The sequence below is a fragment of the Lwoffella lincolnii genome (assembly GCF_037201985.1).
Lineage (GTDB): Bacteria > Pseudomonadota > Gammaproteobacteria > Pseudomonadales > Moraxellaceae > Psychrobacter > Psychrobacter lincolnii.
The window spans coordinates 807,402-865,072 of the sequence record NZ_CP147511.1 but is presented as its reverse complement, the minus strand read 5'-3'; the positions used below and the strand labels follow the sequence as shown (position 1 = coordinate 865,072).

Annotated in this window: 51 protein-coding genes and 1 pseudogene (2 of these 52 cut by a window edge); 19 read left to right on the top strand and 33 right to left on the bottom strand. The window is 42.8% G+C overall.

Annotated elements, in window-relative coordinates:
* Positions 1-1,285 carry the 3' portion of an ATPase gene (locus WDM69_RS03930; protein WP_078306509.1) on the top strand. It extends 299 nt beyond the left edge of the window, so only the last 1,285 of its 1,584 coding nucleotides appear in the window; its start codon lies beyond the left edge, outside the window; its stop codon occupies positions 1,283-1,285.
* Between the two features lie 305 nt (positions 1,286-1,590).
* On the opposite strand, the pseudogene WDM69_RS03925 reads toward WDM69_RS03930, so the two are convergent.
* A pseudogene (locus WDM69_RS03925) lies at positions 1,591-2,100 on the bottom strand (hypothetical protein); the annotation flags it as partial.
* A 182-nt stretch (positions 2,101-2,282) separates the two neighbouring features.
* Between WDM69_RS03925 and recJ the strand changes: the two are divergent.
* Both recJ and WDM69_RS03915 read left to right on the top strand, forming a co-directional pair.
* On the top strand, positions 2,283-4,043 hold the full coding sequence (recJ, locus tag WDM69_RS03920; RefSeq protein ID WP_078306508.1) for a single-stranded-DNA-specific exonuclease RecJ: 1,761 nt from the start codon (positions 2,283-2,285) through the stop codon (positions 4,041-4,043).
* 71 nt (positions 4,044-4,114) lie between these two features.
* Positions 4,115-4,300, top strand: coding sequence for an NF038104 family lipoprotein (locus WDM69_RS03915; RefSeq protein WP_078306507.1), 186 nt, complete (start codon positions 4,115-4,117; stop codon positions 4,298-4,300).
* Positions 4,301-4,385: 85 nt separating this feature from the next.
* Here the strand turns inward: WDM69_RS03915 and WDM69_RS03910 are convergent, their stop codons facing one another.
* From WDM69_RS03910 to prmB, 11 genes are all read right to left on the bottom strand, one after another.
* Positions 4,386-5,021 (bottom strand): GDSL-type esterase/lipase family protein, encoded by a 636-nt coding sequence (locus WDM69_RS03910; RefSeq protein WP_078306506.1) that lies wholly within the window; start codon positions 5,019-5,021, stop codon positions 4,386-4,388.
* Between the two features lie 7 nt (positions 5,022-5,028).
* Entirely contained in the window at positions 5,029-6,072 is a 1,044-nt protein-coding gene (gene ruvB, locus WDM69_RS03905; protein WP_338755871.1) for a Holliday junction branch migration DNA helicase RuvB, read from the bottom strand.
* Between the two features lie 28 nt (positions 6,073-6,100).
* Entirely contained in the window at positions 6,101-6,760 is a 660-nt protein-coding gene (gene ruvA, locus WDM69_RS03900; protein WP_078306505.1) for a Holliday junction branch migration protein RuvA, read from the bottom strand.
* A 258-nt stretch (positions 6,761-7,018) separates the two neighbouring features.
* Positions 7,019-7,426 (bottom strand): hypothetical protein, encoded by a 408-nt coding sequence (locus tag WDM69_RS03895; RefSeq protein ID WP_338755737.1) that lies wholly within the window; start codon positions 7,424-7,426, stop codon positions 7,019-7,021.
* A gap of 169 nt (positions 7,427-7,595) precedes the next feature.
* Positions 7,596-8,792 carry a phosphoglycerate kinase gene (locus WDM69_RS03890; RefSeq protein WP_338755736.1) on the bottom strand — a complete coding sequence of 399 codons (1,197 nt, stop codon included), beginning with the start codon at positions 8,790-8,792 and terminating at the stop codon, positions 7,596-7,598.
* A 114-nt stretch (positions 8,793-8,906) separates the two neighbouring features.
* Positions 8,907-10,100 carry a GTPase ObgE gene (gene obgE / locus WDM69_RS03885; RefSeq protein ID WP_338755735.1) on the bottom strand — a complete coding sequence of 398 codons (1,194 nt, stop codon included), beginning with the start codon at positions 10,098-10,100 and terminating at the stop codon, positions 8,907-8,909.
* A gap of 94 nt (positions 10,101-10,194) precedes the next feature.
* Positions 10,195-11,610: a glyceraldehyde-3-phosphate dehydrogenase gene (locus tag WDM69_RS03880; protein WP_338755734.1), complete on the bottom strand. Its 1,416-nt coding sequence runs from the start codon at positions 11,608-11,610 to the stop codon at positions 10,195-10,197.
* Positions 11,611-11,830: 220 nt separating this feature from the next.
* Positions 11,831-12,934: a chorismate synthase gene (gene aroC / locus WDM69_RS03875; protein ID WP_338755733.1), complete on the bottom strand. Its 1,104-nt coding sequence runs from the start codon at positions 12,932-12,934 to the stop codon at positions 11,831-11,833.
* Positions 12,935-13,090: 156 nt separating this feature from the next.
* On the bottom strand, positions 13,091-13,336 hold the full coding sequence (locus WDM69_RS03870) for a DUF3883 domain-containing protein (RefSeq protein WP_338755732.1): 246 nt from the start codon (positions 13,334-13,336) through the stop codon (positions 13,091-13,093).
* Positions 13,337-13,384: 48 nt separating this feature from the next.
* On the bottom strand, positions 13,385-13,579 hold the full coding sequence (locus tag WDM69_RS03865) for a hypothetical protein (RefSeq protein WP_338755731.1): 195 nt from the start codon (positions 13,577-13,579) through the stop codon (positions 13,385-13,387).
* Entirely contained in the window at positions 13,576-14,622 is a 1,047-nt protein-coding gene (prmB, locus tag WDM69_RS03860) for a 50S ribosomal protein L3 N(5)-glutamine methyltransferase (protein WP_338755870.1), read from the bottom strand. The genes WDM69_RS03865 and prmB overlap by 4 nt, the downstream gene beginning before the upstream one ends.
* Positions 14,623-14,968: 346 nt before the next feature.
* Here prmB and WDM69_RS03855 point away from each other — a divergent pair, with 346 nt between their 5' ends.
* Positions 14,969-16,273 carry a L,D-transpeptidase family protein gene (locus WDM69_RS03855; protein WP_338755730.1) on the top strand — a complete coding sequence of 435 codons (1,305 nt, stop codon included), beginning with the start codon at positions 14,969-14,971 and terminating at the stop codon, positions 16,271-16,273.
* 203 nt (positions 16,274-16,476) lie between these two features.
* Here the strand turns inward: WDM69_RS03855 and WDM69_RS03850 are convergent, their stop codons facing one another.
* Positions 16,477-16,680: a hypothetical protein gene (locus tag WDM69_RS03850; RefSeq protein WP_078306499.1), complete on the bottom strand. Its 204-nt coding sequence runs from the start codon at positions 16,678-16,680 to the stop codon at positions 16,477-16,479.
* A 432-nt stretch (positions 16,681-17,112) separates the two neighbouring features.
* Between WDM69_RS03850 and WDM69_RS03845 the strand changes: the two genes are divergently transcribed.
* Together WDM69_RS03845 and WDM69_RS03840 are read left to right on the top strand one after the other, a co-directional pair.
* A complete protein-coding gene (locus WDM69_RS03845; RefSeq protein WP_338755729.1) occupies positions 17,113-17,280 on the top strand; it encodes a hypothetical protein in 168 nt (55 codons plus the stop codon).
* A gap of 55 nt (positions 17,281-17,335) precedes the next feature.
* The gene (locus WDM69_RS03840) at positions 17,336-18,253 is read left to right on the top strand and encodes a methyltransferase domain-containing protein (RefSeq protein WP_338755728.1); all 918 of its coding nucleotides are present in this window, start codon (positions 17,336-17,338) and stop codon (positions 18,251-18,253) included.
* A 54-nt stretch (positions 18,254-18,307) separates the two neighbouring features.
* Here WDM69_RS03840 and WDM69_RS03835 read toward each other — a convergent pair whose 3' ends face one another.
* The 3 genes from WDM69_RS03835 to WDM69_RS03825 all read right to left on the bottom strand — a co-directional run bounded on the left by WDM69_RS03835 (position 18,308) and on the right by WDM69_RS03825 (position 22,287).
* The gene (locus WDM69_RS03835; RefSeq protein ID WP_338755727.1) at positions 18,308-19,168 is read right to left on the bottom strand and encodes an RsmE family RNA methyltransferase; all 861 of its coding nucleotides are present in this window, start codon (positions 19,166-19,168) and stop codon (positions 18,308-18,310) included.
* Positions 19,169-19,221: 53 nt separating this feature from the next.
* A complete protein-coding gene (locus WDM69_RS03830) occupies positions 19,222-20,706 on the bottom strand; it encodes a 3-deoxy-D-manno-octulosonic acid transferase (RefSeq protein ID WP_338755726.1) in 1,485 nt (494 codons plus the stop codon).
* 78 nt (positions 20,707-20,784) lie between these two features.
* The gene (locus tag WDM69_RS03825; protein WP_338755725.1) at positions 20,785-22,287 is read right to left on the bottom strand and encodes a hypothetical protein; all 1,503 of its coding nucleotides are present in this window, start codon (positions 22,285-22,287) and stop codon (positions 20,785-20,787) included.
* A gap of 461 nt (positions 22,288-22,748) precedes the next feature.
* On the opposite strand from WDM69_RS03825, the gene WDM69_RS03820 reads away from it, so the two are divergent.
* Positions 22,749-23,918: a DEAD/DEAH box helicase gene (locus WDM69_RS03820; protein ID WP_338755724.1), complete on the top strand. Its 1,170-nt coding sequence runs from the start codon at positions 22,749-22,751 to the stop codon at positions 23,916-23,918.
* 1 nt (position 23,919) lies between these two features.
* On the opposite strand, the gene WDM69_RS03815 is transcribed toward WDM69_RS03820, so the two are convergent.
* Positions 23,920-24,696 (bottom strand): sulfite exporter TauE/SafE family protein, encoded by a 777-nt coding sequence (locus WDM69_RS03815; protein WP_338755723.1) that lies wholly within the window; start codon positions 24,694-24,696, stop codon positions 23,920-23,922.
* 112 nt (positions 24,697-24,808) lie between these two features.
* Positions 24,809-25,024 (bottom strand): cbb3-type cytochrome oxidase assembly protein CcoS, encoded by a 216-nt coding sequence (gene ccoS / locus WDM69_RS03810; RefSeq protein ID WP_078306491.1) that lies wholly within the window; start codon positions 25,022-25,024, stop codon positions 24,809-24,811.
* Positions 25,025-25,236: 212 nt separating this feature from the next.
* Here ccoS and WDM69_RS03805 point away from each other — a divergent pair, with 212 nt between their 5' ends.
* Positions 25,237-25,920 carry an alpha/beta hydrolase gene (locus tag WDM69_RS03805; protein ID WP_411350454.1) on the top strand — a complete coding sequence of 228 codons (684 nt, stop codon included), beginning with the start codon at positions 25,237-25,239 and terminating at the stop codon, positions 25,918-25,920.
* Positions 25,921-25,922: 2 nt separating this feature from the next.
* Here WDM69_RS03805 and WDM69_RS03800 read toward each other — a convergent pair whose 3' ends face one another.
* The 5 genes from WDM69_RS03800 to hemW form a co-directional block, all read right to left on the bottom strand.
* A complete protein-coding gene (locus tag WDM69_RS03800; protein ID WP_338755722.1) occupies positions 25,923-26,975 on the bottom strand; it encodes an ArsA family ATPase in 1,053 nt (350 codons plus the stop codon).
* Positions 26,975-27,289 (bottom strand): cory-CC-star protein, encoded by a 315-nt coding sequence (locus WDM69_RS03795; protein ID WP_411350455.1) that lies wholly within the window; start codon positions 27,287-27,289, stop codon positions 26,975-26,977. Before WDM69_RS03795 ends, WDM69_RS03800 begins: the two co-directional genes overlap by 1 nt.
* A gap of 62 nt (positions 27,290-27,351) precedes the next feature.
* Entirely contained in the window at positions 27,352-29,028 is a 1,677-nt protein-coding gene (locus WDM69_RS03790; RefSeq protein WP_078306490.1) for a carbon starvation CstA family protein, read from the bottom strand.
* A gap of 159 nt (positions 29,029-29,187) precedes the next feature.
* On the bottom strand, positions 29,188-29,745 hold the full coding sequence (locus tag WDM69_RS03785; protein ID WP_338755721.1) for a tRNA (cytidine(34)-2'-O)-methyltransferase: 558 nt from the start codon (positions 29,743-29,745) through the stop codon (positions 29,188-29,190).
* Positions 29,746-29,880: 135 nt separating this feature from the next.
* Positions 29,881-31,131 carry a radical SAM family heme chaperone HemW gene (hemW, locus tag WDM69_RS03780; RefSeq protein WP_338755720.1) on the bottom strand — a complete coding sequence of 417 codons (1,251 nt, stop codon included), beginning with the start codon at positions 31,129-31,131 and terminating at the stop codon, positions 29,881-29,883.
* Between the two features lie 323 nt (positions 31,132-31,454).
* Between hemW and WDM69_RS03775 the strand changes: the two genes are divergently transcribed.
* Positions 31,455-32,831 carry an MATE family efflux transporter gene (locus tag WDM69_RS03775; RefSeq protein WP_078306487.1) on the top strand — a complete coding sequence of 459 codons (1,377 nt, stop codon included), beginning with the start codon at positions 31,455-31,457 and terminating at the stop codon, positions 32,829-32,831.
* A 163-nt stretch (positions 32,832-32,994) separates the two neighbouring features.
* Here WDM69_RS03775 and WDM69_RS03770 read toward each other — a convergent pair whose 3' ends face one another.
* Positions 32,995-33,207 carry a cold-shock protein gene (locus WDM69_RS03770; protein ID WP_078306486.1) on the bottom strand — a complete coding sequence of 71 codons (213 nt, stop codon included), beginning with the start codon at positions 33,205-33,207 and terminating at the stop codon, positions 32,995-32,997.
* Positions 33,208-33,696: 489 nt separating this feature from the next.
* Here WDM69_RS03770 and aroQ point away from each other — a divergent pair, with 489 nt between their 5' ends.
* Positions 33,697-34,212 carry a type II 3-dehydroquinate dehydratase gene (gene aroQ / locus WDM69_RS03765; protein ID WP_143823242.1) on the top strand — a complete coding sequence of 172 codons (516 nt, stop codon included), beginning with the start codon at positions 33,697-33,699 and terminating at the stop codon, positions 34,210-34,212.
* Positions 34,213-34,371: 159 nt separating this feature from the next.
* Positions 34,372-35,676, top strand: a complete 1,305-nt coding sequence (locus WDM69_RS03760) for an ABC1 kinase family protein (RefSeq protein WP_078306485.1) — start codon at positions 34,372-34,374, stop codon at positions 35,674-35,676.
* A 98-nt stretch (positions 35,677-35,774) separates the two neighbouring features.
* On the opposite strand, the gene WDM69_RS03755 is transcribed toward WDM69_RS03760, so the two are convergent.
* A complete protein-coding gene (locus WDM69_RS03755) occupies positions 35,775-36,611 on the bottom strand; it encodes an ion transporter (RefSeq protein WP_078306484.1) in 837 nt (278 codons plus the stop codon).
* Positions 36,612-36,830: 219 nt separating this feature from the next.
* Between WDM69_RS03755 and WDM69_RS03750 the strand changes: the two genes are divergently transcribed.
* Entirely contained in the window at positions 36,831-37,574 is a 744-nt protein-coding gene (locus WDM69_RS03750; RefSeq protein ID WP_078306483.1) for a YebC/PmpR family DNA-binding transcriptional regulator, read from the top strand.
* 75 nt (positions 37,575-37,649) lie between these two features.
* Here the strand turns inward: WDM69_RS03750 and ftsY are convergent, their stop codons facing one another.
* Positions 37,650-38,636 (bottom strand): signal recognition particle-docking protein FtsY, encoded by a 987-nt coding sequence (ftsY, locus tag WDM69_RS03745; protein ID WP_240494854.1) that lies wholly within the window; start codon positions 38,634-38,636, stop codon positions 37,650-37,652.
* 448 nt (positions 38,637-39,084) lie between these two features.
* Here ftsY and WDM69_RS03740 point away from each other — a divergent pair, with 448 nt between their 5' ends.
* From WDM69_RS03740 to WDM69_RS03720, 5 genes are all read left to right on the top strand, one after another.
* A complete protein-coding gene (locus WDM69_RS03740) occupies positions 39,085-40,413 on the top strand; it encodes a translocation protein TolB (protein WP_338755719.1) in 1,329 nt (442 codons plus the stop codon).
* Between the two features lie 496 nt (positions 40,414-40,909).
* Entirely contained in the window at positions 40,910-42,112 is a 1,203-nt protein-coding gene (locus WDM69_RS03735) for an acyl-CoA desaturase (protein WP_078306290.1), read from the top strand.
* The gene (locus WDM69_RS03730; protein ID WP_338755718.1) at positions 42,112-43,638 is read left to right on the top strand and encodes a protein adenylyltransferase SelO; all 1,527 of its coding nucleotides are present in this window, start codon (positions 42,112-42,114) and stop codon (positions 43,636-43,638) included. The genes WDM69_RS03735 and WDM69_RS03730 overlap by 1 nt, the downstream gene beginning before the upstream one ends.
* Positions 43,639-43,810: 172 nt before the next feature.
* Positions 43,811-46,138: an NADP-dependent malic enzyme gene (locus WDM69_RS03725; RefSeq protein ID WP_338755717.1), complete on the top strand. Its 2,328-nt coding sequence runs from the start codon at positions 43,811-43,813 to the stop codon at positions 46,136-46,138.
* Between the two features lie 300 nt (positions 46,139-46,438).
* Complete coding sequence (locus WDM69_RS03720; RefSeq protein ID WP_078306287.1) at positions 46,439-47,251, top strand: hypothetical protein; 813 nt, start codon at positions 46,439-46,441, stop codon at positions 47,249-47,251.
* Between the two features lie 98 nt (positions 47,252-47,349).
* Here WDM69_RS03720 and WDM69_RS03715 read toward each other — a convergent pair whose 3' ends face one another.
* Positions 47,350-48,015, bottom strand: coding sequence for a 4'-phosphopantetheinyl transferase family protein (locus WDM69_RS03715; protein ID WP_158077836.1), 666 nt, complete (start codon positions 48,013-48,015; stop codon positions 47,350-47,352).
* Between the two features lie 108 nt (positions 48,016-48,123).
* Between WDM69_RS03715 and xseA the strand changes: the two genes are divergently transcribed.
* On the top strand, positions 48,124-49,599 hold the full coding sequence (gene xseA, locus WDM69_RS03710) for an exodeoxyribonuclease VII large subunit (protein WP_338755716.1): 1,476 nt from the start codon (positions 48,124-48,126) through the stop codon (positions 49,597-49,599).
* A gap of 39 nt (positions 49,600-49,638) precedes the next feature.
* The gene (gene xseB, locus WDM69_RS03705; RefSeq protein WP_078306286.1) at positions 49,639-49,878 is read left to right on the top strand and encodes an exodeoxyribonuclease VII small subunit; all 240 of its coding nucleotides are present in this window, start codon (positions 49,639-49,641) and stop codon (positions 49,876-49,878) included.
* A gap of 50 nt (positions 49,879-49,928) precedes the next feature.
* On the opposite strand, the gene WDM69_RS03700 is transcribed toward xseB, so the two are convergent.
* The 6 genes from WDM69_RS03700 to cysS all read right to left on the bottom strand — a co-directional run.
* Positions 49,929-51,011 carry a polyphenol oxidase family protein gene (locus WDM69_RS03700; RefSeq protein WP_078306285.1) on the bottom strand — a complete coding sequence of 361 codons (1,083 nt, stop codon included), beginning with the start codon at positions 51,009-51,011 and terminating at the stop codon, positions 49,929-49,931.
* Between the two features lie 79 nt (positions 51,012-51,090).
* Positions 51,091-52,110: an RluA family pseudouridine synthase gene (locus WDM69_RS03695; RefSeq protein ID WP_078306284.1), complete on the bottom strand. Its 1,020-nt coding sequence runs from the start codon at positions 52,108-52,110 to the stop codon at positions 51,091-51,093.
* A 15-nt stretch (positions 52,111-52,125) separates the two neighbouring features.
* Positions 52,126-52,785, bottom strand: a complete 660-nt coding sequence (gene pdxH / locus WDM69_RS03690) for a pyridoxamine 5'-phosphate oxidase (protein WP_205760085.1) — start codon at positions 52,783-52,785, stop codon at positions 52,126-52,128.
* A 54-nt stretch (positions 52,786-52,839) separates the two neighbouring features.
* A complete protein-coding gene (gene glmM / locus WDM69_RS03685) occupies positions 52,840-54,258 on the bottom strand; it encodes a phosphoglucosamine mutase (RefSeq protein WP_078306282.1) in 1,419 nt (472 codons plus the stop codon).
* Positions 54,259-54,370: 112 nt separating this feature from the next.
* The gene (guaB, locus tag WDM69_RS03680; RefSeq protein WP_338755715.1) at positions 54,371-55,843 is read right to left on the bottom strand and encodes an IMP dehydrogenase; all 1,473 of its coding nucleotides are present in this window, start codon (positions 55,841-55,843) and stop codon (positions 54,371-54,373) included.
* Between the two features lie 375 nt (positions 55,844-56,218).
* Positions 56,219-57,671: the 3' portion of a cysteine--tRNA ligase gene (gene cysS / locus WDM69_RS03675; protein ID WP_422393271.1), read on the bottom strand. Its footprint extends 5 nt past the window's final position; only the last 1,453 of its 1,458 coding nucleotides appear in the window; the start codon falls outside the window, past its right edge; it ends in the stop codon at positions 56,219-56,221.

Genomic DNA, 57,671 nt, shown 5'->3' with positions numbered 1-57,671 from the left:
CACAGTTGGTAAAAACCATGATGCTGATGAACCCATTTGGCAACGGCACACAAAAAAACTACCAAGACATGGCGATGTGGGTGTGTATTTTGGTAATTGGTATGCTGATTTAATCACCACAGCCTTGACCAAAATACACAACAAAGAAAACTGGCAAGAATATCTGTCCAATCAACTCAACTCATTGGCAGATTTTGAAGCTGACTTGGTAAACAATGGCACGCACCTGCTTAAGTGTTGGTTTCATGTCGATGCCCAAATACTCAAAAAACGCCTGCACGATGACCTGGCTGACCCCATACAATTGTATCATATGGATTGGGCGGACACACAGGCAGTCGCTGAATTTAATGACATTGCCAATGACATGCTCAGCCAACAAACGGATTGGTTGGTCATTGATGGCACAAATGCCAAAAGCACGCCAACCATGTTTGCCCATCATGCCCTACATGCCATGCAAAACGCCGTGCATAACCGCTTTAATGGCTTTAATCGCAATGACGTTAATCACTTTGATGACCATCAGCGACGCACAAATACCTCCTTTGTTTGGGCAGATGTGCCTGACAGACTCACAACCATTGATGACCCAAACATGGGCAAGTCAGCTTATAAACAACAATTAGTCAGCAAACAGCAACAACTTGCCAAATTGTTGCGTCAACGTGGCAATCGACATGTGGTGTTTGCTTTTGAGGGCATGGATGCTGCGGGCAAAGGTGGATCAATCAAACGCTTAGTTGCCCCCCTTGACCCCCGTGAATATGTCATTCATAACATCAACGCCCCGATGCAATATGAGCTTGACCACCCTTATTTGTGGCGATTTTGGACACGCCTGCCATCATCACAACTTGAACACACCAACCGCATCGTCATTTTTGACCGTACTTGGTATGGTCGAGTACTGGTTGAACGAGTAGAAGGCTTTGCCAGTGAAGAAGAATGGCAACGAGCTTATGCTGAAATTAATCGCTTTGAAGCGGACTTAAGCCAGTCAGGAACAATTATCTTAAAATACTGGCTTGCCATTGACAAAAAAGAACAATTAAAACGATTCAAAGACCGTAAAAATACCCCACATAAACACCATAAAATCACCGAAGAAGACTGGCGTAATCGTGATAAATGGCAAGATTATGTGCAAGCAGCAGCAGACATGTTGGCACGCACCAACAGCAATCATGCACCTTGGCACTTGATTGCAACCAATGACAAACGCACTGCACGGTTAATGGTACTGGACGATGCCATTAACCGCTTATCAAAGGCATTGGATTAAAGATGTTGGAAAATGCCCTGCGGTTCACTCAACCCACAGGGCATTTTTTATTCATTTATCATAACCAATGTCAGCACAACACGATAAACATCTGTGATGATGAAACGTGGTTATTTTTAATGGTTATTTTTGGCATCACCACTTTGAACGTCATTATTTTGAACGTCATCATGTTTAACGTCATCATGTTTAACGTCATTATTTTGAACGTCATCATTTTGAACAGCATCATTTTGAGCATTCACATCTGTAACATCTGTGTGTTGAGACTGATTGCCCTGAGTTTGGCTGTTTTGGGCTTGGCTGTTTTGATTTTGAGCTTCTTGGCTGTTTTGAATGTGCTTAGCCAGTCTATAGCACTCATCAATGTGGTCAAAAGCAATTTTCTTAAAAATCATGTATCCCAAGCCAGCAGACACCAACTGACCACCAAGGGGAACAAATTTAGTGATTTGTTTGGCGGCAATGCGACCACCAAAACCTTGTATGGTTTTTTTTGCCATGCCACGAGTAGCAACCAGCCCTGCAAATGAAAGAGCACGGTCTTTTAAATTTTTAAAAAGTTGGTCTTCACTTTCATCAAGTTGGTTAACATCATCAATTAATTGAAACTTTTGGGTAATCTGTGGCAGTATCTTACTCAACAACCCTGCATCAACAGCGACATCTAAAAATGGCACAGGAACAACCGCAACCCCAGCAGAAACTTTGGCACGAGATTTAACCAATTCTTGGCATTCTTGTTTTACTTTGTCTAAATCCAACTTTGCATCTATTTGTTCAGGTAAAGTAGATGGAATGGCGGTGTTTTTCATAAAATCCATGGTGTCCTCTATGTTCTTTATCTAACTGATGAAAAATACTAACTAATAACACTGATTAATAACACTGATTAATAACACTGATGAAATGACATAAAATAATGCGTTTATCTATTATAACTTATTTGCCAAATTTCTCCATGGTGGCTTTGTAATATTTTTGCTAAAATACGTTTATGTTGAATTTAACCCCCAGATTTGTGGGCAATTTGCCCAACTCGCTTATCAACCTTACCTCGCTTTCCGACACCACAAAGGCATCGGTTACTTTAGCCAGAGTATTTGCTGGTCGTGGTGTGTATGAACCTGAGCAGTTACTGACCCATATCTCAAGACTGTTGCCTGCAGACAGTCTTATGGGTATTGATGATGCTGTGATGCTGATTGATAATGCCATTGATGCCAATGAGCGTATTTTAATCATCGGTGATTTTGATTGTGATGGGGCAACCAGCACTGCCTTGATGGTGCGTTGTCTAAAAGCCATGGGTGCTAAAGTTGCTTATCTGGTTCCTGACCGCTTTAAATACGGATATGGCTTAACGCCAGAAATCGTTAGGCTCGGTATGGATGACCACCAACCCGATATCATCATCACTGTTGATAATGGCATCTCCAGTCATGAAGGGGTTAACACCGCTAAAGCACATGGCATCAAGGTCATCATCACGGACCATCATTTAACCACCAAAGCCACACCCAATGCTGATGCGGTGGTTAATCCCAATCAGTTAGGGTGCTGTTTTGCCAGTAAGTCTTTAGTGGGTGTGGGGGTGGCATTTTATGTGTTGGGTAGGCTTGCCAAAAGACGGCGTGAAGAAGGTAAGTCGACTTATCAAGTCAGTCAGCATCTTGACCTTGTGGCATTAGGAACGGTGGCAGATGTTGGTGTTCTTGACCAAAATAATCGTATCTTGGTATACCATGGGTTAAACATGATAAGACAGGGTACTTGTTGTTTGGGTATTTTGGCATTACTCAAGCAAGCGGGTCGAGATGTTGATAAAGTGACTGCCCATGATTGTGGTTTTGTGTTAGGACCTCGCATCAACGCAGCAGGACGTATGGACAGCATGAGATTGGGCATTGAGTGTCTGCTCAGTGATGATTGGGAGCAAGCGGAGCAACTGGCATCACAACTTGATAAGCTAAACCGTGAGCGTCGCCAAGTTGAAAATAAAATGCGAGAGGAAGCGGACGCTATTTTAGCCAATTTGCCCATGCACAACAATGATAAACGCAGTGTGGTGCTGTATCAAGACGATTGGCATCAAGGGGTGATTGGCATTGTTGCAGGACGATTAAAAGAACAATATTATCTCCCCAGCATCGTTTTTGCGCCTGCCGATAGAAAAAAAACAGGAGATGATGATGCCATTAAAGGTTCTGCCAGAAGCATCATGGGGGTGCATATTCGTGATGCCATTGAGCAGGTGGCTGAGCATCACCCAACTCTCATCAGTCATTTTGGTGGGCATGCGATGGCAGCAGGGTTGACCTTAAAAAAACGTCAGCTACCTGCGTTTATTAAGGCATTTGAAGCGGTGATGGCAAAACAAGATAACCAGCTGTTTTGTGAGCAAAAATTTACCGATGGGCAACTACATGCACAAGATTTCAGCTTGGCATTTGCTGATGCTTTGCGTCATGAGCATATTTGGGGACATGGTTTTGTTGCCCCAAGTTTTGATGGGGTCTTTGGCGTGGAAGATGCTCATATTTTAAAAGACAAGCACCTAAAACTATCCTTAAGTTATCCCAATGTGCAGTATCCGATTGATGCGATTTGGTTTCACTATGATGCGGACAAATGGGACTATCGTGCCTGCCAAGTTCATGTGTTGTTTGGCTTAGATGTGAACGACTGGAACGGGAGACAAAGTTTACAACTGATGGTGCAAGATTTGGCGGTGATGGACATACAAGCAAAGGTGTGAGACATCTCAACCATAAACACAAATGCCCAGCAATACCCAACCAGCAACACTAAAAATACTTAAGGATTTTTATGAAAAAAATACCGACTTTCTTGGTCATCATCGCCGCCGCTTTAGCATTACAAGGCTGTGTGCATAAAGTTGTTACCACCCCTGTCAAAGTTGCTTACAAAACAACCAAAGGTGTGGTCAAAGGCACAGTGGCGGTGGCAAAAATGGCGATACCCGATAACGATAAAAAAGATGATAAAGAGTAAAACTGACAACATGCTTGACACAACATGCTTGATACACATTTATTTACGCAAACTCATTCACGTCAATTTGTTCACGTTAATTCATTCACACAAATCCTTTATTTTGTAAAAACTGGTATAGATTATCAGCAAACTTGGCATAACCTTGGGCATTGGCATGAATTTGATCAGATTTGAGTGATTTATCGGATAAAATTGCTGACCAACCGCCATCACCTTTGGCAAATAGGGGTACATCTTTTTCTTTGGCAATATTGGCATAAATGGGATTATCACTGGCACTGCCAAATAATGCAGATGTGCTCAAATACGGCTCGGCAATCAATACCAATGCAATGTTGGCGGATTTAATTTTATCAACAATGTTGCTGATGTTGGCGTGAGTGGTGGTGGGGGCAACTTTTTGTAGCACATCATTGCCACCAATGCCCAATAAAATCAAAGCAGGATTTTTTTCAATAATGCCATCTAGTCGATTAAGCACACCTTGCGATGTGTCGCCATTGATGCCTTCATTGATGATGTTCCACCCTGTTTTATCAGCCAAAATTGTTGGATAGGCGGTTTCGGGCGTTGCTCCATAGCCAAAGGTCAACGAATCACCGAGGGCAATGACTTTGCTCCCTTTGGCAATTCTGCTGTGGCTGGGTGAATGATTGCCACAGGCGGTTAGGGCGATGACACTGACAAAAATAACAAACTGACGGCGGTTTATCATCATACTCCCATCACTTTTCTATGTTGTGCATGTTAGGGTTGTGCATGTTGGGACCATGTGCGTCTTGTTCATGTTCTGTTGCCATTTGGACAATTGCCATTTGTGTAAGCATTCGTCCACGAGCAGTACGCACCACATAGCCTTGTTGGATAAGATATGGCTCTATCACATCTTCTAGTGTGCCTCTGTCTTCTGCCATGGCAGCTGCAATCGACTCCACACCAGCAGGCCCACCATCAAACCGTTCATGCAACATTTGCAAATATCTTCTGTCCAAATGGTCAAGTCCTCGTCTGTCTACCGCCAACATGTCCAAAGCACTGCCAGCAATATACTGGCTGACTCGTCCATCACCCTTAACTTCAGCATAATCACGCACCCTCCGTAACAGACGATTGGCAATTCTAGGTGTGCCACGAGAACGCCGTGCCACTTCCAACGCCCCTGCTTCATCTATCACAATGTTCATCAGCCGTGCCGAACGACTGACAATGGTGGTTAAGTCTGCAATGTTATAAAACTCCAACCGTTGCACGATGCCAAATCGGTCTCTTAATGGTGATGTCAACAGCCCTGCTCGAGTGGTCGCTGCCACCAAAGTAAAGGCTGGCAAATCCAACTTAATTGAGCGAGCAGCAGGTCCTTCACCAATCATGATATCCAGCTGAAAATCTTCCATCGCAGGGTATAATATCTCTTCAATCACAGGGCTTAAGCGATGAATTTCATCAATAAACAACACATCACCTGCTTCCAGATTGGTAAGCATGGCTGCCAAATCTCCTGCTCGCTCAAGCACAGGACCTGATGTTGAACGCAAATTCCCTCCCATCTCTTTAGCAATGATGTTAGCAAGTGTGGTTTTTCCCAGTCCTGGTGGGCCAAATATCAAGGTATGGTCAAGGGCTTCTTGTCGCCCCCTAGCAGCATTGATAAACACCTGCATCTGTTCTTGCACCACAGGTTGACCAATATAATCGCTCAGTCGTGATGGCCTAATGCTCACTTCAGTGTCTTCTTTTCGTGCTATTGGACTGATTAATCTGTCTGACATCATCATTTTTTAATGCTTATGTTGGGGATTATTTGCCAAACTGCTTTAAAGCAGCTCGCAACAATTCTCGACTGTTTATGGCAATCTTATCACTGTCAAGTTGCTGTTTGGCGATTTTAATGGCAGATTGAGCCTCATTTTCTCGATAACCCAAGCCTTTAAGGGCATCTTCAATCTCAGCAATGACTTTCATTTCATTCACATTGCCATCAACACTGGTAGGGCGATTCACATCACCATTTGTCGATAAAGATGGCAAAATGTCTGTTGTGGGCATGCCATCAATGACGTTTAGCTTATCTTGTAGCTCTATTAACAAACGCTGGGCCGTTTTTTTACCGATGCCAGGCACTTTGGTCAGACGTAAGTCATCTTGTGATTCAATGGTTTGCATCAGCTCTGCCACGGTCATGTTAGACAGCATTGCCAGTGCCATTTTACTGCCCACACCGCTGATTTTGATTAACTGACGAAAAACATCTCGACTTATCTTTTTATCAAAACCGTACAGTAAGTGAGCATCTTCTCGCACATGTAAATGGGTAAACAGGGTAACGGATTGGTGAAGTTTTAATAAATAAAAATCAGGTAATGTTAAGTCGATGTCATATCCGATGCCACTTTCGGTCATGACACAGACAGTTGGTTCAGCCAAACTCACCACCTGTCCTGAAATAATGCTAATCATGAATGTATAACGTCCTTGAGGTATTTATCCTTAGGCGATTAAAAACACGCCCTAGCTTAAGCAGATAAACAGCCATTTTACCGCAAAACACCGTTACTGCAAAATTGTAAAATACGCTGGAATCATAAAAACTGTCAAATCATAAAAAAAGACCTTGATTGATTGTTCAAGGTCTTTTTTAGACATCAATTATTTTTTAGACATCAAGATAGAATAGAAACCAAATGCACATTCTTAATCAATCCTAATTAAGATTGATTAATGGGCAGTGGTGTCCACTTGAATGTCAGTTTCGCTGGCGGCTTCAGCGTGAGCATTGGCTTCAGCTTCTTGAGCACTTTGAGCCACGCTATCAGCACCTTCTGCAACCGCTGTGGCAGCATCAGATGCCACACTAGCAGCACCAGAGGCAACTTCATTTGCTCCGTCAGCGATGGCCTCACCTGTATTAATGGCGGCACCTGTGGCAACCGCACCTGCTGTTTGAGCAGCGTCCACAACTTCTGTACCAGCTTCTTGAACAGCCATCTGTACATCTTGACCAGCTGATTCGGCGGCGGCTTCTGGCTGACCTGCATCAACATGTTCTTTGGTTTGTTGGCTACAAGCAGTCATCATAAACATACCAGCAACCAAACCTGCGATAACGAATTGACGATTTGACATAATAAACCTCGTGGTTATAAAAAAATCGGTTGATTTTAACCAATTTAAAACCCCAATGCAACTAAAATAAAAATGGCTGATGAGCGACTGGGACGTACTCTCAGTAACCCCTAATCCCTTGGTAACTTTCCAGCAACATAAGTAACAGGGTGGTTTTTTGTATTTTGTATCATTCGGTTAATACGGCAACGGCAGGTAAGGTTTTTCCTTCGACAAATTCTAAAAAAGCACCCCCTCCTGTGGATTGATAACTTACCCCATCAACCACCCCAAAGGCATCAATCGCCGCTAAGGTATCACCACCCCCTGCAATACTAAATGCGTTGCTGTCCTTGACCGCTTGAGCGATGATTTGTGTGCCTTGGGCAAAGGCTGGCACTTCAAACACACCAACAGGGCCATTCCATAACACAGTTTTGGCGTGTTTAATGGCATCTGCCATCATCTTGGCACTGTTTGGAGCGATGTCTAAAATCATCTCATCGTTGGCAATGTCAGTCACCACTTTTGTCTGACTGGGGGCTTGTTTTAGCGAGCCAATAAAATCGGCAAAATCTATGGCAGACCTAGGAGACACCACCACATGACTGGGCAACAAAACTTGCGTTTTACTCATGATGTGCTTGGCAGTGTCTAATAAATCTGCCTCATAAAGTGATTCACCCACATTATGCCCTTGTGCTGCCAAAAAAGTATTGGCAATACCACCGCCAACAATCAGCTGATCACAAATTTGTGCCAAGCTGTTAAGTACGTCAAGCTTGGTAGAGACTTTAGAACCACCAACAATTGCCAGCATGGGCTTGGCAGGGTTATCCAATGCTTTTGCCAAGGCATCTAACTCTTGAGCCAATAAAGGCCCTGCTGCGATGACTTTACCTGCTTGTTTGGCAGTCTTAAATACGCCATGTGTGGATGCTTGGGCTCGGTGAGCCGTACCAAAGGCATCCATGATAAACACATCTGCCATGTCCGCATATTTGGCTGATAAATTAGGGTCATTGCTCTTTTCACCCACATTAAACCGAACATTATCCAACAACACCACTTCACCGTAAGTCAGCTTAAGCGGTGTGTCAATGTCAGTATGCAACGCCACTTTTTGCCCCAATGCTTGGGTCAGATAATCAGCAACAGGCTTTAAAGAAAATTTATCTGTTAAAGTGCCTTCTGTGGGTCTGCCTAAATGCGATGCAATGATGACCCCTGCCCCTTTACCCAATGCTTGCTTGATGGTGGGCAGACTTGCTTGTAAACGGGCATCACTGGTGATTATGCCTCCTTTGATGGGGACATTTAAGTCTTGGCGGATAAACACCGTTTTGCCTTGCATGTCCAAATCTTGCATTCGGGTAAAAGTGTTCATGGTGTCCTTATGTCTCTTCAGTGTGATGGTTATGTCATGTGTAATATGGTGATGGTCATGTCATATGGCTGATATTTTATGTGATTGTCGTGCTGTTAATCAACCAATATGATTTTAAGGGGCATACACCACTTCAACGCCATCATCATCGTCGATATTTTTAACACCTTCACGAACAGCCTTTTGGGCAGCTCGGTAGGCTTGCTTTTGAGCTTCGATGTTGTGTCTAACTTGAGATTCTAAACGCTCAAAACGTTCTTGTTGCTCTTTGGCGAATATGGGGTCTTGGGCTTCTCGCTCTTGCTCTCGCTCAATCTCATTCATCAAATGATGCACCACCGCTTGTACGCCCTCCCCCGTCAAAGTCGATGTGCGAAACACCATGCCTGTCCAACCCAATTCTGCCACGATGTGCGTACACACTTCATTTCGCTCATCTTCAGCAATTTGGTCGATTTTATTTAACACCAATATCTGCGGTAGCTTGGCAAGCTCTGGTGAAAATTTTTCTAACTCATCAATAATCATTTGAGCGTTTTGTACAGGGTCGCTTTGGTCGATTGGCATGACATCAACAATGTGCAATAACCGTCTGGTACGAGCCACATGCTTTAAAAAACGAATGCCAAGCCCTGCCCCTTCTGATGCCCCTGCAATCAGCCCTGGAATGTCTGCCATCACAAAAGAACGGTGCAATCCCACATCAACCACCCCAAGGTTGGGCGTTAAAGTGGTAAACGGATAATTGGCAACTTTGGGCTTGGCAGCGGAGACTTGACGGATAAAGGTGGATTTGCCTGCATTAGGCAAACCAATTAGACCCACATCGGCCACCACTTTTAACTCAAGTTGTAACACTTTTAGCTCACCTTCTGTGCCGTGAGTGGCTTTGCGTGGGGCTTGGTTGGTTGAGCTTTTAAAATGGGTATTGCCCAAACCACCTTCACCGCCTTTAGCAACCAACAGTGTTTGCCCTTTTTTGGTTAAGTCGCCAATGACTTCATCAATATCCAAATCAATCACTGTCGTACCAACAGGCACAGGTAAATAAATGTCATCTGCCCCTTTGCCAGAGCAGTTTTTACTACTGCCATTCTCGCCACGTTTGGCATCAAAACGGCGAGTATAGCGGTAATCCACCAAGGTATTGGTATTATCGTCAGCAATGACATACACATCACCACCGTCACCGCCATCACCACCATCAGGTCCCCCTTTGGGGACGTATTTTTCTCGGCGAAAGCTAACAATGCCATTGCCACCATCGCCTGCTTTGACGGTGATTTTTGCTTCATCAATAAACTTCATGGGTCATTTGCCTTTTAAAATCTGCTATGAGCTTTTGAATTTGTGAGCTTTTGAATTCAACATCACTGCAATTGCCATATCAGTTAGCTTGGTATCAGTTAGGTAACTGAGTATGATTTATTCCCACCATGGCATTTGCCACTCTAAGCACCTGTGTGCCATAGCCCATTTCATTGTCATACCAAACATACACGGTGGCATGGTTGTCTGTTACAATGGTCGCTTGTAAGTCAATGATGCCCACTTTTTGTGTGCCAACAAAGTCTGTGGATACCGCTTCGGGTGAATCACTATAAGCAATCTGTTCTTGCCACAGGTTAGATGTGGCGATTTGTTTTAGGTATTGGTTTAACTCTTCGGTATTGTTGGGGGCATTTTTTAAATTTAGGTTTAAGATGGCAATACTGACATTGGGGGTAGGCACACGAATGGCATTACCAGTCAATTTGCCGTTTAGCTCTGGCAGTGCTTTGCCAACTGCTTTGGCTGCTCCCGTACTGGTGATGACCATGTTTAACGGCGCAGAACGTCCACGGCGGTCTTTTTTATGGTAATTGTCAATCAAGTTTTGGTCATTGGTAAAGGCATGAATGGTTTCCACATGCCCTGTTTCTACGCCATATCTGTCATTGAGTACTTTTAAGGTTGGGGTAATGGCATTGGTGGTACAGCTGGCAGCACTGACAATATTCGCATCACCAATGTCGTGGGTATTGACGTTATACACGATATTTTTGATATCACCTTTGGCTGGGGCAGTCAGCAATACTTTGCTTGCTCCTTTGGCTTTTAAATGCTCAGACAAACCAGCCCTATCTGTCCATATACCTGTGTTATCAATGATTAACGCATCATCAATCCCATAAGCGGTATAATCAATCTCACTTGGGTTTTTGGCATAAATGACCTGCACAAAACGACCATTAATGATAATGCCATTATGAACATCGTCCACTTTGACATCACCCACAAAACTGCCATGCACCGAATCACGTTGTAATAACGATGCTCGTTTGGCAAGATCACCTGATGGTGCAGGACGAACCACAATGGCTTTTAACTGTAACCCTGTGGTGGACACCGCTTGACTCATCAGCAGACGAGTCAAAATACGACCAATGCGACCAAAACCATACAACACCACATCAGTGGCTTGGTTTGTACCTGATTGAGCATTGGCAATGACGGTATGAACATCACCATGAACAATTAATTGCCCAACATCTGCACGAACAGCCGTGAGTTGGGCTTGTTTTAATTGATGAATGACATCTAGAGTATCAGATAACTCAATGACTTTGGTTTGTGCATGATGGGTTGCCTCTTTGTGTAGGGCAACCAGCTGCTGAACACTCTTGCCTGCCAATGCTTCACCAAACAAGGTCAGTTGCACGTCATGGTCATTTAATTCTTGCAAACCCAGCAGAATTTCTAACGCTTGCGTTTCAGCGGTTTTTTGTTCGGCTAAATGATGATGATAATGTGCTTGTAATGCTTGGGTGTTACTCATGATGATTCCTTATTATCTGTGCATTATTTGATGATTTGATGTGTGCTTTGGTACATGTTTTGATGATTTAAGGGAATGTGTGTTAATTTGTTTGTGTTAATGTGTATTAAGGTTATGTGTCAAATTTTAATGGAAAACTCAAATTTTAATGGAAACTATTGTAGATGAAATGGCGATGTTTTACCAGTTTGTTCATTTATTAACAGGCAGATAAAATCCATCATTCAATCGGCTTAAGTGGCAACACCACATCGTTATTTTGTCCCCGATGTCGCAAATAGTGGTCAAGCAATGTCATTGCCAGCATCGCCTCGGCTATCGGTGTGGCTCGCACCCCCACACAAGGATCATGGCGACCTTTGGTTAACATATCAATTGGATTGCCATTAATATCAATGCTTTTGCCTGCGGTGGTGATGCTTGATGTGGGCTTTAAAGCAATTTGCACTTTAATGGTTTGACCGCTTGATATGCCACCCAAAATCCCCCCTGCGTGATTGGTATTAAAGCCATCAGGCGTTAATTCATCTCGACCATCATGCCCAAATTGCCCAGCCACTGCCATGCCATCGCCAATTTCCACGCCTTTGACCGCATTGATGCCCATCATTGCATGAGCAATGTCAGCATCTAAACGGTCAAACACTGGTTCACCCAACCCCACAGGCACACCTGTGGCTAAAATGGTGAGTTTCGCCCCACAGCTTGTGCCATTTTTTCGGCATTGGGTAATTAAACGCTCAAATTTTGGCAAGGCATCTTTATCAGCACAAAAAAATGGATTGCCATTCACAAATTGCCAATCAATGTCTTGTTCTGCCATGTCGTTTGCCATGATGTTGCCAATTTGGCTAACAAATCCTCGAATTTCCATGCCCAACCGTTCACGCAAAAATTTTTTAGCAATCGCACCCGCCGCCACTCGCATGGCAGTTTCACGAGCGGAAGAACGCCCACCACCACGATAATCTCGAAATCCATATTTCATGGTATAGGTATAGTCAGCATGACCCGGACGAAAGGTGTCTTTAATATCGCTGTAATCTTTGGATTTTTGATTGGTGTTACGAATAAGTAAGCCTATCGGTGTGCCTGTGGTTTTGCCATCAAACACACCAGAGATGATTTCAACAACATCATCTTCCTTACGTTGGGTGGCAAATTGACTTGTTCCGGGCTTTCTGCGGTCAAGGTCGATTTGTAAATCTGCTTCGGTCAGTGGCAGATTGGGCGGCACGCCATCAACGATGGCCATTAAACCTGCCCCGTGTGATTCACCACAAGTAGTTACGCTAAAAAGTTTTCCGATTGTGTTGCCTGACATTGTTTATCCTGTTTGTCATCTGTAATCATTGGTTCATGCTTTCTAAAAAAATCTTTCCTCTATTGTTCGATTATGTTGCCACAAGAATTATTCTTAACAATTAAGCATTTAAAAACTCATAAGTATTTAAAAACTTATATTTTTTAAGTAAAGCACTTAATATATTTCACATTCCAAATGATATTCTTTTATAGATTTTGATTGCACAATCACTTCTCTAAAGTTTAAATTTTCAACAGGGTTGTCAATGGTTAAAAATCTTGGAACTTCATTTAGATTTAAAACCAAAGTTAAAATATAGTCATTTTGATATTCTTGGGCTTTTAAATACTCATTTTCTGTTAAACGAATTTTACCTTTATTTTGGCGAATGCCTTTAACTTCGATTAAAAACTCTTTCAAACCAACTGAAATTTGAAAATCGTAACCATCACCAAATAATCTTGCATCTTACAAAACACCATTATTAAAAACTTCTAATGAATTAAAATTATTTATGAAATACAATTCAGCTTCAAGCCCTGTTTCCTTCATTTTTTTAAATTTGGTTTTGGCAATTGGTTCTATATTAACTTTTTCAATCATATAATCAGAAATACCATATTCATCACTTAACATCAATTTAATGATATTAGCATAATTCACAACAGTTTCTCACCTTTCACATACTCCGCAAAATGCTCCCGATTTTCTATCAACTCATCATAATCCATCGCAAAAATCCCATGCCCACCATGTGCAAAGCTAAGCCAATCAAACTGAATGTTAGGATAAGCTTGACGCAACGCCCACGCACTGTCACCCACTTCACACACCAACAACCCATCATTGCTCAGATAATCTGAAGCATGGTACAAAATCTGATGCACCAAATCCAAGCCATCTTGCCCTGCTGCCAACGCATGGTCAGGCTCATGTAAAAACTCAGGGGGCAAATCTGCCATGGTTGCCGCATCGACATAGGGTGGATTGGTCACAATCAAATCGTATTGATTATTAGCAGGTAATTTATCAAACAGATTTGATTCAATCAGATTTACCTGATGTTCAATGCCATGATGCTCCACATTCACCGCCGCCACTTCTAGGGCATCTTTATCAATATCAGACGCATCAACAGACGCATCAACAAATCGACTGGCCAAAGCGATGGCAATGCACCCTGACCCTGTGCAAAGGTCTAAAATGCGATCTGGCTGTGGCAAATGTTTTCTTGCCAGCCCATGTTCATGCCAATGAGTGGCCTTATCGGAGGTTTGTGTCCCAACAGTCTTGGCAAATTCATTGGTTTCAAAATAAGGATAAAACTGCTGACGAATCAGCTCTGCAATGGGAGACCTTGGGATAAGCACTCGTTCATCAACATAAAACGGCAAATCACAAAAGTAAGATAAATTAATCAAATAGCTTAAAGGCTTGCGTTCAATGATACGCTGTTCAAGTAAGGTCAAAATGGCGTGCTTTTCCACATCAATCAAACGACAATCTAATATCGACTCATCAGAAAAACAATCCAATGACAACGCATACATCACCAACGTGTTGGCTTCAACAAAGGGGTCTGTTGTTCCTTGTGCCACCACCACATCATGCTCTTTCAAAGACGTCACCACAAAACGAATAAAATCACGAATGCTGACCAGTTGCTGAGATGCTTGAGCCAAGCTGTTTGCTAAATGACTGCCCATCAAGCCAAAGTCAGCTTGTTCATCACACACATCATTGACATGATTAAAGTTGTTTGGTGAGTTGTTTGATAGATTGTTAAGTGAATGGGTATCTGAATGCGTGTTCATCGTCATACTGTCCTTTAACGAAAACCTTTAATGAAAATATGATGGCAACTGAAACATGATGTGAGTGAAAAAAGCTTTTTTAACCTTTTTATCTTTTTAACCTTTTTATTAAGTTAAAGAAATGTATTAACTTCATAAATATTGTGTTGGTTAGATTCGATATTATGTCATCTTAGAGGGCAAATTGCTATAATAGAACGTTTGATGACATTCGTGTCCGTTTTCATAAGGAAAACTCATGCTTGCTATGAACTCAATCATCGACCAAACCACAATATCCCCATCAAACCAGCAACACAAACAGCAACAAAGATGGGTTAAGCCCATTGTTCGCTCCATGATGCTGGCCAGCATCATCACCAGCGTCATGGCAACCAGCTCACTGGCAATGGCGATAACCGATGAAAGCCAATTTCAGCACCTTCCCAACACAATGATGTCCCTACAAAATGATGAAATCTTAATCATCAATCACGATGACATTGATGACGGCATTGAAACCAACACCAGTCTTGCCAAACAACTGGCAGATGATAATGACATCGACGCAGGAGAAGCCATCGTTAACGACGACAGTCTCGGTAACATCGACACTCAATTGATTGATAGCATCACGCAAAGCACTCAGCCTGCCACACCTTATAACCAGAACATAACTTTAAGTCAATATGCCAAAGAGGTCAATCGTATCCATTGGTATGAAGGCATGAAACAAAACAACGCCATGACCGCCAAACTGCAAGCCCTGCTTGATTGGAACCACGCATCACCAGGTCCAATTGATGGCGGTTGGGGCATGAACAGCATTAAGGCACTCAAAAACTTTCAAGCCATGAAAGGGCTGAAACAAACTGGTAAAATGGACACTGCCACTTGGCAAGCCTTAAACAAAAACATCTCTGCCAGTGAACCTGTGCTAAAAGCTTATACCATCACCAAGGAAGACGTAAAAACCAACTTTGCAACCACACCATCAGGTAGCCAAGCCAAATCAAAAATGAAAGGTTTATATTATCAAGACATTTATGAAATGCTGGCAGAACGTTTTCACATGGACGTACGGTATCTTAAAAAACTCAACACCAACAAAAAATTTGTAGAAGGGGACATCATCACCGTCTATAACCCTGGCAAAACGCTCAACCGAACCATCACTCGTGTGGTCGCCAATAAAGCGGACAAAACCTTATATGCTTATCATGGAGACACCTTAGTCGCCACCTACCCAACCACCGTTGGCAGTACTGCCACACCATCACCACATGGCACATTTAAAATCGTTAATAAAGTAAAAATGCCTTGGTACAAATCCACAGTGGGCGAAGGAGAAGACAAACAAGTATACATGTTGCCCCCCGGCCCCAATAGCCCAGTTGGGGTGGTATGGATGGGGCTAAATAAGCCATCTTACGGCATTCATGGTTCACCCATTCCAGAGGGCATCAGCCGTCAAGCATCACATGGCTGTATCCGCCTTACCAATTGGGACGTGTTAGAAGTGTTTGCCAACATTCAAAATGGGGCAAAAGTTGAGCTAAAATAATTGAACAAAAATGATGAAAGCTTTTTTTTCATAAAAACTTATCTTGAATGCTTGAATACCTACTAATCACTTGACCTATTTTACCCAAAAAACCGACAAAGCAAAAAGCCGACAAACATAATCAATGTCGGCTTTTTTGCTTTTTTGTCTCAATTCACGGCATCATCATTGGCTGCCTTGTTGTCTTATGATGGCGAAACAGGCTATGACAACTCATTACGGCCAATTTGGTTTACTTTTTTGGTTAAGACATACGCCACTGGTGCAGACACCACCGCTCCGACAATCACCGCTGTCCAAATGTGTGGGATTTCATCATAGCCCACCACCAATGCAATGATCATCAAGACACCGATAATAACGGTTGTTGTCATGGAATATAGCATACTTAACAGCGCCCAGTTCATGCAATTCTCCTTAAATAATGAGATAAGCGGATAACAAATCAGACAATGAATGAATAAATTTGATTGTTTGTATTGAACCTTTATCTTTAACCATAGTTATACACTTTTTATCTCAATATGTATGTTAAAAGTGTGTCTATATCGAACAAATTTTTCCCTATTACTATCAAGGATTTTAGTGTATGATGTTGGTGTCATTATCAATATAAAATCCAAGGCACCTAAAATAATGTACCCCAAATGATGTCTTAAATATGGTTGTCAATATTTTTGTAACTGATGTTATCCTTGCTTTAATCATTACCCCATTATCCAGTATAATTCCAGCATGACAATCCCAGCATGCTTTTGTTACTCTAAACTTTTGTTACTCTAATTTTTGTATCGCAATTTTTTATATACCAACTTTTGACATATCAACAAGGACTTACCATGAGTGATGATAACACCTTAACCACTGATAACGCCAATATCAACCAAGATGGCGAACCAGTAGCCAAACAACAAGTGTCTAACGAATCTGCTTTAGACATGATGAAAGGCTTGCATGAGCATGAACAACACGAAGATTTGGACCAAGAAAGCTCATTGCTTGATTAATTTGGTTAGATGACCAAGTTGTTAAATTGCCAAGTTAATGATGCCAAAGTTCGTTATGACTGCCAATACTGCCAATCACAGAAGCGATCGCAATTTTGATGGTGTGGCAAGCCACTTTGCCAATAAGGTTTATGGCAGTCTAAAGGGTGATATTCGCCTGGCAGGGTTACAAGCGGATATTTTTCCTTGGGTAAACCAACAAAGTGAGCGACTTGGGCGACCGTTACGCATCTTAGATGTGGGGGCAGGATTGGCACAGCTCAGTCAACAACTGGCAATGATGGGGCATGATGTGGTTGTCAATGATGTGTCTGCTGACATGCTACAACTTGCTCAACAATCTTGGCAACAGCTTAATCAAAGCCAGTTTCATAAAAGTCATCAAACAAAATTAGAGCAAACAAAATTAGAGCAAACAAAGACTGACAATTCTCATTGTGTGAATGGTAACATCATTTGGTTACATTGCCCTTATCAAGAATTGACCACTCAACTATGTGTCATGTTTGATTTAGAGCAATCTGAGGGCTATTTTGATTTGATTTTAAATCATGCGGTGCTTGAGTGGCTGGCAGAGCCTGCTGATTTTATTGCTTTTGCCAAAGTATGGCTACACGATGATGCCATGTTGTCATTGTGTTTTTATAATCCAGCCAGCTTTGTGTATCGCAACTTGGTGATGGGTAATTTTAAACTGCTTAATCGAGATGATTATCAAGCTGATACGGACAAAAGTCTGACTCCCAATTACCCTGTTGAGATAACTCAAGTGCGTCAATGGCTGACGATGGCAGGATTGATAGAATCATCAGTACGTGGGCTTAGGGTGTTTTATGATTATACCACCCATAAGCGTGGTGGGCTTGCCAATGACCAAGCGGTGATTGAGATGGAGTGCCATTATGGCATGATTGAGCCTTATAAATGGTTGGGAAGATATTTACACATCATGGCAACACCACAACACAAATGACAACCAGTAATCAACAACCAGTAATCAACAACAAGCATCAACAACATCAATGGATTAATGGATAAAACTGCCTAAGATGCCATTCACCACCGCTTCGGTACGCAAAATTCGCTGACCATGACGCATGGCAACAAAGCCGTATCGGACAAATAACGCAACTTCAAAATCTGTCCACCCCCCTTCTGCCCCAATGGCAAGCACATACGGTTTGAGGGCATTGTCATGAGTGTGCAAAGAAACCAACAAATTGACCAATTCGTTATCCGCATAAGGGTGAGCAATCATCGCTGTTGGATAAAAGCGTCGTGTTACCAATGATGACATCTGTGTCGGTAAAGCTTTGCCAAGTTGACTGGACTTAAATAAGCACTGATGACCACTTTGTCCATTGAACTGAGCAATCATGCCACTTAAGTCATCTTCAACAAAAGGACGCAAACGTTTTTTAAAATAGACATTAGGAGCAATGGTATCCACCGCTTGTTGTAAGCCTTCTTGTATGAATTCTGGCACACGCTTAAGCAAGGGCGATTGCCAATAGCTTTTTTGGCTGCGATGGCTGTTAACCAAGATGATATCATTCACCCCTAAAGCCGTCATGTCAATGATAAGCCGTCTTAACACTTTTGGTCTGGGAAGTGCCAATATGACGCTCACGCCAAGCTTGGGCGGTGGTGGTTGGGTGAGTGTTACTTTGTCTAGCGTTATGGTGGTGTCGGTCATGTGAGCGATGCGAGCCACGCCCAAATTTCCCCCCAATTGACCAATTTTAATTGGGTCATTGATGCCACGTTTTAACACATTTTTGATATGAGCAAGTTGGTTGAGCTCAGTGATGCTGGCAGTATGATGCGACTTACCGTCTGCTGATGTATGGACAGCAAAATCTGCCTTAGGTAATAAAATGACATTCATGATTGACTTGACCTCACTTCACCTCACCAATGGCAGTTAATAACCAATGGCAGTTAATAACCAATGGCAGTTAAAATTGGTTGCATCTGCTGTTGTTGTGCGTGTTGATGACTTTGTACCAATGCTTGACCACTCATACCTGCTTGAAGTGCTTGTTTTGGCTCTGTTAGCCAAATATGCAATTGTTGAGTAACTTGCTCAATCGCTTGCTCTTGAGTTTTATCTATTGCTAACTGCCACAATGCACCCACTTGTCTGAGTTCATCGACAATGCTTTGACAAGACTGGGTATATGCACCCATAATGACAGGCACACCAAGCTGTACTGCTTCGATGGGGTTGTGTCCACCAATATTGACAAAAGACCCTCCCACCACCGCCACATCTGCTAAGGCATAAAAACCCATCAATTCACCCATGCTGTCTGCCAAATAAACTTGGATATCCGTGGCAATCACTTGTTTAGGGTTGTTACTGCGTCGCTGCCAAGTAAAACCAGAAACATTCAGCAAACTTGCCACATCGTTAAAACGTTCAGGGTGTCTTGGCACAAGGATAAGCAGGGCATCAGCAAAATCGCTTAATAAACGTTGATGAACCGCTAAAAATAATGCTTCTTCGCCCGCATGGCTGCTACCCAACACATAGATGGGACGGCTCACATTCTCGCCTGCCTGTTTTGTCTGCTGAGTTTGTAATAAAAAACCAAAGTCCACATGTTCATCACGGTGATTGTCTTGTATTTGCCATTTTAACGATGGGGCAAGCATGGTCTGTGTTGCTCCTAGTTGCCTAAAACGCTGTGCCGATAAGACATCTTGCACGATGATGCCAGTCAGGTTGTGCATCATGCTTTGGCTTAATTTGGCAAAAGTTTGATAACGTTTGGCAGATTTGGCAGACAGTCGAGCATTGACCAAAAAAGTGGGAATGCAACAACGTTTTAACTCATATAACGTATTTGCCCACAATTCAGTTTCAACAAATAAGGTTGCCACAGGTAACACTTGCTTTAAAAATGCCTGTATGACTTTTGGCTCATCAATAGGCACAAACCCATGACGAACACGTCCATTGGCAATCTCTTTGGCAAACAATGACCGTCCACGAGCATGCCCTGTGTGTGTGGTGTTGGTCAGATAAATGTCAAACCCTAATGCCAAAAAAGCACGCAGCATGGGGGCAATGGTATTCATCTCACCAAGCGATACCGCATGTATCCAAATGCAACCAAAGTCTGTATTGACACCAGCAAGCTTGTTGCTTGTGTCATTTGCCATTAACTTATCTGATGTTAATTCGTCTGTCATTAACTTATCTGACGTTAACAGTGATGTTGGGGCTTGCTGTTTTGTGTGATAACGCTGACCAAAGCGGTCAGCAATCTCTTGCTCATAGTAAGGATTGGCACAACGCTGATGGCGATACCATAACCACCAGCGATAAAATGGCTGAGCAATGCGTATCAGCAATCGATAATACAAGGGTGGTTTTTTGGCAAACGTCGATTGCTGGGTGATGGTCGTTTTATTTATCATCTTAAGGGTGTCTTTATCATCTTAAGGGCATCAATCTTCGAATATGAGACCTAAGAAAGGGCATGATACCTTAGGTTATTAAACAATCATCACAATCAAAATTGCCACCACCGCCACAGCTGCCATCAGCTTGATTAACCGATCATCACTTTTTATCTCTTCTTGACGTTCAGCAATCATCATCTGAGCCAAATCCATTTGTTTTATCAGATTTTTGGCTTCTTCATGCCCTTTGTCTGCTGCTAAATTTAGCCAATGCCGCCCCATATTGACATCAACATTCACCCCCAATCCCTGATAATACAGCTTGCTCATCATTCGCATGGCTCTGGGGTCTTGGGCATTGGCGGCGGTTTGTATCAGCATCAAACCTTGTTGTTGGTTGTCATCAAACCATTTACCTTGCATCAGATACACTGCCAAATGCAACATGGCATCACTATTACCTTGCTCTGCCAGTTTTTTTAATGCTGATTTTGCTTGATTTAGGGCATCTTGTTGTTTTTGGGTCAGTTTGCTAAGCACGGCCTGCTTAGCATCATCAAGCGTGGGATACGCTTTATCTAACCGCACAAAAAACTGACTGACCTTTTGATACGCCAAATTGCCAACATTTTGTTGTACAGACATGGTCATGATGTCTTGCATCAATTCAGCAAAAATACCATGACTGGCAACGATGGATTTAACCGATGCCATACCAACTTTGGCTGTTGGTATGGATTGCGACACCGAATGCTTCACTGAACCTTGGGCTGAACTTTGAGCCAAATTTTGGGTTAAAGTTTGTGATAAAACTTGCACACTGTCTTGAAATGTGGCAGGCGTTTGTGAGTTGGTTAGTGGTTGCTGAGCATTTGCCTGATTTGTCATGGTTGATGCTGTCTGCGGTGGGCTTTTTTGTGGTAAGTGTTGTTGTGGTAAGTGTTGTTGTGGTAAGTGTTGTTGTGGTAAGTGTTGTTGTGGTAAGCGTTGTTGTATCGCTTGATACAGCCCACTAGGCACACGCATGTCTGTTTGTATTGAGCGTACCACATTATCAAAACTGCCAAATAAGCGATTGATGATCGGCTCAAGAACAAAAAACATCTCAGGTTGCTTGATGGTTGCTACCGTAATTTTTGCCAGCCTGGCATCTGTGTCATCAGCATATTGCACCGCCAACGCATGCACCCAATCTTGAGCCATCGCTTTTTGAGCATTGTTTAATTGCCCCACTTGAGTCATCAGCTGATGCTGACCGTACCATGTGGGTGGGTGTTGCCATTGTGCTGCCAACACTTGACCTGCATAATGACCAATAATCAATAACAGACTGACAAAACGTTCATCTGCCAATAATCTTCGTTGCATGTCAGCGGTGTTCACGCTTTTTTGAGCTTGGGTGAATGTTTTTATCAGCTCTTGGCGAAGATGTGTGAGCATCGCATCAATGCGTTGCAAACTCAGCAAACTGCCATCTAGCTGGCATTGGCGTAACACGCTTTCATACGCCACTGTACCTGACGGCAAGGCATGGTTATGATAATCTGCCCAAAGATGGTTGGCATGTAAGTTTAAATGGTTGTGGTCAATCGCCATGGTCTGTCATCGCTATTTTATCAAAGTTGTTTTATTGAAGTGATGTTAACAAAGTTATTTGAGCAAGTTATTTGAGCCAAGTTATTTAAGAAAGGTTATTTTAGCAAAGTTAAATGGGTTAAGCTTAATACAATCAGCACCAACCACGCAATCACCATACCTGCCTTGACAATTCATCATAATAACATCAGTATGATAAAATCAGTCAAACATGGCATACCTTTTTTGATACAGATTGGTTATACTATCTTTTTTATGACCAACAAACTTTCTTTATGACCAACAAACCTTTAAACCTTTGTGCTTGGCAAACCTTGGTAACTAAAAAATGTATCATTGGCAAAATTGATGCTTGGCAAAATCAAAAGACATTAAACTCAGCCATGAGCAGCAAAGCCACTGACCAAACTAGGTTTTCAATGCACAGTGTCTTATTCACCAATAACCTTTAGGATATTCTGTTGTCCACTTTAGACTCACCCCACACATTTCGTTATTTTCATCAACTGCCACTGAATCCAGCGGTAAAAAAGGCAGTCAAAGCGTTAGGATTTAGCGAACTGACCCCCATTCAAGCCCAAATTTTACCACACACGTTGGCTGGGCAAGATGCCATCGGTCAAGCCCAGACAGGCACAGGAAAAACCGCCACATTTTTGCTGACCATAATTGAAGCCTTACTTAAACGCCCCTTTAGCAACCACGAAACTCGCTATGTGGGTGAGCCAAGGGCAGTTATCTTAGCACCCACCAGAGAGCTGGCACAACAAATCCATGATGACTGTCTTGAATTGACACGCTTTTGTGATTTACATAGCGTGTGCATCATGGGCGGCAAAGATTATGACGCTCAAATCCAAGCCATTGACCAAGAATATTTAGACATTTTAATCGCCACGCCCGGACGGCTGATTGACCTACTGCATAAGCATCATCTGTTTTTGGACAGGGTGGAAGTGCTGGTGTTAGACGAAGCTGACCGCATGCTAGACATGGGATTTATCCCAGACATCAAACGCTTGGTGCGAAAAATGCCTACCAATACTGAACGGCAAAGTCTGCTGTTTTCTGCCACCTTTAACCAAGACGTGATGAACCTTGCGTATCGCTGGTTATATCAGCCTGTGTTTATTGAGATTGAGCCAGAACACAAAACCAGCGAACTGGTTGAACAAAAATTTTATCTGCTAAGCGATGAGCAAAAACTCACCGCCATTGAACACATATTGCAAGATGATGCCGTTAATAAGGTCATCATCTTTGCCAATCGCAAAACACAAGTCAAATGGCTCTATGATAAACTCAAACCCAACCACCAAGTTGTGATGCTCTCAGGTGATGTGGAACAAGCCAAACGAGAACACCATTTATCTCGCTTTAAAGAAACAAAGACCAAAATCTTAGTCGCTACCGATGTGGCAGGGCGGGGCATTCATGTTGATGATGTCAGCCACGTCATCAACTACAGCCTGCCTGAGCAACCTGATGATTATGTGCATCGCATTGGTCGGACAGGACGTGCTGGACAAACAGGCATCAGCATCAGCCTTATCAGTGAAGATGATGCCTTTAACTTACCTGCCTTAGAAAGCCATCTACAAACCACATTACCATTGGAGCAATGGCGATAGGTTAATGACCATGATGTGAATGGTCTTGATGAGTGGGCGATTGAGTGTCTTGATGCAAATGTATGTGGTGATGAGCATGACCGTGTGAACCATGTCCATGATGACCACCGTGGTGCATTGCCATTGGCACAACAATCACCGCCAGCCCTGATAACACCATCACCGCCCCATTCAGTTGACGCAAACGCAACCTACCAATTTGCTGATGCAACCAGCCTACGGTCTCTTGTGTGGCAACCAACATCGGTACTGTCCCCAGACCAAAAGTGAACATCAATACCGCCCCTGTTGCCACATCATGACCAACCACCGCCATTAACAACGCCCCATAAACCAAACCACACGGCAAATAACCCCACAATAACCCAGCCATCAATGCTCTAGGAAACGTGGTCAGTGGAAATATTTTTTGACGCAGTGGGGCAAGCCATTGCCAAAATTTCATGCCCACCTTTTCTAATTTATTAAGAAGTGGCACACCCAACATGGCAACACCAATCAGCACCAACACCAACCCTAATAAAATGCGTGGCAAATGACTGCCTGTCATTAATGGTTCTAGCACTGTCGTCCCTATCAGCCCTGCAATGATGCCAAGCACAGCATAACTGAGCAAACGACCAAAATGATACAACGCTATCAAAGCTCGTTTTTTGCCTGCACTCACCCCTTGCATGGACAGCCCAAAGGCAGTAACAAGCCCCCCACACATGCCCAAGCAATGCGGCGAGCCCAAAAAACCCATCATAAATGCAGCCACAATCAACGCCAATGACATCACCCACCTCTTTATTTAGATTGTGTAAAATTTAGATTGTGTAAAATAAAAATGGCTTAAAACCAGAGCCAACATCGTTAACAGTGTAGAGCGTTAACAGTGTTGACCTTTATCAGTGTTGACCGTGTTTGCCACCTTGACCATCAGTGTTGACCGACTGGTTCGACTGTAGCTGCTCACGGCGTGCTTGCCTATCGTCCAAGATGATGCGTTGTGATGCGTTATCCAAATCCTCAAATTGATTAGACTTCACCGCATAGCGTATTGCCCAGATACCAATCACAAACAGCATCAAACTTAAAGGGATAAGCAAAAACATACTGGTCATGGAAATTCTCACGCTAAAATCTGTCAACAGTTTATCACATTATGACAATGAATGATGGGATTGATATTCATCAAACATGAAATAAAACATGCAACCGACGTGTGACTGACAATGACAATAAAATGATGCCAACATGATGATAAAATGATGATAAAATGATGATAAAATTCCTTTTTTTCTTTTTTCCTTTTACTGTTTAAAAATCAGAGCAAATGATGACATCTTCAGCACAACCATTACAAACATTGATTGTCGAACACAATCCTAATAACCAAGCCATGGACAGTGCGGTCATTTGGCTACATGGCTTGGGAGCAAGTTATCATGACTTTGAGCCAATCGTGCCACAGCTTGGCCTCAATCAACATTTGGCAGTGCGATTTATTTTTCCACAAGCCCCCAATCGCCCTGTAACCATCAACGGTGGTATGAGCATGCCAGCGTGGTATGACATCATTGAGATGAGTCTGGACAGAAAAGTAGATGTGGCTCAAATCCAAATATCAGCAGAACAAATTACTCAGCTGATACAAGAGCAAATCACTCAAGGCATTGACAGCAATCGCATCATACTGGCTGGCTTCTCACAAGGCGGGGCTGTGGTCTATCACGCAGGATTAAGTTACCCCAAACCACTGGCAGGATTGCTTTGCCTATCAACGTATTTGGCAACCCCCCATCAAATCACTTACCACCCAGCCAATCAAAACACACCCATTAAGATTGACCATGGCACACATGACCCTGTTGTTCCTGCCATTTTGGCACAACAAGCTTATAAACTGCTTCAAAGTCAAGGTTATGATGTGAACTTCAGCACATTTTCCATGGCACATCAGGTTTGTATGCCTCAAATTCATCAGATTGGTGAGTGGTTCAATGACTTGCTTGGATAACTCTATCTTAATGTCATCAAACAATCCACCCCCCGAATGTCTTGCTGTTGCAATGCCACAGGGTATAATGGCACATGAGCAAAACTTTGTTGTATTTCAGCAAGCAGGTACTGTTGACGCTCAGCCCGCCGTTGCCAAAAAGGGTCGGTTTGCTGGGGGTCAATTAATTGATTAACCACGATGCCACTGATGGGCAATTTAACGGCGGTTAATTGTTCTACCGCTCGCTTGGTTTCAGCAATCGGTAGGTTATCAGCCACCATCACCAGCACAATGGCAGTTTGGCTGGCATCATGCAACAGGTTACCTGCATGAGCAAATAGGCGTTTGCGTTTATCCAATACCATCACCGCCTGCTCCCAGCGGTCAGGGATATGATGAGTAAATGGGTTGGAAAAGCCTTTTTTATTGACTGCTGTGGCACTGGTTGTTGTGGTACTGCTGGTTGTGGCATCACTGGTGGCAAGTTTATTGACGGTTAGATGGTTGGCAACTGATTTGAGTTTGGCTTGTCTGCGTTGTTGCATCAACAGTCCATCTGTCCACGCACTCATCATCTCAGGCAACATCAAAAGTCTAAGCGTATGCCCTGTCGGAGCAGTATCAAAAATAATGTGGCGATAGCCTTGTTCGGTTGCATCTACCAAATGCTGGCACATGGCTTCTAACATGGCGGCTTCTTGAGCTCCAGGGGCGGTTTTGGACGCATGCAAATGCTCTTTGATTTTTGGTAACATCTCGGGGCTGGCATAGCCTTTGATGGTGTTTAATACTTGAGCAAAATGCTTATCAACAATCACTTCTGGGTCAAGTTCAATCGCATCAAGATAAGGCGTGATGGCGGTTGTGTCATTAGATAACTTGATTTGTAAGACATCACCCAAGCTATGAGCAGGGTCGGTGGAGATGATGAGCGTTTTGTGTTGCCTATTGGCAAATTGGCTTGCAAGGGCTGCTGCCATGGTGGTCTTACCCACACCACCTTTACCACCGACAAAGATAATCGGACGTTCGCTTAAACCATCTACCAACTGATGAAATGGTCGGTTTAACATCAGCAACACCCCATATGGTTAAAGGGGCATTTTTCCATACCCATACGCTGATGCCATTCATGAAAGTTTTCTAAAAATAACGGTTGCAATTCCATGGCATAAAATACCGCAGGATTGGCAATACCCAAACTTTCACTAAACAGCAAAAGCATAAAAAAATCCTCTTCATCTTTAGCTGCCCGTGCCATCGTTTGCCGATAGGGAGCATGATAAAATTCATTTAACCCCATTAAAAAACGCCCCCACCAACTTTGTGTGGACGCTGTTATTTGGTTTATTTTACCCTCAGTTGTGAAGTCATTATTTGTCATCATGATATGAGCTGATGCCTATTTTAAAATGCTTAATTTAAAATGCTTAGTTTAAAACATTTGGTTTAAGATGCTTTGGTTCGATGAATGTGCCATTCTTTTCTTAAAACAGAGAAGCTTTCAAACGCCACCATGATGGTCGCAATCAAAATCACAATGTCTAAGAAAATCAATAGCCAGTTACCATCGGTATAAAAGGTTTTTAGCTGTAATAACAACGCAAACACGGACATCACCAACAAAAAGCTCAATGGTGCAAGGGTATACCACACGGTTTTGCCATGACGCAATAAAATCACGGTAACAATCATCAAGGTCAATGCCGCCATCAACTGATTGGTTGTGCCAAATAATGGCCAGATAATCATGCCACCAGAGCCGTCAATACCACCTGCCCCAAACGCCAACAGCAGACACGTTCCAACCGCCAGCAAGGTGGCGACTGACCCTTTTTGTAGGGCTGGCAGATGATAAATTTCACCAAATTCTTGAAAAATATAGCGTTGCAAACGCACGCCTGTGTCCATTGTTGTGCCTGCAAACAATGCCGCCATCACTGTCAGCATGGTTTGTGATAACACAATCTCAATGCCAACACCTTGGTTTAAAATGGTCGCACCACCATCAATAAACGCCCCAATAGAGCCATCGCCAAACTTTTGATATACCGCTTGCCAATCAGCAAAAGACGCAAAGCCTGCCGTGGCAGCCAAAATTGCCCCCAACGCCAAAAGTCCTTCACCCAATGCACCAAAATAACCGACAAAACGGGCATCTTCTTCTTGGTCAATTTGCTTAGATGTTGTTCCTGTTGCCACCAAACCATGAAATCCTGAAATCGCCCCACAGGCAATGGTCACAAACAACAGTGGCATGATGGGCGGTGTTCCTGCTGGCAAGTTGGTATTAAAGGCAGGGGCAACCACATCAGGCGACGCAATAAAAATGGACGCATATAATAAAATTAACCCCACGAACAGCTGTAAGCCATTGATATAATCACGGGGTTGTAACAACACCCACACAGGCAATAATGATGCAACAGCAGCATAGGTAAACAAAATCAAAATCCACACCGCATTATCAGGCAAACCCATCACCATCTCTGGCAACACAATGGGAAACATCGGACCAAAATATATCAACGCATAAAGGGCAATCACCCCAATCAATGAGACAATCGGCAAATTCATCTTAAACCGATAAATGCACTGACCGATGATGAACGCCACCACCAATGCTCCCCAAACAGGCAGCACAGATGATGGTGTTTTTATCATCATGTTGGCAATCGCCACACCAAACACCGCATTCACCATCAATAACAACAAGAAAATCACCACCATCATCAAGGTGCGTACACGCCCACCCATGACACTGCCAGCAATCGTACCAATGGACTGCCCCTTATTACGTATGCTTGCCCACACAGCAGACATGTCATGCACGCCTGCCATGAACACTGTGCCAAACACCACCCAAATAAAGGCAGGTACCCAACCCCAAATCACCGCAATCGCAGGACCAATAATCGGTGCCGCTCCTGCCACTGAAGTAAAGTGATGCCCCCATAACACAAACTTATTGGTTGGTACATAATCCACCCCATCTTGTAGGGTATGGCTGGGTGTGGTTCGAGAATTGTCCAGCCCTAAAATGCGACTGGCAACAAACTTAGAATAAAAAAAGTAACCTAAGAGCATGCCCATCACGCCCAAAACCAAAATAATGACACTGTTCATAAAGCATCTTCCTTGCCAAAACCATCAGCAAAATAAAGAATGAATAATAAAAAAGCTAAAAAGTAACATCACAACTGCAACAGTGTAGCAAAAGTTATGCCATGACACATCATTTTTTATCCATCATTTTTTATCCATCATTTTTCACATGTCATTTTTTTATCCATCATTTTTTACCTCATAAGCCATCGCAAAGTCCATTAACCGCCACACTTCATACAAACATATCGCCACACTATTGGACAAATTTAAACTGCGAGAAGTCGGTAACATGGGTAGCCTTAGCCAATTGTTTTGCCCAATGTCTTCTCGAATGTCATCAGGCAAGCCATTTGTTTCAGAACCAAACACCAACGCCAAATCAATCAAGTTGCCTGTTTGACTCATCACTTGTTTCTTATCAGCGACATAATCCGCCACGACATCATAAAATGGTCGGCTTTGTTTGGTTGTTAATGCCAATAATGTATGACAATTATCATTGCTTAGGCTATTTTTTAGATGTTGCCAATCATCATGCACCTGCATATGGGCATATTCATGATAATCTAGCCCTGCTCGTCGCAACTTCTTATCATCTAAATCAAACCCCAAAGGCTTCACCAAATGTAAAACTGCCCCTGTATTGGCACATAATCGAATGATGTTGCCTGTGTTGCTGGGTATTTTTGGAGCGACTAAGACGATATGAATTTTAAAGGAATTTGTTTTTGTCATGCTTAACCTACTTACCAATATTTATTTGCCAAAATTTATTTGCCAAATATTATTTGGTTACCAATAGAATGGGGCTGATTATCAGTGATGATATTGGCATGATTGTGTCAGCCCTAATTGTGTCAATCCTATTTTTTATAAAAATTCTGCAATCACTTGGTTCAAATAGCGCCTGCCCAACTCAGTGGCACAAACGGTATGACCATCGTCAATCGCTCCATTTTGAATCTGTAACAACCCCTGCTGTTGCAATCGCTGTATGGTCAAATCAACGCTTGCCCATGCCAGCCCTGTACGTTCACCAAACAACCGTGAGGTAAAGCCTTGCGACAGACGTAAAGCATCCATCATAAATTCCCCAACCAGCTGATTATTGTTAATGACATCTAAAGAAACCATCTTAGGGGCAGTTTGATAAGTCAAATAATCCTTTGGCAACCGAGATTTGCTAAAACGACACACAACAAATGCCCCATCATCATGATGATTGATGACATCACTTGTACCACCCATCATTGCCAATGTGTCTTTTAATGTGTCAGTATCCGTGGTGATTTTGCCATGTGCCCCTGCCCCTATTGCCAGATAATCACCAAATTGCCAGTAATTCACGTTATGGCGACAAGACATGTCTTGCTTACTGACCCATGCTGAGATTTCATAATTGTTAAAGTTGGCTTGCAACAGTGCTGTCCGCCCCATATGTTCAATATCTGCCAACCCATCTTCATCGGGCAAGATGGGAGGACGACGATAAAATATCGTGTTTGGTTCAATGGTCAGCTGATACCAAGATAAATGTGTCGCTCCTGCGTCTAACGCTTGGGTCAAGTCGCTCAAAGCAGAGCTGGGCGTTTGCTTAGGTAAACCGTGCATTAAGTCCACGTTAAGCCGATGAAACCCTGCCTGCCTTGCTTGTTCTATGGCCGTTTTTGCCTGTGTGCCATCATGAATACGCCCCAATCGTGCCAAATGATTGGCATCAAAACTTTGTACCCCAATGGATAAACGGTTAATGCCAAGTTTAAGATATTGAGCAAAAGGGGCATGTTCCACCGTACCAGGATTGACTTCCAAAGTAATCTCAATATCATCAGTAAAGCGATATTGCCGTTGCAAGCCCACAAACAACCGCTCAAACTCAGCCACTGGTAATAATGAAGGCGTGCCACCACCGATAAAAATAGAGCCAATAGGGCGTTGTTGTGCCAATGCCACTTGAGCGTTGGCATCTGCCAACAGAGCATCAACATACGCCGTAAATTGGTCAGCATCGGTCAATGGGTGTGAATTAAAATCACAATAGGGGCATTTTTTAATGCACCATGGCACATGAATGTACAATGCCAATGGCACACACTTTGGGTCTAATAAAGATTTCGACATGTGGATTGCTTTTTTGGGTGAACAATGAATCAACAAACGCTGGTTTTGCCAACGATTGTCTGTTAAGGTAGCGAGTTTATGCTGGCATCTATCTAAATGTTACTGAGCTTTTGCTAAAAAAAAGAGGGAGTATTTTCCCTTTTTTGACCATCGATTTTTGTATTTAAACACACATTTTGTATTTAAACGCAAATTGTAGCAACCCATCTTTTTAATTACCAGTTGAATTGTTCAATTCACGATTTTGTTTTTTTTACTTTTGTTTTTGTTTTTTTACCTTTTTTGTTTTTTTTACCTTAGGGTTTTATGACATACAGGTACTTATGGCTTTATTCACTCGGCTTACCATCACTCAATTTACTCAACATAGTCGCCGTCTGTGGTTGTTGGTGATTCCCATTTTGATTACTCAGCTGTGCCAAGCTGCCCTTGGGGTAACTGATGCGATTATGGCAGGGCGAGTTTCAGCATTGGATTTGGCAGCGGTATCGATTGGTTCAGGCATTTGGCTGCCAATATTTTTATTGGCAACAGGCATTTTGATTGCCACCACCCCATTGATTGGTGAGATGGTCGGGCGTGATGAGCATCACCATGTGCCATTTATTACCCAACAATCTTTATGGGCAGCCATGCTGATTGGCGTGATGGGCATGGGGCTGGTCAATGTTGCTCCCTTATTATTGCCATTGATGGGTGTGCCTGACAACATTCAACCATTGGCAACCACCTATTTGCATGGGGTATCATTTGGCTTCCCTGCTTTGGCAGCTTATGCCGTATTGCGTAGCTATTGCGAAGCCTTGGGTCGCCCTGAGCCTGTAACCATCATCAGCATCATCGGCTTGATGGCAAATGTTCCACTCAATTATTGGTTTATTCATGGGGGGCTTGGCATACCTGCCTTAGGTGGTGCAGGTTGTGGGGTAGCAAGTGCCTTGGTGCTGTGGATTGATGTCATGGCATTGGCAACTTATTTGTTTTTTTCATCGCATCATGTGTTTAAACAAACTCGGTTTTTTTATGGCTTTACTCGCCCCAATCGCAACCAAATCCGTAAGTTATTAAAACTTGGCATTCCCATTGGCATTTCTATTTTTTTTGAAGCCAGCCTATTTAGCTTGGCATCATTGGTCATCAGCCCATTGGGTGAGCTTGCGGTAGCCGCCCATCAAGTGGCTTTATCTGTGTCATCACAGTTATTCATGATACCCATGTCCATTGCCATGGCATTGACCATTATGGTGTCTAATCGCTATGGGGAAGGCAATGTCATGACCATGCGTGAAGTCATCATGACAGGTTTGTGCTGGGCGACTGCCATCGCATTTGTGTGTATGCTTGGGGTATTGATGTTTCGGCTGTCATTGGCAAAGATATTTACCGATGATATGGCTGTGCAACAAACCGCCATAACGCTGTTATTATTTGCCGCTGCGTATCAAATCATTGATGCTTGGCAAGTCAATATTGCTGGTATTTTGCGTGGCATGCAAGACACGGCGATTCCCATGTGGCTGACCATGTTTTGTTATTGGTTGGTGGCGTTGCCACTTGGGATATATTTGGTGCGTTTTACTGACATGGGGGCAAAAGGATTTTGGTTGGCACTGGTGATGGGGTTAAGTTTGGCGGCTGTGCTGTTGTCCATGCGATTAAATCAACAATTACAACGTGGTCTAAGCCAGTCAGTTTCTTAAAATAAGAACCACAATAAAAAATAACGGCAACACCTTTGCCGTTATTTCAGTGTATTGAGTCCAACTGACATCAACCTTACACATCAAAACACACATCAATCAATATGCAACCATGATGATGTGTCAGATGTATAAAAAGATGCCTAAAAAAACAAGTCAACCATTAGTCAACTTTAGTTACTTCTTCGGCTTGAAGACCTTTTTGACCTTCAACCACCTTGAACTCAACTTTTTGACCGTCTTTTAAAGAGCGGTAGCCGTCACCTTGAATGGCACGAAAATGGACAAAAATATCTTCACCGCTTTCACGTTGAATGAAACCAAAGCCTTTAGAGTCGTTAAACCACTTAACGACACCTTGTTCACGTTCTGACATAATAAAATTTCCTAAACAAGTGCGACAATCTACCGCAATGAATGCTCAACAAACACGATGTTCACTCAGTTAAATTCACTTAGTTAAATTAACTCAGTTAAAATCAAACAAACTTTGGGTATCTTGCTTACATCACCGAACTAAAAGTTAAAAACAAACAGATAATAGCCATTACCAACATGACTTAAGTCATATTATTGAGTAACATCTTAAATAATATCATTAAGTAACATCTCAGCAATAAATATCATCTAAAATAAATCATAGCATGTAATGTCAAGCTGGCAAAGGTTTTTAACATAAATTTCATCATTTAATGCTGATGATGCTGACAGCCACCAACAACCATGTAACAATAAAGCCATGTCAAAACCATATTAAAGCCATGCCATTCATTGAAAACACCATCATGACACCCATCATACACCTGACATCATCGCCTAAATCATACCTAAGGCATCATTAAGGCTTTTTATATTGAGACTTTTTATGCAATCTACTGTTAATCTGTCAACCCTAAATCACAAAATCCTATTGGTCAATGGGGCAAATCTACAACTACTTGGGCAACGTGAACCACACATCTATGGTAACACCACTTTGGCAGACATCGAAAATCGCCTACGCCAAAAAGCATCTGAGCATGGCGTTGATATCATCAGCATTCAATCTAATCACGAAGGCGAGCTGTTAGACACCATTACCAAACACACAATCAAACATACCCAACAAGCCAACGCCATTCCAGACAACGCCACTGATTTGGTCGATGCCATCATCATCAACCCTGCTGGTTTTACACACACGTCAGTGGTTCTAAGAGATTGCCTACTGGCAACTGCCTTACCCTTTATTGAAGTGCATTTATCCAACATTCATGCCCGTGAGCCGTTTCGCTCACATTCTTACTTTAGTGATGTGGCGGTGGGGGTGATTTGTGGGCTTGGGCATCAAGGCTATGACATGGCACTTAATTACTTTTTAAACACTCTTTATGCTTCTTAAGACCTTTAAGACACGATTAGTTAAGACACGGTTTTTATCATCTGATGATGTCAATAAAATAAGCGACAATACCAAGCGACAACTGACAGTCAACCAAAATACACAGTCAATAAATTTATGCCAACAAAACGACAATAAACACCTGATGAGAGATACTTTATGAGCCAAAGCTCCAAAAAACGCTTTTTAAAACTGGCAGGCATGACCGCAGGCATTGCAGGACGGGCTGCCAAAAATTCTTTTAAACATTTTTCATCTGATGAAGAAGCACGCCTAAAGGCCCGTTCTGAACTCTTGCAAGATGTGGGCATTCAAATCGCCGATACCTTAGGTGAGATGAAAGGAGCGGTGATGAAAGTGGGACAAATCGCATCACAATATAAAGACATTTTCCCCCCTGAAGTGGCAAAAGCACTCGAAAAATTACAAAATAACGCACCGCCCATGCCCTTTAACATCATCAAACAGCAAGTACAAAAGGAGCTTGGCAAGCCCATTGATGAGCTGTATCAACAATTTGATGAATCACCATTTGCCGCCGCTTCCATTGGACAAGTGCATAAAGCCATACTGCCTGATGGCACACCTGTGGTGGTCAAGGTGCAATATCCTGATGTGGAAGACAACTGCGAAAGCGACTTAAAACAAATCCGCATGGCTCTACGACTGACAGGTGTGCTCAATATGAGTAAGTACTTGCAAGAGCAAATTTTTGCTGAAATCCGCCAGAGCCTAAAAGAAGAGTTGGATTATGTCAAAGAAGCCCAAAACTTAAAAGTCTTTGCTAACTTTCACGCTCAGCATGATGGTTTGGTTATCCCAAAAGTCATCGGCAGTCACTGTGCCAAACGAGTACTGACTTTAAGTCAAGAATTGGGTGAGCCATTATCGGTGGCAACAACGTGGGATAATCAGATTAAGCAACGCATCGCCAGCAACTTGTTTCATTTTAGTGCCAGTCAGCTGTTTGAACTATATCGCCTACACTGCGACCCCCACCCTGGCAACTTTGCCTTTCGCCCTGATGGCAGTGTGGTGGCGTATGATTTTGGTGGCATTCGCACCTACAGTCAAGCACAAGTGGATTTGTTTAAGCGGGTGGTGCGTCATGCCATCAAAGCTGATGTAACCGCTCTTGAACAAGATTTGGTGGCGTTGGGGATTCGCCGTCAAGATGATGACATCGTGCCAGCACAATTTTATCACGACTGGCTAGCCATCATGCTAAAACCATTATCCATTACCCCTTATCAACAGGGTTCATTTGATTTTGCTGGCAGTCAAGTGCATCATGACGCCATTGCCAAGGCAAAAGAATCTCTGAAGTATTTTAACCAATTTCAACCATCTGCCACCACCATGATGGTGGATAGAACGGTGTCTGGACAATATTGGAACTTAGTCAATCTTGGTGTTAATATTGACTTATCGCCTTTGGTTAAGCAGTACATTAATCAATATTAAACAATAATTGAACAATCATTAAAAAATCATTAAACAATCATTGACCCATTGAATTTAGCACAAACACGCCAAAACCCAAAACTTAGCCTAGTCAAACATTAAACATGCAAATCATGCCCACAACGGTCACAAAAGTTTGCCCCTGACGCATGACCAAACTTGCCACAGTTAGGGCAAATGATTGGGTGTAGTTGGGGACGCATATTTTTGGCAAGCTCTGATGTAAAAATGCCTGTTGGCACGGCAATGATGGAATAACCCGTAATCATCACCATGCTTGCAATGGCTTGTCCGACGTGAGTTTTTGGGGAAATGTCGCCATAACCAACTGTGGTTAAGGTTACCACCGCCCAATAGATGGATAAAGGAATGCTGGTAAAGCCGTTTTCTGGACCTTCAACCACATACAACACCGAACCAAAAATGGTTACCAGCAACAACACCGCCAAAAAAAACACAAAAATCTTATGACGGCTGGTTTTTAGTGCCGCCACCAAAAAACCTGCCTGTTGCATATAAGTGGCAAGATTAAGTACTCGAAATATTCTAAGCAGCCGAAGTATCCGCACCACCAAAATATAATGCACACCTGCAAAGAACAAACTTAAATAGCTGGGCAACAGCGACAACAAATCAACAATACCAAAAAAACTAAAGGCATAACGCAAACGATTGGGAGCGGAGAACAAACGTAACCCATACTCAATGGTAAATAAAATGGTAAAAAACCATTCAGCATAAAAAAACACCACCCCATATTTTAATCGCATATAAAACACGCTGTCTAACATCACCACAGCAACACTGGCAACAATGACAATCAACAATAAAATGTCAAACAGCCTGCCCATGCGTGTGTCTGTGCCTTCGATGATGATGTGAATGTGATTGCGTAAGTTGCTGATGCGATTACTGGAACTGGAGGTTTGTTTCATGTGGTGGCTTGTTTATGTTGATGAGGGTCTTATATGTGAAGTCTTAACAATGTGGGGTCTTAACAGTGGCGATGTGGCATGGAATTGACTATAATAATGCAACATTGACAATGTCATACTTACACTAAAAACAACACGCATGTGATGCACACACCATCTATTATACCAACATTGCATTTAATTGTATTTCATTGATTTAAATTGAATTTAGGAGACATCATGGCTGGACATTCCAAATGGGCAAACATCAAACATCGCAAAGCCAAAGAAGATGCCAAACGTGGCAAAATTTTTACCAAAATTATCCGTGAAATCATATCTGCCACCAAACAAGGCGACCCAGACCCCAACAGTAACCCACGCCTGCGTGCAGCAGTTGAAAAAGCCCTATCCGCCAACATGACCAAAGACACCATTAACCGTGCCATTGAGCGGGGGGCTGGCAATGGTGAAGGTGGTGAGATGAGTGAAATTACCTATGAAGGCTATGGCGTTGGTGGGGTGGCAGTCTTGGTTGAAACCATGACTGATAACGTCAATCGTACCGTGGGTGAAGTGCGTCATGCGTTTAGCAAATATGATGGCAACCTTGGCACATCTGGCTCAGTGGCGTATTTATTTAGCAAACGTGGTGAAATTGTCTTTGATGATGTGTCATTAGAAGATGAAGTAATGATGGTGGCGTTGGACGCTGGGGCCATCGACATTGAAAACGATGGCGAACAGTTATTGGTCATCACCGAGCCTGATGGTTTTGGTCAAGTTAAAGATGCGTTAGACACAGCAGGCTTGGTCTCAGACAATGCTGAAGTGACCATGTCGCCATCTACCACCGCTGAGATTGATAATCTTGAAGACGCTCAAAAAATCATCAAAATGATTGACATGTTAGAAGACTTAGATGACGTACAAGAAGTCTACACCAATGTCTTCATTCATGAAGAGATATTGGCACAACTTTAGTGGCTAGTGGCTCAATGGCTTCAGTAGCTTAGTGGCAAATCTGGTAACACATCTTCTGGTGGCTAAATGACACCCTCATTTATCGGTTTCAAACAATGCTGACACAAACTCTTTTGGTTTAAATGCCTGTAAATCATCGATAGACTCACCCACACCAATAAAGCGAATGGGAATGTCTGCGGTATTTGCAATGTTAAACACCACGCCACCTTTGGCAGTACCGTCAAGTTTGGTGATGGTAATGCCTGTTAGTGGCACAGCATCATTAAAGATTTGTACTTGGTTGATGGCATTTTGTCCTGTGCCTGCATCTAGAACAATCATGGTTTCATGGGGTGCGGTGTCATCTGCTTTTTTCATCACCCTGACCACTTTTTCTAATTCTGCCATCAGATTGGTTTTATTTTGTAGACGACCTGCAGTATCTGCAATCAGCACATCAATATTTTTGGCTTTGGCTGATTGCATGGCATCAAATATCACCGATGCACTGTCTGAGCCATGACCTTGGGCGACCACAGGAATGCCATTACGCTCGCCCCAAATTTGCAACTGCTCAGTGGCAGCCGCTCGAAACGTATCACCCGCCGCCAACATCACTGATTTGCCTTGGTGTTGTAAGCGTTTTGCCAGTTTACCGATGGTGGTGGTTTTGCCCACGCCATTCACCCCAACCACCAAAATCACAAACGGACGTTTAGCATAATCAATCTGTAAAGGGGCAACTTTTGGGCTTAAAATACCCACCAGTTCCTGTTGCAAGGCTTTATATAAGGCATTGGAATAAATCAAATCTCCCCTTGCCGTCTGTTCAGTCAGATTGGTGATGATGCGATTGGTCGCTTCTACCCCAATATCTGCCACCAACAGCTGGTCTTCAACTTCTTCAAGCAGTTCATCATCAATCTCTTTACCACCAATTAAAATATTAACCATGCCTTCAGCCAAATTTTTGCGTGATTTGCTCAAACCTGATTTCATACGGCTAAACCAACCACCTGCCGATTTGTTTTCTGCTTTGTCTTGGCTTACGTTTGGGTCTGATACATTTGGCAAATTCATATTTGGTAAAGTCACGTCGTCATCATCTAAACTGCCCAACGTGTTGTCCAGTTCAATGACAATACGATTTGGATATTCTTTGGTGTTGTTTGCGTCTTGTGAAAAAGCAATTGTGCTTGATGTTGTACTTGATAAAGGGTCAATCTTGTGATTAGACATGTCGTTAGAAGAAGCCATACAGCACCTATTGATAAAGTTGTTGAATTTGAATATAAGTTGAATTTGAATATAAAATGCAGTTAGTTTAGCACATTTATCAAAGACCGCATGTTTGCTTGCCCAGTAAGTGGCCGTTTTTTGTTGAAAATTTCCATTTCGGTCAGGCTTTTTTCTTTGTTATACTGGCAATCAGTCATGCTGGCGATTATCCATATTAATATTAATCACTTTTCATCATGCCATTAATCGCTAACAGCAATATCCAACATGCCATCAAGGAATACCACCCATGTCCATGAAACCCACCCATAGGCCACTTCATCAATCCAAGCATCACATGCTTGCATCATCTTTATGCGTTGCCTTGACAATCGCCATCATGCCAACCGCTCAAGCCGTCGATACCGACATTGAAATTGAGTTTGTTGCTCCCAAACAAAACAGCCAAGTGGCGTTTGTGCCGTTTGCCAATGATGGGGTGATTTCGCCGATTGTTATCAAAGAATTAAACAGCAGTGAGCTTAACGTTACCAGTCAAAACCTACCACAGATGCCACACAGCAGTACCGATTTATCCGCCACTTTATCACAGTGGCAACAGCTTGGTATTCCTTATCTTGTTGTTGGCAGCACCCACAGTCAAGCAGGCAAACTGGTAATTGAATATGAAGTCATCGATGTGATGAGCGGGCGAGTGCTGGAAGGCAAGCAACGCACCCAAGTCAGCAACAATACCAGCAGTCGAAATTTGGCAGGTTTGGTGGTTGCCGATAAGATTTATTCACTCATCACAGGTAAAGAAAGTGACTTTACTGGTCGTATTGCCTACATTGAAGAGCAAGGCAGTGGCGAAAATAAACTCTCTAAGCTAAAAATCATAGATGCGACTGGTGAAAATGCCCACACACTCACACAAGTCAAGGGGTCAATTTTTTCACCCACATGGTCATCTGATGGCCGCACCCTTGCTTATGCCGTACAACGTCCTAAAGGATTGCCAGTCATTTATGTGCAAAACGCCGATGGTGGTGGTGCAAGGTTGGTTACTCCCTATAAAGGCAATAATTTAAGCCCATCATTTAGCCCAGATGGCAGTCAACTGTTGTTCTCCAGCAGTTTTCAGGGCAATGCTGATATTTATCTGTTGCAATTAGGCACAGGCAGTGTGCAACGCTTGGTAAGTCTACCAAGTAATGAAATCCAGCCAAGCTTTGCCCCTGACGGTCGCTCGTTTGTGTTTGTCTCTGACCAGCTTGGGGTCAACCGCCCACAGATATATCGCTATACATTTGGCAGTGGGCAAATCAGCCGTGTGTCAAAAGTGGGCAACTATGCCACCACACCATCTATCAGCCCAGATGGCAATCATATTGCCTTTTTAAATGGTCGCAGTGTCGCCATCATGAATAGTGGCTCAGGTGCGATGATTGCCAATTTAGGCAACACAGGCATTGACGAAGCCGCCAGCTTCTCACCCAGTGGCAATCGGGTGGTGTTCGCCAGTAAGCAGGGCAATCATGGGGTGATAAACATACGCTCATTGACAGGTGGACAAAGTTTTAGTAAGACTGCCAATGGGGTGATTCGCTCACCTGTCTGGTCAAAATCCGCCAAATAAAATCACCAATCAAACCTTGACTTCCTCCCCGCCCTAAAGTGCGGGGATTCCTGCTCCCAGACGGTCAAGCCCGACCGCAAGCCTAAGATAGTGGCAACCGCCCGTACGACACACCGTACATCTTAGGTTCTTATTTTAAGCTAATCCTACCGTTAGGATTGTCATAGACACGAATTAGCTTAAGTGTGTGTTTGGAAACGTCTTACCAGTTAAGTTACTGCGTACTCGCAATTTAGTCTTAACTTAACTGTGGAATGTAAGACATTGAATATAGTGAGATGAGTATGGCAAAACTTATCGCATTTAACAATTGCCTTATATCCACCGCCTGAAGGCTGTGGTTTTACGGCAACGGAGGATAAAAATAATGCGTTACAAGTGTTCACTAGAATTAATATTTTTAGTAAAATAAGCTCAGTTATTTAAAATCATGACATTGCACGATGATTGATTGATGAATATTTGATAAATGATTGATGATTAAGGAACATCTCCCATGAGCACACACCGTAAACATGATACCGCCAACCAACATGAACATGATTTTACCCACGCTTCTATCAACTGGATACCTGCTGTGATATTGGTCAGCACACCTTTACTGGCACTGATTTTAGTACCTTGGTATCTATGGACACATCAATTTAACGCATCAGTTTGGTGGCTATTTGCCTTTATGATGGCATGGACAGGTTTGAGCATCACCGCAGGCTATCACCGTTTGTTAGCTCACCGTGCTTATACCGCTCACCCCATGGTTAAATATTTTTTGCTTTTGGGAGCAACTTTTGCGGTGCAAAGTTCGGCATTTGACTGGTGTTCTGGACATCGTACACATCACCGCCATGTCGATGATGAACACAAAGACCCCTACTCTGCTCGCCGTGGTTTTTGGTTTAGCCACATTGGTTGGATGTTAAAAAATTACCCCAGCGGACAGTTTGATTATAAAAACATTCCCGACTTACTCAAAGACCCAATATTACAAATTCAGCACAAATACTATGGCATTTGGGTATTACTAACCAACATCGGTATCATGACACTGGTGGGTTGGTTGATTGGTGATATTGCAGGCACATTGATTATTGCAGGCTTGCTACGCTTGGTATTGACGCATCATTTTACTTTTTTTATCAATTCTTTATGCCACATGTTTGGCTCACGCCCTTATACCGACAGTAACACCGCTCGTGATAACTTTGTGTTGGCAATTTTTACCTGGGGGGAAGGTTATCATAACTATCATCACTACTTTCAATACGACTACCGTAATGGCGTTAAATGGTGGCAATACGACCCAACCAAGTGGTTAATTTTGGCACTATCAAAAGTTGGCTTAGCCAATGATTTACGCACCGTTGATGATGCCACCATCAAACATGCTGAAGTTCAGATGCAGTTTACTCGTGCCAATGCTCGTATGGACAAAATCACCAGCATGAATATTAATTTAATGGACTTTGATAACATCAAAACCAAAATTACCAATGAGTATCATGCCTTTAATGCCACGGTCGAAGAATGGCAAGCATTAAAAAAGAAAAGCATTGAAATGAAAAAAAATGAATTCTCAGAACGGTTGCATGAAGTAGATGAAGCACTTAAAGATCAATACAAGCAAATCGAACAAAAAATTTATGCCCACAGTCAGCAGTTAGAAAGTGTGCTTAAACAATTATATCGAGTATCGGTCTGATGCAATTTTGCAACCAATACAATCAGCTAGACCAAAGACTTTATCATCGTCAAGCCCCCAATCCTTTGCCCAATCCAGTCATTGGGCATTTTAATCATCAAGTGGCAGAGCATATTGGCTGGTCTCAAGATGTCAATTTAATGACAAATTGGGTGGACATCATCGCAGGGCAACACATACCAGACGGCTTTGCCCCCCTTGCCATGGCGTATGCTGGGCATCAATTTGGACATTGGGCAGGTCAACTTGGTGATGGACGTGGCTTACTGATGGCTCAAGTCATCGACAATCATGGTAAGCTGACAGACTTACATCTTAAAGGTGTGGGGCGTACCCCTTATTCACGCATGGGTGATGGTCGTGCGGTATTACGCAGTACCATTCGAGAATATCTGGGTGGTCATGCCCTCACTCATTTGGGCATTGCGTCATCAAATGCGTTGGGCTTTGTCAGCTCTGATTTGCCAGTGTATCGTGAGCAGGTTGAGACCGCTGCTGCCTTGATGCGAGTGGCGAATTGTCATATACGGCTTGGGCATCTTGAATGGGTGGCAAGTTATGCCCCTGATTTGTTTGATGGATTTATTGACCATGTCATGCAGACTTATTTTTCTGATTGTCAAGATGCCCCACTGCCTATTTTGGCGATGACCGAGCAAATCATTCGCAAAACTGCCCAACTGATGGCGTATTGGCAAGCTTACGGCTTTATTCATGGGGTAATGAATACCGATAATTTATCTTTAACAGGAGCAACGATAGACTTTGGCCCTTATGCCTTTATGGAACGACTAGACCCCCACTGGATTAGCAACCATTCTGACAGCTTTGGGCGATACACCCATGCCAATCAACCAAGCATGGCTTTGTGGAACTTACAAACCACATTGCCACATTTATTGCGTTACCGTGTGGGCAGTGTGCAAAGTCTGTCTCGAGCTAAGCTGGACATGGCGTTAGGGCAGTTTGAAAAAGAATTCATCACCAAATATCGTCATCTGATGTGTCAGCGTTTGGGTTTGGGTTTAAATCACAGGTTAGAGCAGGATTTGACCAACGCAACCAGCCATGATAATGGCCATAAAAATAACCATGATGAACTGGCACGTGATTTTGTGATGCTGATTCATCAAAACCAGTTGGATTATAATAACAGCTTTCGTGGTCTGTTAGGATTGTTTGATGGGGCAAGCGGTGTCCACCAATTTTTATCACAACAATTTGAAAAACAGTTGAGTGCCACTGCAAAAATCACATGGCAGGCTTGGCGACAGCGTTATCTGACGGCAATAACAGACGAAACAAAAACCATCAATCAACTTAGCAACACAAATCCTTTATACATTGTGCGTAATGGCATGCTAGAACGTGCCATCACACAAGCAAAAGCCCAAGATTTTAGCGAAGTTGACAGACTGTATCATTTGCTTGCCAAACCATTTGATGAGCATGGCTTTGCTTGTGATACCGACCTGTTGGTCTTACCAAAGGGACAAAGACCGGTGGCGTTGAGCTGTTCATCTTAACCTATAGCCAATGGCAACCATATAATGATAGAATGTTTTTATCAGTTTTTAAAAAATACAACTTAACTTATTAACTTAACTTCAACACCTTATAACTTTAATACTTTAACACTTTAACACATTATTTTGTACTCCATTCACACTCACCACATTAACGGATAACAGACAGCTTATGAGCAACACCACCTACACCACCCATGCCGATACCACACAGGCGGTTGACCAACAAAGTTTAGAACAATCCGCCCTACACTATCACCAACACCCAAGGCCTGGTAAAATCTCAGTTACCCCAACCAAACAAATTGCCAACCAACGTGATTTGGCATTGGCATATTCTCCAGGGGTCGCCGTCCCCTGTTTAGAAATCGAAAAAAACCCCAAGATGGCAGCCAAATACACCGCACGTGCCAACCTTGTTGGTGTCATCACCAATGGCACTGCCGTTTTGGGTTTGGGCAACATAGGCGCATTGGCGTCTAAACCTGTCATGGAAGGCAAAGGTGTATTGTTTAAAAAATTTGCTGGCATTGACGTATTCGACATTGAAATTGCTCAAAATGACCCTGATAAATTCATCGAAGCGGTGGCAGCACTTGAACCAACCTTTGGCGGCATCAACCTAGAAGACATCAAAGCCCCAGAATGCTTTAAAATCGAAAAAGAGCTCAGAGAACGCATGAACATTCCTGTGTTCCATGATGACCAACACGGCACATCGATTATCGTAGGTGCTGCCCTACTCAATGCCTTGATACTGACCAACAAACGCATCGAAGACATCACCGTGGTTTGTTCTGGTGCAGGAGCAGCTGCCATTTCATGTCTTGACCTGATGTGTGCATTAGGTGTCAATAAAAATAACATCTATGTTGCCGACTCAAGGGGCATCATCAGCACAGACCGTAACAATCTAGACCCGTCAAAACAACGCTATGCCAGAGCCACAGATGCCAAAACCATTAATGACATCATCGATGGCACAGACATGTTTTTAGGCTTGTCCATGGCAGGCATCTTAACCCAAGATATGGTTAAACGCATGGCAAAAGACCCCATTATCTTTGCCCTAGCTAACCCAAATCCTGAAATCATGCCCGAAGAAGCCCACGCTGCTCGCCCTGATGTCATCATGGCAACAGGTCGCTCTGATTATCCCAACCAAGTTAATAACGCCTTATGCTTCCCTTATATTTTCCGTGGGGCATTGGACGTGGGAGCAACAACAATCAACGAAGAGATGAAAATTGCTTGCGTAAAAGCCATCGCTGCCATGGCTCATGTCGAAGCAACACCAACCAATTATGCCAAAAAAGAGGTCGATAAACTAAAAAGCTTTGGCAAAGAGTATCTGATTCCAGGACCACTTGAACCCAACCTAATTCTTGAAATTGCCCCTGCGGTTGCCAAAGCTGCCATGGATTCAGGCGTGGCAACACTGCCCATCGAAGATTTTAACGCCTATCGGCAAAAGCTGTCTGAATTTGTCTACAACTCAGCTTTAATCATGAAACCTGTGTTTGCTAAAGCAAAAACCGCTCCCAAACGCATTGTCTTTAGCGAAGGTGAAGACATCAATGTGTTGCGTGCCGTACAAGTGGTGGTAGATGAAGGCATTGCCAAGCCAATTTTAGTGGGGCGGCCAGAAGTGATTATTGACCGCATCAATAAGTTGGGCTTACGACTACAAAAAGACCAACATTTAGAAATTGTCAATCCCAACAACGACCCACGCTACAATGACTACTGGCAATTTTATTATAAAAACAATCAACGACGTGGGGTCAGCATTGAGCTTGCTCGCCGTGATGTGCGTCGCAAAACCACCCTTATCGGAGCATTATTGGTAGAAAAAGGCGATGCAGACGGTCTAATTTGTGGGACGTTTGGCCATTATGGACTACATCTGTCTTACATCAAAAATGTCATTGGTAAAAAAGAAGACGTCAATGATTTTTATTCGATGTCAGCGGTATTGATGCAAGACCGCACCATTTTTATTGCTGACCCATACATTCACGAAAATCCCACGGCTGAACAGATTGCTGAGATGAGCATCTTAGCAGCCCAAGAAATGCGACGCTTTGGCATCACACCTCGTGTGGCACTTTTGTCTCACTCTAACTTTGGCACATCAGACAAACAAGATGCTTGTAAGATGCGTAACGCTCATGACATCTTAACACGCATGAATGTGGATTTTGAGTTTGATGGTGAAATGCACGGCGACTCAGCACTTAATGAAGTCTTACGTCAACAAGAATTCCCATTCACTACACTCAAAGGCTCAGCCAATTTACTTATCATGCCATCACTGGATGCTGCCAACATTGCGTTTAACTTACTAAAAGCCGCCACAAACAGTGCCGCCATTGGACCCATCTTACTGGGGGCAAACAAACCTGTGCATATCCTAACACCATCAGCAACCGCTCGTCGTATTGTCAACATGACAGCATTGGCAGTGCATCAAGCACAAACGCAAAATGAACAGGGCTAAGTGCATTGGGTAATTTTAATTGCATCGATTTAACGGCATTCACTTCACCCAACAACAGGAGCATGACTACATTAGATTACATAATTTTGAGATTTGGTTACATTTAAACGGAAAAGTTAACAATTAACTTTGCACATGACCGCTAAAATATGACATAATATTTCAAGGTTAATGAATTTATAGATTTTATGGATGATGCTAGGGGCATGCTAACTGGCATCATCATACATTTCTAATTATCATCAAAACATCACCAACAGTTACTTTTGGTGACTGATTTTTCAACGTTAAGGACTTAATATGAAAGTACTTTCTTATTCTGCCATCGCTGCTGCTGTATTGGCATCTACTTCTTCTATGGCTGCCATACAAGTGGGCGAAAGTGCCACTAATTTTTTCCAAACTGCCACACACCCAGCCGCCATCAGTGCTGAGATTGGCACATTAGGTTATGGTGCTAATATTGCTTGGGGTGTGAATGAATCAACCGAGCTACAAGCAGGTTGGAGTGGTATGGACCTTAAGGGTGATACCAAACTAAACGCCAACGACTCTTGGATTAATTATGATAAAGTTTTGGGTGAAGGCTATGGTGATTTTAAAGGTAAATTAGACTATAAAGTTAAATATAGCAACCCTTACTTAGCCGTACAAATGCGTCCATTCAAAAATTCCTTTACCGTGGGTACAGGGGTAATGGTGCCTAAAAATGAGCTTAATATTAAAGTAACTTCAGAATCTACTGGCACTGACAATTCTATCAGTTTTGATAATAATAAAAATAAATTTACTCTTAGCGATGAAGCTGCCATTGAAGTACGTGCTAAAAATAAAAACCGCCTAGCCCCTTATGCCACTCTTGGTTTCCGTCCTAATATCGGCGATCGTTGGGGTGCATTTGCTGAAGTGGGTGCAGCTTATATGGGTGATTTTAAATCCACTACCAAGGTAACTGGTACCGTCAAACAAACCACAAAAGATGGCCAGAATGTAGCACAAGCTCAAGCAATCGAAAATGCTAAGCAAGAACTTGAAAATAAAATTACAAATAGTGTCAAGACTGATCTTAAGTGGTACCCAATCGCTAAAGTTGGTGTGACTTATCGCTTCTAAGCATTAAGCAACACTTAAAAAATATCGTAAAATACAGCAAAACATAAAAGGTGAGCAAAATTGCTCAGCTTTTATGTTTGTGTTCTTTTTTATTTATTTCATGATGTTGGTTTCAGCAAGATAACCAAATCGTTAAATGGCAAGTCGCTAAATTGCAAATCATTAAGCTGATGGCAATAAAAATGATAACTGCCATACCCTTTGATTTCCAACTTTATGGGCTGCTTACAAACAAGGTGATTTAAACCATCGGATTGACTATTTGCTGATAATATGGCATCTAACACATTTATCTTTAACCCATCTATCAAACTTATTTGCTCAATTTTTATCAAACATTCTTTTATTTGCCATAATAATTTACAACAAGCATCACTTTGATGCTTTGGCAACGTTGTTAGGTAATCACACTCATCTTGGCAAAAAAATCGCTCTGCCACCTTGATGCTAACAGGATTTTTCTCTATGTCTATTCCCACTGGCTCATTAGACACCACAACTGCCACATACGCTTTACTGTGACTAAAAGACACCCATTTACCATCGTCTAATCGATAAGGATAGTTGCTGTCATTGAGTTGTGTGTGAATGTGATAATAAGCCAATAACTTGGTCAGTAATTCTCTGACTGCTTGGCTTTGTATGAATTTTTTATCAGCCTTTTGATGCTTTTTATTTTGATGTTCTTTATGCAGATAAAATTGTGCCTGCCCAAACCAAACCGCATCATGATAAAAGAGATGTTGATTTTTTAACCCAAACAATGCAATTCTCATTAAATTAAAGTAAAATGAATAACATGAAGGACACACCCTCACACATTGCCCCACACATTATTAAAACCCATAATATTAAAACCCATAATCAATGCCATGACTGATGACCAACCTGACTCATATCAATCTGATTCGCATCAGCAAACATTATCCATGTCTGAAAAAGAACAAGCCAAACATAAGTCTGATGATGAGTTTGATGACACGGTACTTAATTTATCTGACTATCTGTCTGCTGTCTCCATGGTGCTTAGCCACACGTTTAATCATAAAGTATGGGTCAAAGCAGAAATCCGCAATCTGTCGTCAAAGTCTGGGCATTACTATTTTGAACTGGCAGAAAAGTCAGATGATGGTAGCGTTGTGGCAAGTTGCCGAGCCACCTTATGGCGTTATCAAGCAAGTGGGGTATTGGACAAATTTCGTCATGCCACAGGGTCAGAGCTGACTGCCAATCTTAGCGTCATGCTCAAAGTGGCTGCCAATTTTCATCGTCTATATGGTTTTTCTTTAAACATAGATGACATTGACCCTAATTATACGTTGGGTGATTTGGCAAGGCAATATACCGCCATGATTGAACGTTTGGACAATGAAAATTTACTACATGCCAATCAAAAAATCCCCAAGCCTTTTGATATTCAACATGTGTTGGTCATCGCTCCCCAAGATGCAGCAGGTTTGGGAGATTTTCGCAAAGAGTCTGATTTATTAGAACAGCATGGCGTATGCCAGTTCCATTATTATCATGCCACCTTTCAAGGCAATCATGCTCCCAAAGAAATCCAAGAAGCCATCACATTGGCATTTAGACAGTTAACTTCTCGACCTGATGTTGTGGTCATCATTCGTGGTGGTGGTTCGGTGGGGGATTTGGCGTATCTTAATGACTATGAGCTTGCGGTATTGGTTGCAAAGTTACCTGTGCCTGTCTGGGTGGGAATCGGTCATGCACGAGACCGAGTCATCTTAGATGATGTGGCACAGCGTCGTTTTGATACCCCATCTAAAGTGATTACTGGCATCATCAACCAGCTACAAACCATCACGAATCAAGCTCAGCAAGCATTCATCAACATACAAACCACTGCTAACCGCTTGACCTCTTTGGCTCATACGCTGAATCACACACAAATGATGCACATCAAATCTGCCAGTATGCAACAAACTGCCATTGCCAAAACCCAATGCGTGTCTTATTTGCAGTTGGTTAAAAGACAGTCACACGTTGCAATCCACCAAGTTCATCAACGGTGTGATGCTCATATCAATCAGGTGAAACAACATGCTTTTTATGACTTAAAATCCACTTCCAACCAAGCTGACCAACAGCTTTTACAGGTCAAACAATCAGCATACTGGCAGTTAGCAACTGCTAAAAAACAAACGCAACACCAACAACAGATGATATTAACACAACACCCTAAGCGAGTGTTAGAGAAAGGCTATGTGCTTATCAAAGACCACCATGGCAAAGCAATCAGTACGGTTAAAAACTTAAATCTCGGTCAGCAGATTCAGTTAGAATTTAAAGATGGGCAAGCAAATGCCACCATCATATCCCCATCATAAAGGTAATCCCATATAAAAAATTCCATTAAAGGAACTCCCATGAAACAAACCACAAGCCCAACTCGTAAACGCAAAAATGGCCCAAAAACCTTCAAAGATGCTTACGATATTTTACAAACCAATGCGACTTTACTACAAACTCAACAAGAACCAGACATCGATAATCTGATGACAATCGTGGAAGAGTCCATCACGGCTTATAAGGTTTGTCAAAATCGGATAGAATCTGTACAACAAGCCTTGGACAGTGCATTTTCCCCAGATGACAACGATAAATAACGATAAATAAAAATGACAGATAACAATAATAGATAACAACAATAAACACATCAACATCTGACAATCAACATGGCCATTCTGCCAGTGTGCTTCTGCCCCATGTGCGTGGCTCTACGGTGTGAATAATAGGCATCATCAGCATAGCCACAAGGTGCTTGGCGGTTGTATAACTGTATGTTAATTTGAGCTTGCCTACCGATTTGCTCGAGTTGCCAAATGGCGAGTGCTTGGATATTCAGCCAAGTCTTTTGGGGTTGAGCATGTGCCTGAGTGATTAGATTAAATAGTTTGTTGTCAGCATTGTGATTTTTTACGATGCTATTATGTGCGTTGTTATGTACATTGTTGTTTGCATGACTTATGTGTTCGCTGGATAAATCGGCATGGTGTGCCAAACTTTGGCTGACAAGCTTGTGAGCTAAGTCAATGCCCACTTCATAGTTTTGTCCACCGATACATGCTCCCATAAATGCCTTTATTGTTAGCCCAGCAGGGTTTGGACAAGAATGGTTAGATGGTTGCTGATTGTTTGTGGCTGATTGTAAGGCTTTGGCTGATTGCAAAACAGTGTTGATGGTTTTTTTAATAATGCCATTTGCCAAGCCCTGCCAGCCTGCATGAATGCAAGCAATCATACCCAAATCAACAAAGTGCAGACAAATCGGCACACAATCAGCGGTCATGATGGCTAATGCCACGCCTTTATTACGGCTAAACAAGGCATCAGCATTGGGAGCTTTGATGGATAACATCTGTTCATCACCATCAATGATGGCATTGCCATGTACCTGATTTAGCCAATGAATTCGGTGAATGACATTATCACCATTGGTGGTGGGCTTATCATTGACATTAATATTGACATTGATACTGACATTGGTGGATTGTTGGCTCAAATTTGCCAATAAATACGCTCGATTTGCCAATACCTTATTGGCATCATCTTGCACATGTAACCCAAGATTAAACGCCCCATATGGTGCGTCATCAGCAATCATCGCATCATTTAAAACAAGTGTATTATCTGTATCTGTGTTGTTTTTTGCAAGGGTCTGCACCACCATGATGTCGTTGTCTTGATGAATGACTCGCCAAGGTTTAAAATCAGGCTTAAAATAAGGTGATGGTTGCATGTTGATGTCTCACGGATTCGTCTTACAGATGACATGATGGAGATTACATGGTGGCAAAGAGATAAACCAAACACACACATCACTCCTTTAGAGTGTTAATCAACGCTTGCATGTCTTGGGGTGGTGGTACAGTAACTTTAATGAGTTGACCACTTTTTGGGTGTAAAAAACCCAACTCGTAAGCATGCAAGGCTTGTCTTGGGAAATCTTTGATTGCTTGCCTTTGAATGGGGCTGAGACTGGCTCGCAACTGGTTACGTGAGCCATAGAGCGAATCACCCACCAACGGACAGCCAATATGACTTAAATGCACACGAATTTGATGGGTACGCCCTGTTTTTAGCTCAACATCAAGCAGACTATGGCATTCGTTAAGTTTAGTGATGGTAACAATATGCGTTTGGGCCTCTTTGCCATGTGCTTGCACGCTCATCTTGGTGCGAACGGTGGGGTGACGGGCGATGGGTTCGTCTATGATGCGATGGCGTGATAGGTGCTGAGCATCGCCTACCACCACACATTGATAATGGCGATAAAGGCTTTTATCTTTAAGCTGGTCGGTCAGATGTTGTTGAGCATATTTGGTTTTGGCAATCATCAACAGACCTGATGTGTCTTTATCGATACGATGCACCAACCCCGCTCTGGGCAATGGGGCAAAATCAGGATAATGAAACAGCAACGCATTGACCAATGTGCCTGTCCAATTGCCCGCACCTGGGTGCACCACCATACCAACAGGTTTATTAACCACAAGCACGCTGTCATCTTCATACACCACATCAATCGGCAAATCTTCTGGTAAGTCATCGCCATGCTCTTGTACGCTGGCATTTAGTAGCAGTTCATCACCTAAGCTTAAGCGGTATTTGCTTTTCTTAATCTGTGCATTGACTGTCAATTCACCAGAAGCTATCCAGTTTTGTAGCTGTGCCCTTGAATGTTCCGAAAAGACCAATGCCGCCGCTTTATCCAAACGCATGCCAACGGTATTGGCATCAACTTCATGCCGTCCTGTGATGGGTGGGTGGCATGCTTGAGCGACGGCCAAAGAATGACGGTCAGATAAAAATTCAAGTTCTTCTTCTGTCATCGTCATCTCATCACCATGACTTTAAGGCAACAAACGATGGACATCATATCCTTGTCCGTTATCTTTTTTACGATAAACGATGCGGTCGTGCATTCGATTGGCTCGACCTTGCCAAAACTCAACTTCGCTGACATCTAATTGATAGCCACCCCAAAAAGATGGCATGGCAATGACATCATCATCTGCATGTTGTTGCTTTAATTGCTCAAATTTATCTTCCATGACTTGTCTATTACTGACTTGTCCGCTCTGTGGGTTGCTAACCCAAGCGGCTATTTGGCTATCAATTGGGCGTTTATGAAAATACTTTTGTGATTTATCGACATCTAATTTACTGACTTGACCAGACAGACGTACTTGCCTTTCTTGACTTTGCCAAAAAAACAAGGCTTCAGCATTGGGATTTTGGGTCAAATCAATGCCCTTTGCACTGTCATAATTGGTATAAAATACCAAAGCAAAGCCATCTGTTGTCTGTTTTATTTCACGCAATAACACGATGCGTACTGCAGGTTTGCCATCAGTACCACAAGTTGCTAGGCTCATGGCGTACGGCTCAGCAACCTTGGCATCAATGGCGTGTTTTATCCAGCCTTCAAACAATGCCTTGGCATCGTTTGGTAAGCTGGTTTCATCAAGTTGTCCTTGTTCGTAAGACAAGCGTTGTTCTGAAAAATCCATGGTCATTATCATCCTCATTGTGATGTGTGTTATGGTGTGTGTACTGCATGTGTGTCATGCCAGTTCTGTTTTAATCAACTCTGCCAGCTCATTTGCCAGCACATCGCATTCTATTTCATCATCAGATTCAACCATCACTCGAATGATGGGTTCTGTACCTGATTTGCGAATAAGCAGACGACCACGCCCAGCCAACTGTTTATTTGCTTGATCAAATCGATTCACTAACGTTGGTGATTGATATGGGTCTTGTATGTGTTCTGGTCTAACATTGACCAAAATTTGTGGCCATGGTTTAAAACCTTCTAGCAACTGAGCCAGTGATTTATCTTGTGCCACCATCAATGCCAGTACTTGTAAGGCAGCCACCAAGGCATCTCCTGTGCTGCTTTTATCCAAGCAAATAATATGCCCTGAGCTTTCTCCCCCCAACTGCCAACCACGTGCTTCAAGCTCTTGTGATACATAGCGATCACCCACCTTAGCACGGATAAACTCAATGCCCTGCTCTGCCAATGCCACCGCCAATGCCATGTTGGTCATCAATGTACCAACCACCCCATCAGGCTTGTCATCACCTTGAAGTGCTAAAACATACAAGATGCCATCACCATCTACCACCGATCCTGTGTGGTCAACCATGATGATGCGGTCGCCATCACCATCTAAGGCGATACCAACATCTGCTTTGTGTGCCAGCACTTGCTCTTGTAGGCTTTTGGGGTGAGTTGAACCACAATCAGCGTTGATATTAACGCCATTTGGCTCATGATGAATGGCAACAACCCTTGCCCCAAGCTCTCTGAATACTCTGGGAGCAACGCCATACCCTGCGCCATTGGCACAATCCACCACAATGGTCAAATTATCCAAGCTTAATTGATAAGGGAATGTGCCTTTGCAATATTCGATATAACGCCCTTTAGCATCGTCAATGCGGTGGTTTTTTCCTAATGATTTGGCATCTGTGCTGATAAATACTGATGGCAAAGATGCCAAGCCCAACTGTGTATAAAACTGGGCTTGTTGTTGCATTAAGGCATCAAGTTTGGCATTGATGTTCTCTTGCATGTCATCAGATATCTTTTTTCCTTCACTTGAAAAAAACTTGATGCCATTGTCTTCAAACGAATTATGCGATGCAGAAATCACCACCCCAATATCAGCATGAAAGCTGTGAGTCAGATGGGCAATGGCAGGTGTGGGCAATGGTCCTAGCATATACACATCCACCCCAGCAGCATTAAATCCTGCTTGCAATGCCGCTTCTATCACATAACCTGATAGCCGTGTGTCTTTACCAATCAACACGCTGGGAATCTTATTGCCATGCTTATCACCATGGTTGTCATGATGACCATTTTGTTCAACCAATACTTGACCTGTCACATAACCTAACGCCATCACAAAATCAGGGGTGATGGGAAACACACCAAAGCGACCACGAATACCATCAGTGCCAAAATAACTCATCTGCCCATCTCCTGCTGCTTAGTTTTCTACCACTTAGTTTTCTATTACTTAGGATAAACGTCTTTTTGCCAAAATGTTTGGTTTTTACTTTTTTTACTTGCCATTATCCAGATTATCCAATGCGATAATTTGGGGCTTCTTTGGTGATTTGCACATCATGCACATGTGATTCTTTCATGCCTGCTGACGTCACACGCACAAACTTAGGGTTTTTACGCATCTCTTCAATGGTGGCACTGCCTGTATACCCCATCGATGAGCGTAAGCCACCTGCCATTTGGCTGATGATGCCACTGACTGGCCCTTTATAAGGCACACGTCCTTCAATACCCTCTGGCACAAGCTTCTCCATGCCGTCTTTGGCATCTTGAAAATAGCGATCTGACGAGCCATTTTGACCAGACATTGCCCCCAAACTGCCCATGCCACGATAAGCTTTATAATAGCGACCTTGGAACAATTCAACCTCTCCTGGGGCTTCTTCTGTGCCAGCTAATAATGAGCCAACCATGATACACGATGCCCCAGCAGCGATGGCTTTTGCCATATCACCAGAGAAACGAATACCACCATCAGCAATCAATGGAATGCTGTCTTTTAAAGCAGTCGCAACATCATCAATGGCAGAGATTTGTGGCACACCAATGCCAGCAATGATGCGAGTGGTACAAATTGACCCCGGCCCAATGCCCACTTTGACCGCATCTGCCCCAGCATCACGCAAAGCAAGTGCCGCATCACCTGTGGCAATGTTGCCACCGATGACTTGAATGTGAGAGAAGTGTTTTTTAATCCAAGCGACCCGCTCAATCACGCCTTTAGAATGACCGTGAGCGGTATCCACCACTATCACGTCCACATCATTGGCCACCAAAGCTTCAATGCGTGCTTGCGTGTCTACCCCCGTCCCCACAGCAGCCCCCACACGCAACCTGCCTTTGTCATCTTTACAGGCATTAGGGTTGTTTTCTGCTTTGGCAAAATCATTGACGGTAATCAATCCTTTAAGATTAAAATCATCATCAATGACCACGACTTTTTCAATGCGATGTTCGTGCAAGAGTTTTTTGATGTTCTCGTTATTTTCACCCTCTTTGACCGTTACCAGTTTATCTTTTGGTGTCATGACATTGGCAACAGGTTGATTAAGATTGGTCTCAAATCGCAAATCTCTATGCGTTACGATGCCCACCACTTTATCACTGCCTGCTTCGACCACAGGAACACCACTGATGTTATGCTCATTTGTCAGCCGTAACAGCTCACCAACACGGACATCAGGGGTAACGGTAATCGGATCAACCACCGTACCTGCTTCAAATTTCTTGACTCGACGCACTTTAGTGGCTTGTTCTTCGATGCTCATGTTTTTATGCAAAATACCCATGCCACCCAGTTGTGCCATGGTAATTGCCATGCTAGATTCGGTAACCGTATCCATGGCAGCGGAGATGATGGGCAGATTAAGCTGAATGCCTTTGGTCAAGCGAGTGCGTAAATCCACTGATTTTGGTAATACCTCAGAGTAGGCAGGTAATAAAAGAACATCATCAAAGGTTAATGCTTCATTGACAATTCGTAACATAAGAATAGACACCTGTCATTTGCTTGTAATTAACTCAATAACTAATAAATAACTAATAACCGTGATTCGCTTTATAAGCCATTAATTTTATCAGCCATCAACTTTTTAAACTAAGTCTTTAAACTAAGAATTTGGGAAACTCATAACCACAAAAGGCTGAACAGTTGCCTGCCCAGCCTTTTGATGTCGTTTGTTGGTATAAACTGTTGGTACGAATATGAATAAGTTCAACTGACACCACCAGATAATTTTTTAGATTAACTGCATATATTATGCCAATCATGGCGTTTATGCAAATAGATTTTATGCAAGCTGACAAAAACATCTGAGCAAGCCCAATCAGTCAACCAAACCAGACTCATCATGTCATGACCATTAAATCCTTCTCCATGTCGTCCCTTGTCTACCATCTTCCAATTCAATGCCTTGAGCCAAAAGTTCAGCACGAATGGCATCAGCTTGAGCATAGTTTTTGCTCGCTTTTGCATCAGCACGTTGTTGGATTTTCGCTTCGATTTGCTCGCCACGTAATCCAGCATCACCACGCACACCACCAACCAACGCTTGCAAAAATTCTTGTGGCGATGACTGTAATATATTTAAAGGCATGGCCAGATATTTGAGTTTGGCGTACAAATCCATGACTAAGTTTTTATCTTCATTTTTAATGGCAACATTCAATTCTTTGGCCAAGCCAAACAACACGGTCAATGCTGCTGGCACATTAAAGTCATCATTCATCGCCGACTCAAATTGGCTTATCCTGTTATCCGTTTGTTTAAAGTCCGTTTGTCTCAACGCATCTGCCGATAGGGAGGGGGCAATTTCAACCCCCAAAAACTGCTCAGCCGATTTTAACGCATGATATAAACGGCTTAAGCTGGCGTGTGCTTCGTCAAGGGCTGTGTCAGAAAAATTCACCTGACTGCGATAATGACTGGATAAAATAAAATAACGCACCGTTTCAGGGTGATACTTACCAATCACATCACGAATGGTAAAAAAATTACCCAAAGATTTGCTCATTTTTTCACCATCTACATTAATAAAACCAACATGTATCCATGTGTTGGCATAATGGCAATCTGTTGCAGCTTCAGATTGGGCAATTTCATTTTCATGATGCGGAAATTGCAGGTCATGTCCACCACCATGAATGTCAAAAGTATTGCCCAAACACTGCGTACTCATGGCAGAGCATTCAATGTGCCAACCAGGGCGACCTGCTCCCCAAGGCGATGCCCACTGTGGTTCACCTACTTTGGCGGCTTTCCATAACACAAAGTCGTATGGGCTTTTTTTGCTTTTAGCAACTGCCACTCGCTCACCTGCCTGCATGTCGTCAAGTTTACGTTTGGACAGTTTGCCATAATCAGCAAAGCGGTTGACGGCATAATACACATCGCCATCATCACCCACATAAGCGAACTGCCTATCCATTAAGGTGGCTATCATGCCCTGCATGTCATCAATAAAATCGGTGGCTTTAGGTTCTTTATCAGGGCGTTGACAACCCAACGCATCAGCATCTTCGTGCATGGCGGTAATAAAGCGAGCGGTCAAGTCGTGAATAGACTCGTTGTTGTCATTGGCACGCTGAATGATTTTGTCATCAATGTCGGTGATATTACGCACGTAAGTCACATCATAACCCCGATGTCGTAGCCAACGAACAATGACATCAAACGCAACCATGACCCGTGCATGTCCGATATGACAATAATCATACACCGTCATGCCACACACATACATACCAACTTTGGGAGCGTGTATAGGGACAAAGGGGCGTTTTTTACCCATCAATGAATCGTATATCACCATATCATTT

Excerpts from the sequence above, each read along its gene's own strand:
- WDM69_RS03915 (WP_078306507.1), top strand. The coding sequence starts at position 4,115 with ATGAAAAAAATACCGACTTTCTTGGTCATCATCGCCGCCGCTTTAGCA.
- xseA (WP_338755716.1), top strand. The coding sequence starts at position 48,124 with ATGACTGATGACCAACCTGACTCATATCAATCTGATTCGCATCAGCAA.
- hemW (WP_338755720.1), bottom strand. The coding sequence starts at position 31,131 with ATGTCGAAATCTTTATTAGACCCAAAGTGTGTGCCATTGGCATTGTAC.
- WDM69_RS03760 (WP_078306485.1), top strand. The coding sequence starts at position 34,372 with ATGAGCCAAAGCTCCAAAAAACGCTTTTTAAAACTGGCAGGCATGACC.
- WDM69_RS03895 (WP_338755737.1), bottom strand. The coding sequence starts at position 7,426 with ATGTCAAATCGTCAATTCGTTATCGCAGGTTTGGTTGCTGGTATGTTT.
- WDM69_RS03815 (WP_338755723.1), bottom strand. The coding sequence starts at position 24,696 with ATGTCATTGGCGTTGATTGTGGCTGCATTTATGATGGGTTTTTTGGGC.
- aroQ (WP_143823242.1), top strand. The coding sequence starts at position 33,697 with ATGCAATCTACTGTTAATCTGTCAACCCTAAATCACAAAATCCTATTG.
- WDM69_RS03740 (WP_338755719.1), top strand. The coding sequence starts at position 39,085 with ATGTCCATGAAACCCACCCATAGGCCACTTCATCAATCCAAGCATCAC.
- WDM69_RS03730 (WP_338755718.1), top strand. The coding sequence starts at position 42,112 with ATGCAATTTTGCAACCAATACAATCAGCTAGACCAAAGACTTTATCAT.
- WDM69_RS03790 (WP_078306490.1), bottom strand. The coding sequence starts at position 29,028 with ATGAACAGTGTCATTATTTTGGTTTTGGGCGTGATGGGCATGCTCTTA.
- WDM69_RS03805 (WP_411350454.1), top strand. The coding sequence starts at position 25,237 with ATGATGACATCTTCAGCACAACCATTACAAACATTGATTGTCGAACAC.
- WDM69_RS03720 (WP_078306287.1), top strand. The coding sequence starts at position 46,439 with ATGAAAGTACTTTCTTATTCTGCCATCGCTGCTGCTGTATTGGCATCT.
- ftsY (WP_240494854.1), bottom strand. The coding sequence starts at position 38,636 with ATGAATTTGCCAAATGTATCAGACCCAAACGTAAGCCAAGACAAAGCA.
- WDM69_RS03850 (WP_078306499.1), bottom strand. The coding sequence starts at position 16,680 with ATGAACTGGGCGCTGTTAAGTATGCTATATTCCATGACAACAACCGTT.
- xseB (WP_078306286.1), top strand. The coding sequence starts at position 49,639 with ATGAAACAAACCACAAGCCCAACTCGTAAACGCAAAAATGGCCCAAAA.
- ruvA (WP_078306505.1), bottom strand. The coding sequence starts at position 6,760 with ATGATTAGCATTATTTCAGGACAGGTGGTGAGTTTGGCTGAACCAACT.
- WDM69_RS03855 (WP_338755730.1), top strand. The coding sequence starts at position 14,969 with ATGCTTGCTATGAACTCAATCATCGACCAAACCACAATATCCCCATCA.
- recJ (WP_078306508.1), top strand. The coding sequence starts at position 2,283 with ATGTTGAATTTAACCCCCAGATTTGTGGGCAATTTGCCCAACTCGCTT.
- WDM69_RS03795 (WP_411350455.1), bottom strand. The coding sequence starts at position 27,289 with ATGATGACAAATAATGACTTCACAACTGAGGGTAAAATAAACCAAATA.
- WDM69_RS03830 (WP_338755726.1), bottom strand. The coding sequence starts at position 20,706 with ATGATAAATAAAACGACCATCACCCAGCAATCGACGTTTGCCAAAAAA.
- WDM69_RS03770 (WP_078306486.1), bottom strand. The coding sequence starts at position 33,207 with ATGTCAGAACGTGAACAAGGTGTCGTTAAGTGGTTTAACGACTCTAAA.
- WDM69_RS03890 (WP_338755736.1), bottom strand. The coding sequence starts at position 8,792 with ATGAACACTTTTACCCGAATGCAAGATTTGGACATGCAAGGCAAAACG.
- prmB (WP_338755870.1), bottom strand. The coding sequence starts at position 14,622 with ATGGGCAGTCATTTAGCAAACAGCTTGGCTCAAGCATCTCAGCAACTG.
- WDM69_RS03845 (WP_338755729.1), top strand. The coding sequence starts at position 17,113 with ATGAGTGATGATAACACCTTAACCACTGATAACGCCAATATCAACCAA.
- ruvB (WP_338755871.1), bottom strand. The coding sequence starts at position 6,072 with ATGTCAGACAGATTAATCAGTCCAATAGCACGAAAAGAAGACACTGAA.
- WDM69_RS03800 (WP_338755722.1), bottom strand. The coding sequence starts at position 26,975 with ATGTTAAACCGACCATTTCATCAGTTGGTAGATGGTTTAAGCGAACGT.
- WDM69_RS03750 (WP_078306483.1), top strand. The coding sequence starts at position 36,831 with ATGGCTGGACATTCCAAATGGGCAAACATCAAACATCGCAAAGCCAAA.
- WDM69_RS03735 (WP_078306290.1), top strand. The coding sequence starts at position 40,910 with ATGAGCACACACCGTAAACATGATACCGCCAACCAACATGAACATGAT.
- WDM69_RS03700 (WP_078306285.1), bottom strand. The coding sequence starts at position 51,011 with ATGCAACCATCACCTTATTTTAAGCCTGATTTTAAACCTTGGCGAGTC.
- glmM (WP_078306282.1), bottom strand. The coding sequence starts at position 54,258 with ATGAGTTATTTTGGCACTGATGGTATTCGTGGTCGCTTTGGTGTGTTT.
- ccoS (WP_078306491.1), bottom strand. The coding sequence starts at position 25,024 with ATGACCAGTATGTTTTTGCTTATCCCTTTAAGTTTGATGCTGTTTGTG.
- WDM69_RS03725 (WP_338755717.1), top strand. The coding sequence starts at position 43,811 with ATGAGCAACACCACCTACACCACCCATGCCGATACCACACAGGCGGTT.
- obgE (WP_338755735.1), bottom strand. The coding sequence starts at position 10,100 with ATGAAGTTTATTGATGAAGCAAAAATCACCGTCAAAGCAGGCGATGGT.
- WDM69_RS03825 (WP_338755725.1), bottom strand. The coding sequence starts at position 22,287 with ATGGCGATTGACCACAACCATTTAAACTTACATGCCAACCATCTTTGG.
- WDM69_RS03910 (WP_078306506.1), bottom strand. The coding sequence starts at position 5,021 with ATGATGATAAACCGCCGTCAGTTTGTTATTTTTGTCAGTGTCATCGCC.
- WDM69_RS03785 (WP_338755721.1), bottom strand. The coding sequence starts at position 29,745 with ATGACAAAAACAAATTCCTTTAAAATTCATATCGTCTTAGTCGCTCCA.
- WDM69_RS03775 (WP_078306487.1), top strand. The coding sequence starts at position 31,455 with ATGGCTTTATTCACTCGGCTTACCATCACTCAATTTACTCAACATAGT.
- WDM69_RS03755 (WP_078306484.1), bottom strand. The coding sequence starts at position 36,611 with ATGAAACAAACCTCCAGTTCCAGTAATCGCATCAGCAACTTACGCAAT.
- WDM69_RS03880 (WP_338755734.1), bottom strand. The coding sequence starts at position 11,610 with ATGAGTAACACCCAAGCATTACAAGCACATTATCATCATCATTTAGCC.
- WDM69_RS03840 (WP_338755728.1), top strand. The coding sequence starts at position 17,336 with ATGACTGCCAATACTGCCAATCACAGAAGCGATCGCAATTTTGATGGT.
- guaB (WP_338755715.1), bottom strand. The coding sequence starts at position 55,843 with ATGTTACGAATTGTCAATGAAGCATTAACCTTTGATGATGTTCTTTTA.
- WDM69_RS03695 (WP_078306284.1), bottom strand. The coding sequence starts at position 52,110 with ATGACGATGACAGAAGAAGAACTTGAATTTTTATCTGACCGTCATTCT.
- WDM69_RS03835 (WP_338755727.1), bottom strand. The coding sequence starts at position 19,168 with ATGAATGTCATTTTATTACCTAAGGCAGATTTTGCTGTCCATACATCA.
- pdxH (WP_205760085.1), bottom strand. The coding sequence starts at position 52,785 with ATGGATTTTTCAGAACAACGCTTGTCTTACGAACAAGGACAACTTGAT.
- aroC (WP_338755733.1), bottom strand. The coding sequence starts at position 12,934 with ATGTCAGGCAACACAATCGGAAAACTTTTTAGCGTAACTACTTGTGGT.